The sequence below is a fragment of the Streptomyces typhae genome (assembly GCF_009755605.1).
GTDB lineage: Bacteria > Actinomycetota > Actinomycetes > Streptomycetales > Streptomycetaceae > Streptomyces > Streptomyces typhae.
Map to the genome: position 1 here is coordinate 339,936 of NZ_WPNZ01000009.1, position 46,055 is coordinate 385,990.

General features: G+C 72.1%; 34 protein-coding genes and 1 pseudogene (1 of these 35 only partly in view). 19 read left to right on the forward strand and 16 right to left on the reverse strand.

The window, feature by feature from the left end; all coding sequences use genetic code 11:
* On the reverse strand, positions 1 to 47 hold the beginning of the coding sequence (locus tag GPA10_RS18835; RefSeq protein ID WP_157166493.1) for an SCO3374 family protein. It extends 652 nt beyond the left edge of the window; 47 of the gene's 699 nt are visible here — the first part of the coding sequence; the start codon lies at positions 45 to 47; its stop codon lies off the left edge, out of view.
* 465 nt (positions 48 to 512) lie between these two features.
* Here GPA10_RS18835 and GPA10_RS18840 point away from each other — a divergent pair, with 465 nt between their 5' ends.
* Positions 513 to 3,035 carry an ATP-dependent Clp protease ATP-binding subunit gene (locus GPA10_RS18840; RefSeq protein WP_058850325.1) on the forward strand — a complete coding sequence of 841 codons (2,523 nt, stop codon included), beginning with the start codon at positions 513 to 515 and terminating at the stop codon, positions 3,033 to 3,035.
* A 45-nt stretch (positions 3,036 to 3,080) separates the two neighbouring features.
* Here the strand turns inward: GPA10_RS18840 and GPA10_RS18845 are convergent, their stop codons facing one another.
* Together GPA10_RS18845 and GPA10_RS18850 are read right to left on the reverse strand one after the other, a co-directional pair.
* Positions 3,081 to 6,149, reverse strand: a complete 3,069-nt coding sequence (locus GPA10_RS18845; protein ID WP_157166494.1) for an NACHT domain-containing protein — start codon at positions 6,147 to 6,149, stop codon at positions 3,081 to 3,083.
* Positions 6,150 to 6,178: 29 nt separating this feature from the next.
* Positions 6,179 to 9,160 carry an NACHT domain-containing protein gene (locus tag GPA10_RS18850; RefSeq protein WP_157166495.1) on the reverse strand — a complete coding sequence of 994 codons (2,982 nt, stop codon included), beginning with the start codon at positions 9,158 to 9,160 and terminating at the stop codon, positions 6,179 to 6,181.
* Between the two features lie 329 nt (positions 9,161 to 9,489).
* Here GPA10_RS18850 and GPA10_RS18855 point away from each other — a divergent pair, with 329 nt between their 5' ends.
* Positions 9,490 to 10,170, forward strand: coding sequence for a M23 family metallopeptidase (locus GPA10_RS18855; protein WP_157166496.1), 681 nt, complete (start codon positions 9,490 to 9,492; stop codon positions 10,168 to 10,170).
* A gap of 71 nt (positions 10,171 to 10,241) precedes the next feature.
* On the opposite strand, the gene GPA10_RS18860 is transcribed toward GPA10_RS18855, so the two are convergent.
* Positions 10,242 to 10,826, reverse strand: a complete 585-nt coding sequence (locus GPA10_RS18860) for a TetR/AcrR family transcriptional regulator (protein ID WP_058850329.1) — start codon at positions 10,824 to 10,826, stop codon at positions 10,242 to 10,244.
* 132 nt (positions 10,827 to 10,958) lie between these two features.
* Here GPA10_RS18860 and GPA10_RS18865 point away from each other — a divergent pair, with 132 nt between their 5' ends.
* The 3 genes from GPA10_RS18865 (at position 10,959) to GPA10_RS18875 (ending at position 13,862) form a co-directional block, all read left to right on the forward strand.
* Positions 10,959 to 12,641 carry an MDR family MFS transporter gene (locus GPA10_RS18865; RefSeq protein WP_246259372.1) on the forward strand — a complete coding sequence of 561 codons (1,683 nt, stop codon included), beginning with the start codon at positions 10,959 to 10,961 and terminating at the stop codon, positions 12,639 to 12,641.
* A 205-nt stretch (positions 12,642 to 12,846) separates the two neighbouring features.
* Positions 12,847 to 13,320: a helix-turn-helix domain-containing protein gene (locus GPA10_RS18870; protein WP_157166570.1), complete on the forward strand. Its 474-nt coding sequence runs from the start codon at positions 12,847 to 12,849 to the stop codon at positions 13,318 to 13,320.
* A 95-nt stretch (positions 13,321 to 13,415) separates the two neighbouring features.
* Positions 13,416 to 13,862, forward strand: a complete 447-nt coding sequence (locus tag GPA10_RS18875) for a VOC family protein (protein ID WP_058850331.1) — start codon at positions 13,416 to 13,418, stop codon at positions 13,860 to 13,862.
* A gap of 48 nt (positions 13,863 to 13,910) precedes the next feature.
* Here GPA10_RS18875 and cseC read toward each other — a convergent pair whose 3' ends face one another.
* The 5 genes from cseC to GPA10_RS18900 all read right to left on the reverse strand — a co-directional run bounded on the left by cseC (position 13,911) and on the right by GPA10_RS18900 (position 19,274).
* A complete protein-coding gene (gene cseC, locus GPA10_RS18880) occupies positions 13,911 to 15,296 on the reverse strand; it encodes a two-component system sensor histidine kinase CseC (protein WP_246259415.1) in 1,386 nt (461 codons plus the stop codon).
* A gap of 722 nt (positions 15,297 to 16,018) precedes the next feature.
* Positions 16,019 to 16,735 carry a two-component system response regulator CseB gene (gene cseB / locus GPA10_RS18885; RefSeq protein ID WP_157166497.1) on the reverse strand — a complete coding sequence of 239 codons (717 nt, stop codon included), beginning with the start codon at positions 16,733 to 16,735 and terminating at the stop codon, positions 16,019 to 16,021.
* Positions 16,736 to 16,827: 92 nt separating this feature from the next.
* Complete coding sequence (locus GPA10_RS18890) at positions 16,828 to 17,502, reverse strand: hypothetical protein (protein WP_425505773.1); 675 nt, start codon at positions 17,500 to 17,502, stop codon at positions 16,828 to 16,830.
* Positions 17,490 to 18,029, reverse strand: a complete 540-nt coding sequence (locus GPA10_RS18895; protein WP_030567966.1) for a SigE family RNA polymerase sigma factor — start codon at positions 18,027 to 18,029, stop codon at positions 17,490 to 17,492. Before GPA10_RS18895 ends, GPA10_RS18890 begins: the two co-directional genes overlap by 13 nt.
* Before the next feature lie 312 nt (positions 18,030 to 18,341).
* Positions 18,342 to 19,274: an HhH-GPD family protein gene (locus GPA10_RS18900; protein WP_058850335.1), complete on the reverse strand. Its 933-nt coding sequence runs from the start codon at positions 19,272 to 19,274 to the stop codon at positions 18,342 to 18,344.
* A 127-nt stretch (positions 19,275 to 19,401) separates the two neighbouring features.
* On the opposite strand from GPA10_RS18900, the gene GPA10_RS18905 reads away from it, so the two are divergent.
* Together GPA10_RS18905 and GPA10_RS18910 are read left to right on the forward strand one after the other, a co-directional pair.
* The gene (locus tag GPA10_RS18905; protein WP_157166498.1) at positions 19,402 to 21,003 is read left to right on the forward strand and encodes a sensor histidine kinase; all 1,602 of its coding nucleotides are present in this window, start codon (positions 19,402 to 19,404) and stop codon (positions 21,001 to 21,003) included.
* Entirely contained in the window at positions 21,000 to 21,674 is a 675-nt protein-coding gene (locus tag GPA10_RS18910; protein WP_058850337.1) for a response regulator transcription factor, read from the forward strand. Before GPA10_RS18905 ends, GPA10_RS18910 begins: the two co-directional genes overlap by 4 nt.
* Positions 21,675 to 22,211: 537 nt before the next feature.
* Here the strand turns inward: GPA10_RS18910 and GPA10_RS18915 are convergent.
* Positions 22,212 to 22,835: pseudogene (locus GPA10_RS18915) on the reverse strand (phosphatase PAP2 family protein); the annotation flags it as partial.
* Between the two features lie 175 nt (positions 22,836 to 23,010).
* Between GPA10_RS18915 and GPA10_RS18920 the strand changes: the two are divergent.
* Positions 23,011 to 23,844, forward strand: a complete 834-nt coding sequence (locus GPA10_RS18920) for a hypothetical protein (RefSeq protein WP_343041073.1) — start codon at positions 23,011 to 23,013, stop codon at positions 23,842 to 23,844.
* Between the two features lie 100 nt (positions 23,845 to 23,944).
* Here the strand turns inward: GPA10_RS18920 and disA are convergent, their stop codons facing one another.
* Complete coding sequence (gene disA / locus GPA10_RS18925; RefSeq protein ID WP_058850339.1) at positions 23,945 to 25,069, reverse strand: DNA integrity scanning diadenylate cyclase DisA; 1,125 nt, start codon at positions 25,067 to 25,069, stop codon at positions 23,945 to 23,947.
* Positions 25,070 to 25,179: 110 nt separating this feature from the next.
* Entirely contained in the window at positions 25,180 to 26,598 is a 1,419-nt protein-coding gene (radA, locus tag GPA10_RS18930) for a DNA repair protein RadA (protein WP_058850340.1), read from the reverse strand.
* A 188-nt stretch (positions 26,599 to 26,786) separates the two neighbouring features.
* On the opposite strand from radA, the gene GPA10_RS42535 reads away from it, so the two are divergent.
* Positions 26,787 to 29,072, forward strand: coding sequence for a BACON domain-containing protein (locus tag GPA10_RS42535; protein ID WP_246259374.1), 2,286 nt, complete (start codon positions 26,787 to 26,789; stop codon positions 29,070 to 29,072).
* A gap of 533 nt (positions 29,073 to 29,605) precedes the next feature.
* On the opposite strand, the gene GPA10_RS18945 is transcribed toward GPA10_RS42535, so the two are convergent.
* Complete coding sequence (locus GPA10_RS18945; protein WP_343041075.1) at positions 29,606 to 30,622, reverse strand: DUF3109 family protein; 1,017 nt, start codon at positions 30,620 to 30,622, stop codon at positions 29,606 to 29,608.
* A 197-nt stretch (positions 30,623 to 30,819) separates the two neighbouring features.
* On the opposite strand from GPA10_RS18945, the gene GPA10_RS18950 reads away from it, so the two are divergent.
* From GPA10_RS18950 to GPA10_RS18970, 5 genes are all read left to right on the forward strand, one after another.
* Positions 30,820 to 31,761, forward strand: coding sequence for a Ppx/GppA family phosphatase (locus GPA10_RS18950; protein WP_157166575.1), 942 nt, complete (start codon positions 30,820 to 30,822; stop codon positions 31,759 to 31,761).
* A gap of 291 nt (positions 31,762 to 32,052) precedes the next feature.
* Positions 32,053 to 32,877 (forward strand): sugar phosphate isomerase/epimerase family protein, encoded by an 825-nt coding sequence (locus GPA10_RS18955; protein ID WP_058845578.1) that lies wholly within the window; start codon positions 32,053 to 32,055, stop codon positions 32,875 to 32,877.
* Positions 32,874 to 33,641, forward strand: coding sequence for a TetR/AcrR family transcriptional regulator (locus GPA10_RS18960; protein ID WP_198351637.1), 768 nt, complete (start codon positions 32,874 to 32,876; stop codon positions 33,639 to 33,641). The genes GPA10_RS18955 and GPA10_RS18960 overlap by 4 nt, the downstream gene beginning before the upstream one ends.
* Before the next feature lie 151 nt (positions 33,642 to 33,792).
* On the forward strand, positions 33,793 to 35,646 hold the full coding sequence (gene ilvD / locus GPA10_RS18965; RefSeq protein WP_157166500.1) for a dihydroxy-acid dehydratase: 1,854 nt from the start codon (positions 33,793 to 33,795) through the stop codon (positions 35,644 to 35,646).
* 224 nt (positions 35,647 to 35,870) lie between these two features.
* The gene (locus tag GPA10_RS18970; protein WP_079085915.1) at positions 35,871 to 36,269 is read left to right on the forward strand and encodes an SH3 domain-containing protein; all 399 of its coding nucleotides are present in this window, start codon (positions 35,871 to 35,873) and stop codon (positions 36,267 to 36,269) included.
* A gap of 102 nt (positions 36,270 to 36,371) precedes the next feature.
* Here GPA10_RS18970 and GPA10_RS18975 read toward each other — a convergent pair whose 3' ends face one another.
* Positions 36,372 to 38,792: a protein kinase domain-containing protein gene (locus GPA10_RS18975; protein ID WP_343041076.1), complete on the reverse strand. Its 2,421-nt coding sequence runs from the start codon at positions 38,790 to 38,792 to the stop codon at positions 36,372 to 36,374.
* Between the two features lie 217 nt (positions 38,793 to 39,009).
* Here GPA10_RS18975 and GPA10_RS18980 point away from each other — a divergent pair, with 217 nt between their 5' ends.
* From GPA10_RS18980 to proC, 4 genes are all read left to right on the forward strand, one after another.
* Positions 39,010 to 39,546: an EamA/RhaT family transporter gene (locus GPA10_RS18980; RefSeq protein ID WP_425505775.1), complete on the forward strand. Its 537-nt coding sequence runs from the start codon at positions 39,010 to 39,012 to the stop codon at positions 39,544 to 39,546.
* A gap of 157 nt (positions 39,547 to 39,703) precedes the next feature.
* Positions 39,704 to 40,567 (forward strand): ABC transporter ATP-binding protein, encoded by an 864-nt coding sequence (locus GPA10_RS18985; RefSeq protein WP_425505776.1) that lies wholly within the window; start codon positions 39,704 to 39,706, stop codon positions 40,565 to 40,567.
* Between the two features lie 102 nt (positions 40,568 to 40,669).
* A complete protein-coding gene (locus GPA10_RS18990) occupies positions 40,670 to 41,407 on the forward strand; it encodes an ABC transporter permease (protein WP_107450088.1) in 738 nt (245 codons plus the stop codon).
* A 136-nt stretch (positions 41,408 to 41,543) separates the two neighbouring features.
* Positions 41,544 to 42,356 carry a pyrroline-5-carboxylate reductase gene (proC, locus tag GPA10_RS18995; RefSeq protein ID WP_157166501.1) on the forward strand — a complete coding sequence of 271 codons (813 nt, stop codon included), beginning with the start codon at positions 41,544 to 41,546 and terminating at the stop codon, positions 42,354 to 42,356.
* A gap of 133 nt (positions 42,357 to 42,489) precedes the next feature.
* On the opposite strand, the gene GPA10_RS19000 is transcribed toward proC, so the two are convergent.
* Positions 42,490 to 43,080: a cysteine hydrolase family protein gene (locus tag GPA10_RS19000; RefSeq protein ID WP_157166580.1), complete on the reverse strand. Its 591-nt coding sequence runs from the start codon at positions 43,078 to 43,080 to the stop codon at positions 42,490 to 42,492.
* Positions 43,081 to 43,250: 170 nt separating this feature from the next.
* On the opposite strand from GPA10_RS19000, the gene GPA10_RS19005 reads away from it, so the two are divergent.
* Positions 43,251 to 44,291, forward strand: coding sequence for a GlxA family transcriptional regulator (locus tag GPA10_RS19005; protein WP_343041088.1), 1,041 nt, complete (start codon positions 43,251 to 43,253; stop codon positions 44,289 to 44,291).
* Here the strand turns inward: GPA10_RS19005 and trpS are convergent.
* On the reverse strand, positions 44,177 to 45,256 hold the full coding sequence (trpS, locus tag GPA10_RS19010; protein ID WP_079085913.1) for a tryptophan--tRNA ligase: 1,080 nt from the start codon (positions 45,254 to 45,256) through the stop codon (positions 44,177 to 44,179). The two genes, GPA10_RS19005 and trpS, sit on opposite strands and share 115 nt — an antisense overlap.
* Positions 45,257 to 46,055 lie beyond the last annotated feature (799 nt).

Here is a 46,055-nt window from a genome sequence, read left to right on the forward strand (position 1 = left end):
TCGCGCCGGTCGGCCGGCGGTCGGGGGCGAGGAACGCTGAGGGCCATGCCCGGAGCAACCGGACGAGGCACACTGGGGTTACGGCTCCGTCACACTGGGTGTGGTTTCGATCGCGCTCGGTGGCCGGATCGGGGGCGTGCGGGCGCATTTCACGGCGCAAGGGTGTTCGCCCGTAGCGGAGGGAACCAGTGCGCGCGGCATGGAGTGTCAGTGCATACGGGTAAGACATCCCTAGTGGGGAGGGGCGACACGCAGCGTTCAGGTGTCTCACGTTCGCCAACGGCGTACTCACGGTGAGGGTAACTGCCTGGCCTGCGGGAACATCGTCTCGCACCATCGGGTTGTGGCATGTGTCGGCGTTGGAGTCAGGAAGCGTTCTCTACCGTAGTGAGGGTGATCCGGACGGGTGTCGGCAGTTGGAATGAGCGGTCCCCGCTTGCGGGACTAAGCTGCGGAAGGACAGGGAGGGGAGCGTCCCCTTACTGCCTGACCGCTCTGAGGAGCGATTAACGATGTTCGAGAGGTTCACCGACCGCGCGCGGCGGGTTGTCGTCCTGGCTCAGGAAGAAGCCCGGATGCTCAACCACAACTACATCGGCACCGAGCACATCCTCCTGGGCCTGATCCACGAGGGTGAGGGTGTCGCCGCTAAGGCCCTGGAGAGCCTCGGGATTTCGCTCGAGGCGGTCCGCCAGCAGGTGGAGGAGATCATCGGGCAGGGGCAGCAGGCCCCGTCCGGGCACATCCCCTTCACCCCCCGTGCCAAGAAGGTCCTGGAGCTCTCGCTCCGCGAGGCCCTTCAGCTCGGGCACAACTACATCGGCACGGAGCACATCCTGCTCGGCCTGATCCGCGAGGGCGAGGGCGTCGCCGCCCAGGTCCTGGTCAAGCTGGGCGCCGATCTCAACCGGGTGCGGCAGCAGGTCATCCAGCTGCTCTCCGGCTACCAGGGCAAGGAGACCGCCACCGCCGGCGGTCCTGCCGAGGGCACGCCCTCCACGTCCCTGGTCCTCGACCAGTTCGGCCGGAACCTCACCCAGGCCGCTCGTGAGTCCAAGCTCGACCCGGTCATCGGGCGCGAGAAGGAGATCGAGCGGGTCATGCAGGTGCTGTCCCGCCGGACGAAGAACAACCCGGTCCTGATCGGTGAGCCCGGCGTCGGCAAGACCGCCGTCGTCGAGGGCCTCGCCCAGGCCATCGTCAAGGGCGAGGTGCCCGAGACCCTCAAGGACAAGCACCTCTACACCCTCGACCTGGGCGCCCTGGTCGCGGGCTCGCGCTACCGCGGTGACTTCGAGGAGCGCCTGAAGAAGGTCCTCAAGGAGATCCGCACCCGCGGCGACATCATCCTGTTCATCGACGAGCTGCACACGCTCGTGGGTGCGGGTGCCGCCGAGGGCGCCATCGACGCGGCCTCCATCCTCAAGCCGATGCTGGCCCGCGGCGAGCTCCAGACCATCGGCGCGACCACGCTCGACGAGTACCGCAAGCACCTGGAGAAGGACGCGGCCCTGGAGCGCCGCTTCCAGCCCATCCAGGTCGCGGAGCCGTCGCTGCCGCACACCATCGAGATCCTGAAGGGCCTGCGCGACCGGTACGAGGCGCACCACCGCGTCTCCATCACCGACGAGGCCCTGGTCCAGGCCGCCACCCTGGCCGACCGGTACATCTCGGACCGCTTCCTGCCCGACAAGGCGATCGACCTGATCGACGAGGCGGGCTCCCGGATGCGCATCCGCCGGATGACCGCGCCGCCGGACCTCCGCGAGTTCGACGAGAAGATCGCGGGCGTGCGCCGGGACAAGGAGTCGGCGATCGACTCCCAGGACTTCGAGAAGGCCGCCTCCCTGCGCGACAAGGAGAAGCAGCTCCTGGCCGCCAAGGCCAAGCGCGAGAAGGAGTGGAAGGCCGGCGACATGGACGTCGTCGCCGAGGTCGACGGCGAGCTGATCGCCGAGGTCCTCGCCACGGCGACGGGCATCCCGGTCTTCAAGCTGACGGAGGAGGAGTCCTCCCGTCTGCTCCGCATGGAGGACGAGCTCCACAAGCGCGTCATCGGCCAGAAGGACGCCGTCAAGGCGCTCTCGAAGGCGATCCGGCGTACGCGTGCCGGTCTGAAGGACCCGAAGCGCCCCGGTGGCTCGTTCATCTTCGCCGGTCCGTCCGGTGTCGGTAAGACCGAGCTGTCCAAGGCCCTCGCCGAGTTCCTCTTCGGTGACGAGGACGCGCTGATCTCCCTCGACATGTCGGAGTTCAGCGAGAAGCACACGGTCTCGCGCCTCTTCGGCTCGCCCCCCGGCTACGTGGGCTACGAAGAGGGCGGTCAGCTCACGGAGAAGGTCCGCCGCAAGCCGTTCTCGGTCGTCCTCTTCGACGAGGTCGAGAAGGCCCACCCGGACATCTTCAACTCGCTCCTGCAGATCCTGGAGGACGGTCGCCTGACCGACTCCCAGGGCCGGGTCGTGGACTTCAAGAACACGGTCATCATCATGACGACCAACCTCGGCACGCGGGACATCTCCAAGGGCTTCAACCTGGGCTTCGCCGCCCAGGGCGACACGAAGTCCAACTACGAGCGCATGAAGAACAAGGTCTCGGACGAGCTGAAGCAGCACTTCCGGCCCGAGTTCCTCAACCGTGTGGACGACGTCGTCGTCTTCCCGCAGCTCAGCCAGGACGACATCCTCCAGATCGTCGACCTCATGATTACCAAGGTGGACGAGCGCCTCAAGGACCGGGACATGGGCATCGAGCTCTCCCAGTCCGCCAAGGAGCTCCTCGCCAAGAAGGGGTACGACCCCGTCCTGGGTGCGCGGCCGCTGCGCCGCACCATCCAGCGCGAGGTCGAGGACACGCTCTCCGAGAAGATCCTCTTCGGCGAGCTGCGCCCCGGTCACATCGTGGTCGTCGACACGGAGGGCGAGGGCGAGACCGCCACGTTCACCTTCCGCGGCGAGGAGAAGGCGGCACTCCCGGACGTGCCGCCGATCGAGTCGGCTGCGGGTGGCGGGCCGAATCTGAGCAAGGACGCGTGACGCGGGCGCTCTGCCTGAGCGGCGTGCAGGGGTTGCCCCGGACCTTCAAGGTCCGGGGCAACCCCTTTTCGCTGGGGCGTTCCAGAACGATTGCCGTACTTCGACATCGGCGTCCGGGAACGTGCCGGCGCAGTGATCGGCCGGTAGCCAGAGCCCGAAGACGGGGGAGACGGTGACTGTACGCACATTGAGGAACACTCTGCTCAGGTGGCTGAGATCTTCGGTGCCCCGCAAACCCGATAAGTGAAGGGTTTGGATTCCGGGCAGCTGCGGTGAGTTTGCAAATGAGGGCAGAAGCCACTCGTGCAGGCTCAGCTCCTCCAGTGAAGGATGGGCGGCCAGATCCTGGAGGGTATCGGGGGCGAGTTCGCCCTCACCCAGGAAGCCGAAGGACAGCCGCTTCAAGGTCTGCCATCGCTCCAGACCGCGCAGTCCTGTATTGACGATGGTGCGCTGGCGAAGATTGAGCGACTCCAGCGGGATGTGAGTGGGCAACGATTCGTTCAGAGTTCTCCCTTCCAGCTGATAGCCGATGTGCAGGGTGCGGAGAGAAGTCAAGTTCTCCAGGCCGGGCGCGGCGGTGTCGAGGCTCAGAGAGGTCAACTCAAGCGGAGCCAGCGCGGCGAGGTCGCGGAGAGCCGGGCACGACGAAAGCCCGAGGTCCTTCAGGTATCGCAGGGAAGCGAACGGAGCGAGGTCCGTCAGCTGTGGATTGTCCAGGACATGCAGACGTTCGAGGGTGTCAGGAGCGACGAGCGTCAGCAGCTCTTCGGCCGTGTAGCCGCCGAAAATGGTGACGAGGGGAAGAGCGCCGAGGCGGCGCAGCGCTCGTCCCTGCGTCCTGCTCTGTGCCGTGAAGTAGATGTCGCGGGGGAAAACACCGGAAAGGATCTCGTCGACGTACTCGTCGGTGTCGAAATTGTCCCAGGCGTTGAGGATCTGAACGCGGACGCTCGACGACGGATGAGTCCGGTACCGCCTCAGTACGGGAAGGGCAGCGTCCGTACCCACGAGGTGGGCGGTGTGCACGACGCCGAGCGCCTCGTCGTCCGTGAGTCCCTCCGGCCCCGGCAGCAGTTCGAGCACCAGCGGCCCCGCCTCCGCCAGGGCGCGGGACTCGGCCGCGGAGCGCGGGGGGATCAGGGCCGAGGCGCGGGTCTCGACCTCCGCCCGTACTGTCGACGACAGGCTCGTCGCGTCGTCCAGGCACGCCAGGGCCAGGAGGCTGACGCGCGGGCCCGGGTCGGTGGCCAGGAGTTTGCGGAGCAGGGATTCGCGTTCGCGGGGGCGGGCGTGGGCGACGGACATGCGGACGACGTCCTCCCACTGCGGGTCCCCGGCGTGGCTGACCAGGACGTCGAGATGGCCGTCGGCCACCGCGGCGCGGGCACCCAGGTAGTCCTGGAACGTGCGGTGCACGAAGTGCACGACGCCCGGTGCGGGCTCACGGAGGAGGCCGCTGCGCAGCAGGAGGTGCCGGAAGACGGCCGCCGCGTCGCCCTGGGCCGCGGCGGACGCGATGTCGGGCAGGGCGCGTTCGAGAAGCAACAGGGCCGTGTCGTGGTCCATTTCCGTACGGCCGCTGAGGATCAGCCCGTACGCGAGGGACTGAAGCAGTTCGAGCTGGACCTCCTCGCCCAGCTCGATGCCGTCGGGCGCCCCCATGCCCCGCTCCCGGTCACGACGGGAGAGGAGCATCGTCAGGGCGGCGTCGTACAGGGACTTGCGGCTCTGCGGCAGGAAGCCGCGGCGTTCGCGGTGCAGCGCGCAGATCAGGCCGCACATCAGGGGGTTGGTGGCCATGCGGGCCAGGTCGCGCTTGCCGCGCAGGGCGGTGCGCAGCTGCTCCTCGTACGGCTCTGCGCCCGCGGCGGTGTGCCAGCGGTGTACGAAGGTCGCGACGCCGGAGCGGGTCATCGGGGCGAGGGTCAGTTCACGGAAGTCGCGGTCGGCGAGCCAGGTGGGCCGTACGGCGGTGGGCCGCGAGGTGACCAGCCACTGGTTGCCGGGGTAGGCGTGGGTGAGGTCGAGGAGCCAGTCGCGGGTGCGGGCCCGGTCGCCGGTCGGAACCTCGTCGATGCCGTCGACCATGACGAGGCCGCGGCCCGTGCCGAGGACCTGTTCAGCCCAGCCGTCGGGCGCCGTGAGCGGGCAGCCGACGGCGTCCAGGAAGCCGCCGGGCGCGGGCAGCGCGGCCGCCCTGGTCAGGGTGCGCAGGGGCAGGACGAAGGGGACGCGGGTGGCGTCGCGGGCCGCGGTGACCGCGAGCCACTGGACGAGCGTCGTCTTGCCGGAGCCCGCGTCGCCGCGCAGCAGGACCCGCGGGTGGTCGCCGAGCGCCGCGTCCGCGGGAAGCTGCACGGTGACGGGAGCGTCCGTGACGCCGTGGACACCCTCGACCGGACGGCTCTCGGCCGCCGTCGCCTCCAGGCTCAGGTACGCGACTTCCAGCGGCCAGCGGTCCGTGGACTCCCGTAAGTCGATGCCGTAGATGGTGATGCGGTTGTGCTTGTCGGCGATGTGGTCGAGGTAGCGCCGCTCGAAGGCGGCGTCGCGGGCGTCGGGGCGAGGGGTGCGGGTGATCAACTCGTCGACCTTGGCGATCAGCTCCGCCTGGGCCCGGCTCTGCTCCACCAGGGTGCGGGCGACGAACGTACTCCGCTGGGTGAAGAAGTGCAGGATGTGGACGCAGGCCCACTCGGTGACGGTGTCCAGGAAGAGGGTCGCGTCCGCCGAGAGGCCGTCCGGGGCGGGCCCCTTGAGCTTTTCGGCCAGGGCCCGCCGGCCGAGGCGCACGGCCTGGACGTCGTCCATGTCGAGGTCGCCGAGGGCGAGGAGGCGACGGGCGAGGGCGTCGGTGACGGGCGTCTCCTCGTCCGGCGGGAACGGCCGTTCGCCGGGGGTGGCCGCCGCCTTCCGGATCAGCTGGCCCGCCAGTTTGCGTACGTCGGTCTCCGTGAGGGTGCGTTTCTCGCCCCGGAAGGACACCAGGGCCGAGAGGCGCACGGGGCGGTCGACCAGTCCTGCGCCGGGTCCGTCCCGTACGAACAGCTTGCGGACGGCGGGGGCGATCGCGGCGGACGCGAGGCGGGTGCCTAAGAGTGTGGGATCCATGGGCGATGTGTTCCCTTGTTGGCGGAGTCTCAGCTGCCGTGCTGTTCGGGGCCGCGCCCCGTAGTGACCTGGGACTCGACGCTGGGAAAGAGTGACCGCGCCCGTGCCAGAACGGTTGCCGAAGTGGGTTCCCCTGTGCGGGTGCTGAACAGCGTCAGATCGGTGATGCCGGGCAGGCTGATGTCGGCGGGCGCATGGGCGAGGCTGTCGATTGGAACGGTCAGACTGGTCAGATGGCGCAGGCGGGATAGGTTCCGCCAGGCTGCTTCCGAGCTGGGGAACTCATTGACGTTCCTGAAGGTGAGTGTGCGCAGGCCGGGCCATCTGCCGATGAGGGTCAGGTCCCGATCCTCCAGACCGGGGGTCAGGATCAGGTCGAGGGTGTGCAGCGGCGCCTCGACCGGGATCTGGTCGAAGTTCCAGGGTTCTCGCACCTCGATGAGGCGCAAGGCCTCCAGGCGGCTCAGGGCCGCCAGGGCATCCCGTGTGAGAAGCGCGGGCGACATCATGAGCAACAGGTAGGTGGGCGCACACTCGGCGATCAAGCGCGACGCAGCCTCGGGGGACACTCCATCGCGGATGTCCAGCAGCGTCGGCCGCAACCCGAGCCGCAGTACCTCGTCCACATGCTCGTCCGTGTGGAGGGTGAAGTGGGTCGAACCGTCGTCCAGGCGGGACACGATCTGATCGGCGTACACGCGGCTGTCGAAGCGGTGCCAGCCCCACATGAGCTGGCTGCGTACTGCTTGGTCCGGGTGGTCCACGTACCTCGCGAGGAAAGGGATCGCCGTGTCCGAGTGCACATGTGTCGCGGCGATCACCACATGCCGGGCGGTGACGCCGGACACGTCCTCCGGACCGGGCAGCAGTTCGAGCACCATTGGCCCCGCAGCCGCCAACTCCCGGGCCTCGTCCGGGCCCTGCGGCGGAATCAGCCCAGCCGTCCGCCGCTCCACCGCCTCCCGCACCGCGGGCACCAGCTCCGCCGCGTGCTCCAGGCAGGTCGCCGCCAGCAGGTGGGCCCGTTTGCGGGCGGAGGAGTCGGGGTGGGCGTCACCGTACGCGAGCAGGTCCGAGAGGAGTTCGGCCCGCTCGCGGGGGCGGGCCTGGGCGACCGCCATGCGGATGACGTCCTCCCACTGGTCGTCCGCGGCGTGCCGGGCGAGGACGCCGAAGTCGCCCTCGTCGACCGCCGCGCGGGCGCCGAGGAAGTCCTGGAAGGAGCGGTGGACGAACTGCACGCTGTCCGGGCCGGGTTCGCGGAGCAGGCCGCTGCGGTGGAGGAAGTGGGCGTAGACGGCGTCGGCGTCGCCGAGGGAGGCGAGTTCGGGGACGGCGGGCAGCGCGTCCCGGATGATCGTCGTGGCGCGGGTGCGGTCCATCTCCGTACGGCCGTTGCGGATCAGCCAGTAGGCGAGCCGTTGCAACAGCTGGAGCTGGGGCTCCTCGCGGAGTTCGGGGACGTCCATGTGGCGCTCGCGGTCGCGGCGGAGCAGGAGCATGGACAGGGCGGCCGTGTAGAGGTCCTTGCGGCCGAGCGGCAGGAAGCCGCGGCGGTCCCGGTGCAGCGCGCAGATCAGACCGCAGAGGAGTGGGTTGGTGGCGAGGCGGCCCAGGTCGTGCTTGGTGCGTACGGCTTCGAGGAGCTGGGTGCGGTACGCCGCGAGGGCCGCGTCCTCCTCCGGGGCGCCGGTCGCCGCGGCCGTGTGCCAGCGCGCGATGAACGTCGCCACGTCCGCCGCGCTCATCGGCGCGAGCGTCAGCTCCGTGAAGCCCTCGTCGGCGAGCCAGTCCTCGCGTACGGCGGAGGGCCGGGACGTCACCAGCCAGCGGTTGCCGGGGTAGGCGTCCATCAGGTCCGTCAGCCACGCGCGCGTGCGGGCGCGTTCGGCCTCGGGCACCTCGTCGATGCCGTCGACGAGGACCAGGGCGCGGCCCGCGGTCAGGACACGGGCCTCCCAGCCGTCCGGCTGGGTCCCGGCGAGCGGGGACACCGCGGTCAGGAAGTCCCTGGGAGCGGGGAGCCGCTCGCCGTGCGCGGTCAGGGTGCGCAGGGGGAGGACGTAGGGGATGTGGTCGCGCAGATAGGCCATGCGCGCCTCGGGGTGCGCGGTGGCGGCCGAGACCGCTAGCCACTGGACGAGCGTCGTCTTGCCGGAGCCCGCCTCGCCGCGCAGGAGCACGCGGTCGTGCGCCGCCAGGGCCTCGTCGGCGGGGCGCGGCGGCGCGTCCAGGTCCGCCTCCAGGACGGTGTGCCAGTCGTCCCCGATCCGTACGTGTCCCAGGGGCCGCCCCTCCCCGCTCGCCGTCAGGCTCAGATAGGCCGCGTCCAGCGGCCACTTGCCCGGGGAGTCGGCCAGGTCGATCCCGAAGATCGTCAGCTTGCCGTGCTTCTTCGTCACATGGGCGAGGTAGCGCTGCTCGAACCGTACGTCCACGGAGTCGGGGAGGGGATTCCTCGCGATCAACTCATCAACTTTGACTATGAGTTCCGCCTGGTTGCGGCTCTGCTCCACGAGAGTGCGGGCCACGAAGGCCGACCGCTGCGTGAAGAAGTTCAGGACGTGCAGGCAGGCCGTGGTCAGCAGGCGCTCGTAGAAGTACGCGGCGTCCGCCGACAGGTGCCGTGCCGGGTCGCCCCCGGCGCGGCGGAGCCGGATCGCCAGTTCCTGGTGGCCGAGGGACACCGCCTCCACGTCCGTGAGGGTGAGGGTGCCGAGCGTGAGCAGGGTGCCGGTCAGGGCGCCCACGACGGTTTCCTCCTCGTCGCGGGGGAGGGGCCGCTCACCGTGCTCTCCGGCGCGCACCGCCCGCCGGACCAGCTCGGTCACCAGGGCGCGGACGTCCTCCTCGGCGAGGTGGCGCCGCTCCCCGCGGAACGACACCAGGCCGTCGACGCGCACGGGCGCGTCCACGAGGTCCGCCCCAGGCCCCGGCCGCGCGAACAGCTTCCTGATCAGCGGGGAGACGACGCCGGACGCGATGCGGATGCCAAGGGCCGCGGGATCCATGCGCGAGAGCGTAGTGGGCGTAGCGGGCGTCACATGTGCGGGGTGCGGGATCGCTCCGCCCGGTGATGTGACGCACAGGGCATACGTCACATACGACGTTTGATAGTGGTTCTTCCGGGCAGGGCGGCCCGAAACGCCCGCGTGGAAATACCGAGGAAACCCCTGGAACCGGACGTCTCGGGTACGGCCGTGGCTAGTAGAGGGGGCGTTTGGGCGCCGGGCGGGGTGGGGGTTACCAAGGGATGGCCGTCCGGCATGCGCAGTCCGTGTGCCGGATTCCCTTTTGCCCGCTCCACCCCGTCCCCATGCCTTGTCCCGGAGGTTTCCCCATGCCGAAGCGCGCCACGACTCACTCCCTCGTCCCGTCCCTGCGTCGCACGCGGGCGGCCGTCCTCGCCGCCGGTGTCGGCGTCACGGCGGTGCTCGGTGCCGGGGTCGCGGCCGCCGCCGACACCAAGGGCGCGGAGCGGTCCGTGACCGCCTCGTCCGTGGGCGCGCAGGCCGCCGCCCAGGCCAAGGCGGCCCAGCACGCCAAGCAGGCCTCCGCCAAGAAGGCCGCGCAGGCCAAGCAGGCCGCCGCGAAGAAGGCCGCCGCCTGGCAGGACCCGGTCGAGAACTACCGCCTGTCCGCGAGCTTCGGCCTCGGCGGCAACATGTGGTCCCAGAAGCACTCCGGCCAGGACTTCGCCGTGCCGATCGGCACCGTCGTCAAGTCCGTGCACGCCGGCACCGTCGTCAAGGCCGGACCGAACGGCGCCGGTGACGGCCCCGCGTACGGCAACGCCGTCGTGATCAAGCACGCCAACGGCACGTACTCCCAGTACGCGCACCTGTCGAAGGTCGAGGTCCGCCCCGGCCAGGCCGTCGGCACCGGCCAGCGCATCGCCCTGTCCGGCAACACCGGCAACTCCAGCGGCCCGCACCTGCACTTCGAGATCCGTACGACGCCGAACTACGGCTCCGCCGTGAACCCGGTGAACTTCCTCCGTGAGCAGGGCGTCCGCGTCTGATCCCCCGCGTGTGACGCCCGGCTCGGGCGCGGTGCGCCTGAGCCGGCCCGGCGTGGTGAGCCCGGGTCGGCTCAGATGCCGTTGTGCGCCTGGGTCACCAAGTCGATGGCGACCTCGAGGATGGCCTTCCGCTTCTCCTCGGGGTCGCCATCGGCGTCCTTGAGCACGAACATCCCGCCGTGCATCGTGAACAGCGCGCTGAAGCAGCGCACCTGCGCGGTCATCGGCGTCGACGGGTCGTCGTGGCGCAGGATGTCCAGGAGCTGGATCATCCGGTCCTTGAAGCTCTCACCCGTCTTCAGGTCGCGCACCGTCGCCTGGTTCTCCTGCATGAAGCGGAAGAGCGGGGCGCCCTCGTCGAGGATCTCGCTGTAGCGGGTCAGGATCGTGCGCTTGGTCTCCAGGGTGCGCGGCTGCTCCTTGCCCCAGGCGATCAGCTCGTCGATGGGCCGCGTCAGATCGTCGAAGATGCTGGTGAGGATGGTTTCCTTGGTCTTGAAGTGGTAGTAGAGCGCCGCCTTCGTGACCTCCAGGCGCTCGGCGATCTCGCGCAGTGACGTCTTCTCGTACCCCTGCTCGGCGAAGAGTTCGAGTGCCACGTCCTGAATGCGCTGACGGGTGTCCCCGCGCCGGCGCTGCCTGCCTGTGCTGCCCATGGTGGCGATCCTCGCACTTCTCCCCGCCCCATCCGAACTTACTTGACGCCCGGCTAGTTAAGGGTCTACTTTCCTCTACTGTAGCCAACTTGCCGGGCGGCAAGTAAGTACGTGGAAGTGGGGACGGGAACCATGGCGGGAACCAGCGTGTCGGTCGGGGCGGCCGACCGTACGGACAAGAAGAAACGGCACGGGGCGGACGCGAAGGAGCAGCAGGGCCGGCAGAAGAACCAGCAGGGGGCGGGACGGAAGCAGCGGCAGGGCGCGGAGACGCCCGAGCCGCGCAGCGTCCGCGTCGTGATCTTCGCGCTGATGGTCGCGATCCTGCTCGCGATGCTCGACAACATGATCGTGGCGCCCGCCATGCCGACGATCGTCGGCGACCTCGGCGGCCTGGAGCACCTGTCGTGGGTCGTCACCGCGTACACCCTCGCGACCGCGGCCTCCACCCCGATCTGGGGCAAGGTCGGCGACATGTACGGGCGCAAGGGCGCCTTCCTCAGCTCCATAGTCATCTTCCTGGTCGGCTCCGCGCTCAGCGGACTCGCCCAGGACATGGGGCAGCTCATCGCCTTCCGGGCCGTACAGGGCCTCGGCGCGGGCGGTCTGATGGTCGGCGTCATGGCGATCATCGGGGAACTGGTGCCGCCGCGGGAGCGCGGCAAGTACATGGGCATGATGACCGGCGTGATGGCGGTCGCGATGATCGGCGGCCCGCTCGTCGGCGGCACCCTCACCGACCACCTCGGCTGGCGCTGGGCCTTCTACATCAACCTGCCGCTCGGCATCGTCGCCCTGTTCATGGTCAGCGCCGTGCTGCACCTGCCGAAGAAGCGGGCCGAGGGACGCATCGACTACCTGGGCGCGGCCCTGCTCACCGTCGGCATCACCTCGCTGGTGCTCGTCACGACCTGGGGCGGTACGGAGTACGACTGGAACTCGGCCGTGATCATGGAGCTGATCGGGCTCGGGGTCGCCTCCCTGGCCGGCTTCTGGTTCGTCCAGCAGAAGGCCGCCGAACCGATCATGCCGTTCCGGATCTTCCGCAACCGCAACTTCTCGCTCATGGCCGTGGTCGGCTTCCTCACCGGCTTCGTGATGTTCGGCGCCATGCTCTTCCTGCCGCTCTACCAGCAGGCGGTCCAGGGGGCCTCGGCCACCAACTCCGGCCTTCTCCTGATGCCGATGCTGCTCGCGATGATGGCCGTCTCGATGGTCGCGGGACGCTTCACCTCGGCCACCGGCAAGTACAAGGTCTTCCCGATCGCCGGCAGCGTCCTGATGGCCGTGGGCCTCTTCATGCTCTCGACGATGGACACCGGGACCTCGCGCTTCACCTCGGGCCTGTACATGGCCGTCCTCGGCGCAGGCATGGGCTGCCTGATGCAGATCACCATGCTCGTCGCGCAGAACAGCGTCGAGATGAAGGACATGGGCGTCGCCTCGTCCACGGCCACGCTGTTCCGCACCCTCGGCTCGTCCTTCGGTGTCGCGATCATGGGTGCGCTGTTCAACAACCGGGTCCAGGACGAGATGGCGGAGCGGTCCGCCGCGGCCGGGGGCGACATGGCCAAGGTCACCGAGCAGTCCGCGCAGCTCGACGCGGACAGCCTCGCCAAGCTCCCGGAGGCGGCCCGGGACGCCTACCAGCACGCGGTGTCCTCCGGTACGCACCTGGCGTTCCTGCTCACCGTGGTGGTGGCGCTCGGCGCGCTCGCCGCGGCGGTCTTCGTGAAGGAGACCCCGCTGCGGGGGGCCGGGCCCGCCGACCAGAAGCCGGCCGGCGCCGCGGGTGGGGACCCCGCGCGCGGATAGCGCGGGCGGACGGCGGCAGAGGCCGTCCGACCCGCGGAATCCGCCCGGCCGTACGGCCCCCGGAACCGAGCGAGAGCTCGGGGCCGGGGGCCGTCGCCGTGGGCGCAGGGCCACGGTCCGGCCCGCCGTTGTCAGTGGCGCGTGCCAGCATCGACGCGTGGACAGACTCCGTCAGTTGCGGCAGCTTCGGCTGGCGAAGGACGCGATGGACCGCGACTGGGCCGACCCCGCCCTCGACCTGGCCGCCGTGGCCGCGCACGCCGGTTACGCACGCCATCACTTCCTGCGCGCCTTCAAGGAGGCGTACGGGGAGACCCCCGGGCAGTACCTCACGCGCCGCCGCATCGAGCGCGCCGGAGACATGCTGCGCTCGGCCGACCTGTCCGTGACGGACATCTGCATGCTCGTCGGCTTCACCAGCGTGGGCACGTTCTCGTCGTCCTTCAAGCGGCAGACCGGCCTCACCCCGAGCGCGTACCGCGCGCGGCACGTGGGGCGCGGTGCGGCGCTGATACCCGGGTGCTGGGCGCTGCTGTGGGCCGGGGGGTTTCCCTCCCGGGAGGGGCTCGACGGTACGGGGAGCGGGGCGCAGCGCTCGGCGGGCGCAGAGGGCTCGGTGGGCTCGGAGCGTTCCGCGGGCTCGGAGCGCTCGGCGGGGTCGTCGGAGCGCAATTCTTGAGAAGCGCATCGCCCGGGACGCTGCCTACGGTGGCCGGGCAGGCACAGAACCCCACACCAGAAGCGGCAGAGGCTTCAGAAGACCGGGAGCACGACATGATCAAGGGACTCGCCATTTCCACCGTCTGGGTCCTCGACCAGGACCGGGCGAAGGAGTTCTACACCGAGAAGCTCGGCCTGGAGGTCCGCACCGACATGACCCTCGGCGAGGGCGGCATGCGCTTCCTCACGGTCGGCGCGAAGGAGCAGCCCGAGCTGATGATCGCCCTGATGGTGCCGGGCGGGGCGGGCATGGACGCGGAGTCGGCCGAGGCGATGAAGAAGCTGGTCACCAAGGGGGTGATGGGCGGTGGCGCCCTGAGCACGGACGACATCCACGGGGACTACGAGAAGCTGAAGGCGCGCGGAGTGGAGTTCCTGCACCCGCCGCAGGAACGCCCGTACGGCATCGAGGCGATCTTCCGTGACGACTCGGGGAACTGGTTCTCGTTCACCCAGCCGCACGAGGGCGACCTGGACCTCGACAAGGACTGGGGCTGCTGAGCCCCCGTCCTCGCCTACGGTCCCGCCGCCGTCCCCGGGCCCGCCCGGCTATTTGTCCTGCTTATCCCACTTGTCCCACTTGTCCGGGAACTGGAGCATCGGATAGCTCCCGGTGTTCGTCGGCGCGTGCTCGGGCAGCCACAGCACCGCCACCGCCCCCTCGGCGGGCTCGTCGGGGGCGGACCCCGGCGGGCGCACGTTGCGGAAGGTCAGCCGCGCGCCGAGCACCCGGGCCTGGCCCGCCGCGATCGTCAGGCCGAGGCCGTGGCCGCGGCCCGCGCGGTCGGCGGAGCCGGTGCGGAAGCGGCTCGGGCCCTCGGCGAGCAGGGCCTCGGGGAAGCCGGAGCCGTGGTCGCGCACCCGGACGACGCGGCCCTCGACGCTGACCTCGATGGGCGGCTTGCCGTGCTTGGCGGCGTTGGCGACGAGGTTGCCGAGGATGCGTTCCAGGCGGCGGGGGTCGGTGGTGACGATCGACTCGTGCACGATCGTCACCCGCACGTCGTGGCTCAGTACGGCCATGCGGCGGCTGACGAACTCGCCGAGCGTGATGTCCTGCAACTCGGCCCGCTCGGACGCGGAGTCGAGCCTCGCCACTTCGAGGACGTCCTCGACGAGGGTGCGCATCGCCTGGGCGCGGTCCTTGACCAGCTCGGTGGGCCGGCCCGGCGGCAGCAGTTCGGCCGCCGTGAGCAGCCCGGTCACCGGGGTGCGCAGCTCGTGCGCGATGTCGGCGGTGACCCGGCGCTCGGCCTCCAGGCGCTGCTTGAGGGCGTCGGCCATGGCGTCCACGGCCTGCGCGAGGTCGTCGGTCTCGTCGCGTACGTAGCCGCCGATGGCCTCCTGGACGGTCACGTCGGTCTGGCCCTGGGCGACCTCGCCCGCGGCGGTGGCCGCCTCGCGCAGGCGGCGGGCGATCTGGCCGCCGATGAGCACGCCGAGGGCGCAGCCGCCGAAGACCACCGCGATGGAGCCGATGACGAGGGCCTGGTCGAGGTCCTTCATGATGGCGGCGCTGCGGTCGGTGAAGCGGGTGTGCACCGACAGGACGTGGCCGTCGCTCAGCGGCACCGCGCCCCAGATGTCCGGTACGCCGTCGGCGTGCTCCTGCACGTAGGTGGCGCGGCGGCCGGTGAGGACCTTGCGCCGCAGCTCCTTCGGGAGCTGCGGGTCGTCGATCTTGGTGCCGTAGAAGGCGCTGGTGGTGCCGCGCGACTGGTAGTTGCGCTGGGCGATCTGTACGCGCTCGTCCTGGAGGTCGCGGGCGTTGTCGAGCATCGAGACGCGGGCGGCGTTGTGCACGACCAGGCTCAGCGCGACGGCGACGAGGGCGCCCACCAGGGCGATGGCCGCGGCGATCTTCCAGCGCACGCCGGTGCGCAGCCTGGCGCCCGCGAGGTTCCGCAGGCGCCAGGGGCCTCGTGGGCGCCGCAGGGCTTCCAGCCGGGTGCGCAGCGTACGGCGCGCCCCGGCGGCCACGCCCCCGGTCCCCACCCGCACGGGCCCGACTCCCGCCCGCACGGGCCCGACTCCCGTCCGCACGGGCCCGACTCCCGCCCGCGCCGCTCCCGCTTCCGCCTGCACTGGTCCAGCTCCCGCTCGTACCGGTCCGGCTCCCGTCCGCGCCGCTGCCGCTTCCGCTCGCACGGGCCCGGCTCCCGTCCGCGCCGCTCCCGCTTCCGCCTGCACTGGTCCAGCTCCTGCCCGTACCGGTCCGGCTCCCGTCCGTGTCCCTTCCGCTTCCGCCCGCACAGGTCCAGCTCCCGCCCGCGCGGCTCCCGCCCGCGCCTGCACCGAACCGGCTTCCGGGCGCGAGGACACCGCGCCTTCACGCGGGGCCCGCGCTCCCGAGCGCACCGCGCGCCAACGGGAGCGCACGGCATCCGCGCCGGGGAGGCCGGCGCCCGCGCCGGGACGTTTCGCACCCGCGCGGGGGTGGTCGGCACCCGCGCCGAGGTGGTCGGCACCCGCGCCGGGGCGGTCCACTCCCGGTCCGGTGTGGTCCGCGCCCGGGCCGGAGCGGTCGGCGCCCGCGCCGACACTCCCCGCACCGGCGGCGCCGGAAGACCCCGAGCGGTCCCCGCTCGGACCGGGCGGTACCGCCCCGTTCATGTCCCTGCCCATGGCTGATCCCTGTGTCCCCGCACGTCGCCGGATCACGCCCGGAGCTTGTAGCCGAAGCCGCGGACCGTTTCGATGCGGTCCTGGCCGACCTTGGTGCGCAGGCGCTGGACGTGGACGTCCACGACGCGGGTGTCGCCGCCCCAGCCGTAGTCCCAGACGCGTTCCAGGAGCTTGTCGCGGGACAGGACCGTGCCGGGGGCGGAGGAGAACTCCAGGAGGAGCCGCATCTCGGTGGGGGTGAGGCCGACCGGCACACCGGCCCGGTGCACCTCCATGCCCTCGGTGTCGATCTCCAGGTCACCGAAGGTGAGCACACCCCCGTCACCGGCGCCGCCCGACTCGGCGGGCGCCGCCGCGCCCGCGCCGGGCCCGCTCGCGTGCCCGAAGCGCCGCAGCACGGCGCGGATGCGGGCGACCAGGACGGCACCGTCGAACGGCTTGGTCACATAGTCGTCGGCGCCCGCCTCCAGACCGAGGACCACGTCGATCGAGTCGGCCCGCGCCGACAGCATGATCACCGGCACCGTCGACTCGTCCCGGATGCGCCGGCAGAGGCTGACGCCGTCGAGGCCGGGCACCATCACGTCGAGCAGGGCGATGTCGGGCTGGTCGGCCCGGAACGCCTCCAGGCCCGAAAGACCGTCGGGCATGGCGGTGACCACGAAGCCGTCGCGCTCCAGGGCGAGCTGCGTGGCCTCGCGGATGACGTCGTCGTCCTCGACGAACAGGACATGGGTGTGTTCTGCCATCGGGTGCTCTCAGTTCCGCTCTGTTCGTACTGGGTTCGGGGGCCGGGGGGGCGTCGGTCGCCGCTCGGGGCGGACGGCCGCCGCTCGGGCGGTCAGTCGTCGTCCGGGGCGGCGGAGGCGCCGCTCACGGTCTTGCTGTAGTTGTTGCGCGTACGGTCCTGCTCGGCGAAGCGGTCCGACGACCAGCGGTACGTGATGACCTCCTCGCCCGAAGGATCGGACTGGGAGCTGCCCTCCTCGTACAACTGCTTGCTCAACACCAGGTCGCCGCGGTCGATCTCCGCGTACACCGGAGGCTGCTCGTCCGTGAACACATTCTCGTACGCCCCACCGGTGGGGCGGTACACGTAACTTCCGATGCCGACGGCGTCCCCACAGGTCAGCACATTGACGACGACGTCGGACGAGGACGCTCCGGTGAGATTGCCGTAGGACACGTCCACCGGGTACTCGTCCGCGACACACGGCTTCAGGTCGCGCTTGACGGCCTGGCTGACCTTCGGGTCCTCCTTCACCAGGCGCACGGCGTCCACGCTCTTCGGGGCGGGCGACGCGGACGGATCGGCTGTCGGCGTCGCGGAGCCCACCGGGCCCGAGCGGGCCGGGCCCTCGTCACGGGTGCCGGAGCCGCCGGTCGAGCAACTGGTCAGGGGGAGCAAAAGGCCGAGGGCGGCGAGCACGGCCACCGCCGTGCTCCCCGCCTTCCACTGTCTCCACTGTGGTGTCGGCCGGCCTGACCGGCCGGCTCCGGCACTCAGGCCGCGCAACGCTCCCGCTCCTCACGTTCGAACGCGCGCGCATCGAGATCGCGGCTCTCCAGCTCCTGGCGGAGCCGGGCGAGCGCCCGGTGCAGCGTGCTCTTGACCGTGCCGGCCGACATGCCAAGCGCGGCGGCCGTCTCCTCGGTGGACATCTGCTCCCAGTGTCGCAGCACGACGACGCTGCGCTGCTTCGGGGCGAGGACCTTCATGATGTCCATCAGGAGGGCGCGGTCCGCGTGCTGCTCCGTGGAGTCGTCGACGGAGGCGTCCGGGAGCTGCTCGGTGGGCACCTCTTCGAGCTTGCGGGCGCGCCACCACTCCGTACGCGTGTTGATCATGACCCGGCGCAGATAGGCGTCGGCGAGACGCTTGTCGGCTATGCCGTCCCAGCGGCCGTAGGTCCGCACGAGCGCCGTCTGGAGCAGGTCCTGCGCGTCGACCGGGTCCGGGACGAGCCGTCGGGCGCTGCGCAGCAGGGCGTCCTGCCGAGTGCGGACGTACTCTTCGAACTCGAGCACCTCGCCGTGCGCCATCTCAAACCGCCTCCGTCCGTTCCCGTCAAACCCCGGCTGCCCCCGGTCGACGCCGGTTGCCTCGTGACCGCTGTTCCCTTGCCTGTGCGGTACGAGAAAGAAGCTACGGAGGCCTTGTCACGGGGCTGTGCGGAGCAGCCAGCGGCGGACGCACGGCTGTACGTCGGTTGTGTAACAGAAGTAGGTCGGACGTAAACCGGCAGGTGAGTGTGGGTGTCGATGCCCGTTATGTCGGCGGTGGCGCGGTGGCGCGGTGGCGCGGTGGCGTGCTGACGCGGTGGCGTGCTGGCGTGCTGACGCGGTGGCGCGGTGTCAGGTCAGCGGAAGCCGGTAGAAGCCGTCCGGCAGCGGCTCCACGAGTCCGTCCGAGACCAGTCCGTCCAGGGCACGGGCCCGCTGCACGGCGTCGTCCCACACCCGGTCGAGGGCGGCCTGCGGCACGGGCGTCACGGCCTCGCGCAGCACGGCGAGGAGCTTGCCGCGGACCTGCCGGTCGGTGCCCGCGTACGTCTGGCCACGGCGCGCGGGGCCCTCGTGCGCGGGCTTGCCCGCCCCCAGCCAGGCGCACCGGTCGGCGAGCGGGCACCGCGCGCAGTCCTCGTTCCTGGCGGTGCAGACGAGCGCGCCCAGCTCCATGGAGGCCGCGGCCCAGCGCGAGGCGGTGCGCTCGTCCGCGGGCAGCAGGGCGCGGGCGAGCTTGCGCTCGGCCGCGGTGGTGGCGTTCGGCGGGTACTGCACGCCGGTGACGGCGCGCGCGAACACCCGCCGCACGTTGGTGTCGAGCACGGCGTGCCGCTGCCCGTACGCGAACGACGCCACGGCCGCGGCGGTGTACTCACCGATGCCGGGCAGCGCGAGCAGCTGCGCGTGCTGCGCGGGGACGTCGCCGCCGTGCCGTTCCGTTATGGCGACGGCGGCGCCGTGCAGCCGCAGCGCCCGCCGCGGGTACCCGAGCCGCCCCCAGGCGCGCACGGCCTCGCCGGGCGCCTCCTCGGCGAGGTCGGCGGGGCGCGGCCACCGGGCGAGCCACTGCTCGTACACCGGGAGCACACGGCTCACCGGTGTCTGCTGGAGCATGAATTCGCTGACCATGACCCCCCAGGGCCCGGCGTCGGGGCGTCGCCACGGCAGATCGCGCGCGTTGGCCTCGAACCAGGCGATGACGGGGGAGTGGAACTGCTCGTCCAGCGAACGGGCGTCGGCGGTGCCGTCGCTGACGAGATCGGCGGCGAGTGCGGTCGGCATGCCGACGATCCTGCCATGGTGGCGGTGGGCTACGCGCCAACGGCACGGCTGGACCGCCCCCTACGGGGCGGTAGACCTGACGATCGGCAGGGGCGGGCACCGCCGGGTGCCGAGTAGCGTCGACGGGATGAAGAGCAGACGCCCGAGGGACGCCGCCCTCTGGGCGGCCCTGGCCGTGCCCGCGGTGAGCGCCGACGCCATCGGCCTGAACGAACCCCGCCCCCTGTGGGGCCACCTCGCGGGCCTCGCGATCCTCGCGGCGGCCGCCGCGACCTGGCGCGCACGCCCGGTCACGGCGTTCCTGCTCGCCGCGTCCCCCGGCCTCACCGCCCCCGCCCTCTTCACCGTCTCCTACGGCCCCGCCCTCGCCGCGCTCGCCCTGCTCCTCGGCAGGCACGGCGCCCGCGTCCGCCCGGCGCTGCTCGCCTTCGCGGCGGTCGCCGCCGTGGGCACGGCCCGGATCGTGGTGCGGGACGTGGACCCGGTCGTGGAGTGGCTGGTGCTCCTCGGCACCCTGCTGTTCGGCGCGGTCTTCCCCTGGCTCGCGGGGCGCTACTGGCGCCAGGGCCGGGAGCTCGCGGCGGCGGGCTGGGACCGCGCCGCCCAGCTGGAGCGCGAGCAGCGCATCGTCGCCGACCGGGCCCGGCTGCGGGAACGCGCCCGCATCGCCCAGGACATGCACGACTCCCTCGGCCACGAACTGAGCCTCATCGCGGTGCGCGCGGGCGCCCTCCAGGTGGCCGCCGACCTGCCCGAGCACCACAAGGCCGCCGCTTCCGACCTGCGCGTGGCCGCCGCGGACGCCACGGACCGGCTGCGCGACATCATCGGCGTGCTCCGCGACGAGGGCGACGAGGCAGCCCCCCTCGCCCCGCCCGGCGAGACCGTCGCCCAACTGGTCGCGCGCGCCGCGGAGTCGGGCCTGCCGGTACGGTACGCCGCCGACGGCACGGAGCCGCCCGGCAGCGCGGGGCGCCTCGCGCACCGGGTGGTGCAGGAGGCCCTGACTAACGCGGCCAAGTACGCGCCGGGCGCCCCCGTGACCGTGACGGCGACCCGCACCGGCGCGGGCACGACGATCGAGGTCGCCAACGCCGCACCCCCGGGGCCGGCCGCCACGCCAGGAACCGGCCCGCGGAACGGCGGCTCGGGCCTCGCCGACCTGCGCACCCGGGTCGAGGCGAGCGGCGGCACCCTGACGGCGGGGGCGCACCGGAAGGGCTTCCGCGTGCTGGCACACGTACCGGAGACGACCGCGGCCGCAACAGCCGACGGAACGTTCCGCCCGCCCTCGCCGTCGTCCTCGCCCCCGCCCGCACCCCCCGCGCGACCCGGTGCCGTCATCGCCCTCGCCCGCCGCCGCACCGCCCTCGCCTTCGGCGCAGCGATCGCCACCGGCACGGTGCTGGTCGCGGGCGCCTTCGGCTGGTACGCGTACATCGAGACGCACTCCGTCCTGCGGCCCGCCGACTACGCGGCGCTGCGCGTGGGCCAGCCGCGGTCCGAGGTCGCCGCCGTCCTTCCGGACCGCAGCGTCACCGACCCGCCCGTCGAGCGCGCGCCGAGCCCGCCGCCCCCGGGGGCGGACTGCCGCTACTACCGCTCGGGCGGGCAGCTCTTCACCTCGCTCAGACACTTCAGGCTCTGCTTCGACGACGGAAGGCTGGTGGACAAGACAGTGATCCCCAAGGCGGGAGCGGACCCGCGGGAGAGGGAGGGAGCACGGTGATACGGGTGCTGCTCGCCGACGACGAGGCGATGATCCGCGCGGGCGTCGGCGCCATCCTCGCGTCCGACACCGGCATCGACGTGGTCGCCCAGGCCGCCGACGGCCGCGAGGCGGTCGACCTGGCCCGCGCCCACCGCCCCGACGTCGCGCTCCTCGACATCCGCATGCCCCGCCTCGACGGCCTGGCGGCGGCGGAGGAGATCGTACGGACACTGCCGGGCACGGCGGTCGCGATGCTCACGACGTTCTCCGAGGACGCGTACGTCGCCCGTGCGCTCGGCGGCGGCGCCACCGGCTTCCTCCTGAAGTCCGGCGACCCGCACGAACTCATCGCGGGTGTGCGGGCGGTGGCGGACGGCGCCGCGTTCCTCTCGCCGCGGGTGGCGCGGCAGGTGATCGACGGCCTCGGCGCCCGGCGCCTCGGGCGCAGGTCCGAGGCCCGCGCCCGGGTGGCCCTCCTGACGCCCCGCGAACGCGAGGTCCTCGCCCTGGTGGGCGCCGGCCTGTCCAACCCCGAGATCGCCGCGCGCCTCCACCTCGTCGAGGGCACGGTCAAGGCCTATGTGAGCGCGGTCCTCGACCGCCTGGAGGTCAAGAACCGGGTCCGGGCGGCGGTCGTCGCGTACGAGGCGGGCCTGGTCGCCGACGACGGGGACGCCGCGGCGGGCTGAAGCCCGGCTTCAGGGGCGGGGCTGCTCGGGGCCCCGGGGTCCGTACGGCTGCGCGGGCTGGTGACCGTACTCGTACTCGGCCTGCTGAGCGGCCTGCTGACCGGGTTGCTGGGCGGCTGGCTGAGCGGCCTGCTGGTCGGAGTGCCGGCCGTGCTGCTGGTCGGGGTGCTGCTGGGCCTGGCCGTGCTGTTGGGGCTGGCTGTACTGCTGGTTGTTGTGCTGCCGGTCGGGGTGCGGCTGTGGCTGCGGCTGGCCGTGCTGCTGCGGGATCCGGCGGAGTGCCATCGTCTCGTCCTGCCGGGGCGCCGTCGCGGCCACCGTCGCAGCCGTCGCCGTACGGTTCCGGCGCAGCGCCCTCGTCCGCTCCGGGCGGAGCGCCATCGTCCGCTCCGCGGGGCGCTCGGCCCGCTGCGGTGCCGCCGGGGCGTGCGCGGGGTCCGGGGCACCGGTCCTGGCGGGCTCGTACGGCAGGGAGTTGCGGTACTGGCCGTCCTGGCGGGGCACGAAGGCCGAGGCGGCGGCCGGAGCCGACGCCGCAGGAGCGGACGCCGTGACCGGGCCCTGCCCCGCGAACCACCGGACCACGCCGGTCCGCGACCCCCGCATCGCCTCCGTGATCCGCGTCACCGGACCGGTGGCGAGCCGCACCGCGAGGAACACCACGACCGCGCCGAGCACCAGGCCGACGGCCACGTCGTGCGGGTAGTGCACACCCACGAAGACCCGGGAGAAGGCCATGAGCACGGCCATCGGCAGGGTCAGGGCCGCGATGCGGGGCCAGGCGAGAGCGAGGCCGAGGGCGGCGGCGCCCGCGATCGTCGAGTGGTTGCTCGGGAACGACCAGTCGCCGTGCGGCGGACACTCCACGAGCGGCTTCAGCGCACCGGACACCGCCCGGCACGGACGCTCCTCCTCGATGACGGACTTCACGGCCTCGGAGATGACGTACGCGAGCGCCGTGCCGAGCGGCGCGAGGACCGCCACCGCGACGGCGCGCGGGTCACCGCTGCGCGCCCGCCACCAGGCGACGACGAAGAGCACGCCGAACAGCAGCAGGCCCAGTTCCGTCCACACCTCCGCGAGGTGCTGCACCCAGGCCGGAGTGTCATGGGCGAACTCGGTGACGTCGAGGTAGAGGCCAGAAGAATCCATGGTGTCCATGATTACGGACGGTACGAAGTGCTCCTGCCCCGTCACATCCGGCGACCGGTGGATCGGGGACCTGACGAAAGTCAGGGGTGCCGGAGAGCCCGACCGGAATGATGATCCGCAAAAGTTGTGGCCGGAGGCGGCGGGTGGGGCAGGACAACGCCCGGTTCTCTCGTAAGGTTTGGGCGTGGGATCTTTGCGCAATCCGATCGGGCCGCTTCCCTCCTCCATCTACTGGCGTCGGAGGGCCGTTCTGCTGTCCGTGCTCGGACTCCTCTTGCTGCTGGTCGTATGGGTCTTGGTGTCGGGCGGAGGCGACGACAAGAACGGCGCCGACGGCCCGTCGGGCAACGGCCCCGCGACGTCCATCACTCCCGGGCCCTCCAGTTCGGGGCCCGCGATCAGTGAACACCCGGGCGGACGGGACGAGTCGGAGGGCTCGGAGGACGGCGCCGACGGCGGCGGTTCGGGCTCCGGCGGTTCCGGCGGCTCGGGTGGTTCCGAGGGCTCGGGCGGCTCCGGCGGTGCGTCCGGCGGCGGCGCCGGGAGCGGCGGCGCGGACGACGCCAAGGGCGGCGGCGGCTCGGGCCAGCGGCTGCCCGCCGGATCGCCTCTCGCCAACTGCACCTCCGACGCCGTGAAGTTGAAGCTGCGCAGCGTACGGAACACCTACGCGCCCGGCCAGAAGCCGAAGTTGGAGCTGACCGCCGTCAACACCGGCGGCAAGGCCTGCAAGGTCGACCTCGGCGGCAAGGGCACCGTCCTGACGATCACTCAGGCCGGTGCGGACGACGCGCTCTGGTCCTCCGCGGACTGCCCCGGTGCCACGGCGAGCATCCTGTACCGGGTTCCCGCGAACGGGCAGGTGACCTACTCCGTGGAGTGGGACCGCAAGGCGAGCGCCCCGCAGTGCGCGACGCCTCCCGCGGGCGGCGCCAAGGCCGACACCTATCTGGTCGAGGTCAGCTCGCCCGGCCTCGGCGAGGTCGCTCCGGCGTCGTTCGTGCTCGCCAAGGACTGACGCCCGGGGGGCGACTGAGGTCGCGGGGCCACTGGGGCCGCCACTGGGGCTATCGGGGCCGCGCGGGCCGGGCCTCCGGCCCCGTGCGCGCCGGGCGGTGCTAGACGTACCGCTCCAGGATGGAGGACTCGGCGAGCCGGGACAGGCCCTCGCGGACGCTGCGGGCGCGGGCCTCGCCGACCCCGTCGACCGTCTGGAGGTCGTCCACGCTCGCGGCGAGCAGCTTCTGGAGGCCGCCGAAGTGCTCGACGAGGCGGTCGATGATGGCCCCGGGCAGCCGGGGGACCTTCGCGAGCAGCCGGAAGCCGCGCGGCGACACCGCGGAGTCGAGGGTCTCCGGCGATCCCGTGTATCCCAGGGCGCGGGCGACCGTGGGCAGTTCGAGGAGTTCGGCGTGGCTCAGGGAGTCCAGCTCGGCGAGCGCCTCGTCCACGGTGCGGGAGCGCTTCGCCGTGGGCTCGGGGACATAGTCCCGGACGACCAGCTCGCGCTCCGGCTCCACACCCGCGATCAACTCGTCGAGCTGGAGGGTCAGGAGACGGCCGTCCGTACCGAGCTCCACCACGTACTCGGCGATCTCCGTGGCGATGCGGCGCACCATCTCCAGGCGCTGCGCGACGGCGGACACGTCCCGCACCGTCACCAAGTCCTCGATCTCCAGGGCGGAGAGCGTGCCCGCGACCTCGTCGAGACGGAGCTTGTACCGCTCCAGGGTGGCGAGGGCCTGGTTGGCACGTGACAGGATCGCCGCGGAGTCTTCCAGGACCCGGCGCTGACCGTCCACGTACAGCGCGATCAGGCGCATCGACTGGGACACCGACACGACGGGGAAACCGACCTGCTTGCTCACCCGGTCCGCCGTGCGGTGCCGGGTGCCGGTCTCCTCCGTGGGGATCGTCGGGTCCGGCACCAACTGCACGCCCGCCCGCAGGATCTTCGTGATGTCCTTGTCCAGCACGATGCCGCCATCGAGCTTGCACAGCTCACGCAGGCGCGTGGCGGTGAACTCGACGTCCAGGACGAAACCGCCCGTGCACATCGACTCGACGGTCTTGTCCGAGCCGAGCACGATCAGCCCGCCCGTGTTGCCTCTGAGGATGCGCTCCAGGCCGTCCCGCAGGCCGGTGCCCGGCGCGACCGCGCTCAGGGAGGCGCGCATAAGACCGTCGGCACCGGAGCCTCCACCGGGCTTGCCGGGAGCCGCTCCCCGGTCGTTGGCTGCCACTGCACTCCTCCGGTCGCAGGTTGTCCGTCCCATGGCCGACACAGCCGACACCGCGCCGACGCTCCGCCGCACGCCTTGCTTCGTACGGATGGGCGAGACCAGGGCAAAGTCTACCGGCGCTGGTCCTCCTCCCGTGGGGCCTCTCGCCGACGCGATCTCGGGAGGACGCGCAGCGCGTCGCCCATGTCGGCGACTTCGGTGACCTTCATACCGGCCGGGACCTTTCCCGGGTCGGCGGGGACGAGGGCGTGGGTGAAGCCGAGGCGGTGCGCCTCGGCCAGTCTGCGCTGCACTCCCGTGACCCGTCTGACCTCGCCCGCCAGGCCCACCTCGCCGATCGCCACCAGGTTCTTCGGCAGCGGGGTGTCGCTGGCCGCGCTGGCCAGGGCGAGCGCCACGGCCAGGTCGGCGGCCGGCTCGGACAGCTTCACGCCGCCGACCGTGGCGCTGTAGATGTCGCGCTTGCCGAGGGCCGTGATGCGGCCGCGCTGCTCCAGGACGGCCAGCATCATCGAGACGCGGGACGTCTCCAGGCCGGAGGTGGTGCGGCGCGGGGAGGGGATCTGGGAGTCGACCGTCAGCGCCTGGACCTCGGCGACCAGGGGGCGGCGGCCCTCCAGGGTCACCGTCAGGCACGTGCCCGGGACCGGCTCGGCGCGGCGGGTCAGGAACAGGCCCGAGGGGTCGGCCAGGCCCGTGATGCCCTCGTCGTGCAGCTCGAAGCAGCCGACCTCGTCCGTCGTCCCGTACCGGTTCTTCACGCCGCGGACCAGGCGCAGGCGGGCGTGCCGGTCGCCCTCGAAGTGCAGGACCACGTCGACGAGGTGCTCCAGGAGGCGGGGGCCCGCGATCGCGCCGTCCTTCGTGACGTGACCGACCAGGAGCGTGGACATGCCGCGTTCCTTGGAGGCGCGGATCAGGGCGCCGGCGACCTCGCGGACCTGCGCCATGCCACCGGGCGCGCCGTCGATCTCCGGCGAGGCGACCGTCTGCACGGAGTCGAGGATCAGGAGCGAGGGCTTGACCGCGTCCAAGTGGCCGAGGACGGCGGACAGGTCGGTCTCCGCCGCCAGATACAGGTGGTCCGCGAGCGCGCCGATGCGGTCGGCGCGCAGCCGGACCTGGCTGGCCGACTCCTCGCCGGTGACATAGAGCGTGCGGTGCTCGTCCGACGCCGCCTTCGCAGCGACGTCGAGGAGCAGCGTGGACTTGCCGACGCCCGGCTCGCCCGCGAGCAGCACCACGGCGCCCGGCACCAGGCCGCCGCCGAGCACGCGGTCCAGCTCGTCGACCCCGGTCGTGCGGGCCGTGGCGCTGCGGCCGTCGACCTGGCCGATGGGCAGCGCGGAGGAGGTGACGCGGCCCGGGGCGGTCGTGCGGACCGCGGGCGCGCCGTACTCCTCGACCGTGCCCCACGCCTGGCACTCGGGGCAGCGGCCGAGCCATTTGGCCGTCTGCCAGCCGCACTCGGTGCATCGGTAGGACGGACGCTGTTTCCCGGCGCTGGCGGATTTCGTACGGGCAGCCATGCGTGAACCGTAGCCGCCGCCACTGACAGCGGGCCCGACGGCCGTGCGGCCCCGCGCCCCTACCTCCCGAACGGGCAACGGAATCATGGCTTCCTGTCCCCTTTTGAGGGATCTGTTCACCCGTAAGGATTAAATGCACTCAAGGGGGCAGAACGGGTCTGCATCATGCGCCTAACTTCGCACGGGTGATGAGCAGCAGTCCGGAAACCCCCACCCACACCACCGGCGCGCACCGGGCGCATCAGGGCGCCCGCAAGCGGGTGGTGCCCCGCACGGTCGCGCAGGCGCCGACGGCACCGTCGGTGCCCTACGAACCGTTCCTGGACGGCCTGTTCACGTACTGCCTGTCGGTGCTGTGCGACCACGACGCCGCGACGGCCGCGCTCGGCGACGTCCTCGCGCTGGCCGAGCGCCGCGGTGCGCGCCCCGAGGGCGACACCCGCGCCTGGCTGTACGCCCTTGCCCGCTGGATGTGCCTGCGAGCGCTGACGGAGGCGAAGCAGCGGGGGCGGCACGGGGCGCAGCAGGGGGGCTCCGTTGACGGCGGTGACGGCGGTAACGGTGCTGGTGGCGCTGGTGGCGCTGGCGGCGGTGGTGCCTCGGCGGGGGCCGGTGCTGTGGCGGGTGCGTTCGTGGGCGGCGGGGGGTCGGTGTACTCCGGGGTGGCGGCCGCCCCGTACGCGCCTGGAGGCGCCCTTGCCGCGCCTCAAGGCGCTCTGGCCGCGTCGCAGGGCGCTCTCGCCGCGCCTCACGGTGCTTACGCCGAATCGCAGGGCGCTCTCGCCGCGCCTCACGGTGCTTACGCCGAATCGCAGGGCGCTCTCGCCGCGCCCCACGGTGCTTACGCCGCGTCGCAAGGCGCTTACGCCGCACCCCAGGGTCCGGTCGGCGCGCCCCCGGGCTCCGGGGCCGCCCCGCGGAAACTGGTCGCCGCGCCGCAGGGGCCGGTGGCCGTGTCGCAGGGGTCCGTCGCGGTGCAGCCCGCGCACCTGGCTGGGCACGCGGCCGGGCATGCGGCCGTGCACGCGGGCCGGAACGGCGCCGCTCTGGACGACGTCGCCCGCATGGACGACATCAGCTGCATGGACGACGTCGCCCGCATCGACGACGTCGCCCGTACCGAGGCCGCCGCGCGTGCCGAAGCCGCTGCCCGTGCCGACGACCTCGCCCGTGCCCGGCGCCGTGAACTGGCCCAGCTGGCCTGGCCGGAGGCCGCGGGGACGACCCCCGAGCAGCGGGAGGCGCTGGAGCTCGCCGTCCGGCACCGGCTCGCGCCCAAGGAGGTCGCCGCGGTGCTCGGCCTCGACCCCGCCGCCGCCCGTGAACTGCTCGCCGCCGCGGCCTGCGAGGTGGAGCGGACCCGCGCGGCCCTCGCCGTCGTCGAGACCGGCTCCTGCCCGATCGTCGCCCGCCTCACCGGCGACAACCAGGTCCTGCTCGGTACGGCCCTGCGCCGCGAGCTGGTCCGGCACGTCGACGACTGCCCCCGGTGCCGCCGTACCGCCGAGCGGGCGGCGTCCGGTGCCTGGCCCGGTACCGCCGTCACCCCGGCGGCGCTGCCCGTGGTCGCCGCACCGCGCGCGGCACTGCACCACGCCCTGGCGCACGCCCCGCGCACGGCGCGCAGGACCCGTGGCGGCGGGCCCCGGTTCGACCGCCGCGGCTTCCCGATGGATCCCAAGGACCACGCGGCCCGCCGGGAGCGGCTGCGGGCGCGGGCCGTCACCACGACGGTCGTGGCGACGGTAGTGGCCGCTCCCGTCCTCGCCCTCTGGGCGGCGTACCGGGGGGCGCCGTTCACGGGGGAGGGGCGTGACGGCCGGGCCGCGGGTGTCACGGAGGCGGAGGACGGGCCCGGGGGGCCGGGCGGCCGGGAGGGCTACGAGAACGCGGGCAACGCCCGTACGGACGCACGCTCCCGGGACGGCCGCGGTGGGCCGGGTGTCTCCGTGGAGGTTCTCAGCCCCGGTGGTCCTGCGGGGTCGGCGCCCGGGGCGGGGCGGATCGGTGTCCAGGCCAGGTCGCACGGCGGGGTGACGCTGATCACGCTGACCGGGGCGGGGAGTTCACCGGTGCGCTGGTCCGCGAGCACCGGTGCGTCGTGGCTCGTGCTGAGCCAGGCGTCCGGCAGGCTCTCGCCCGGGGAGTCGGTGACGATCAGGGTGTACGTGGACGACGACCGCGAGCCGCACGGGCACTGGAGTGCCCGCGTCACGATCGCCCCCACCGGCGCAGTGATCGCCCTGGAGGGCTACGGCCACTCCACGACACACCCCCGCCCGAACCCCCCGACCCCCGGCCCCACACCCCCGCACTCCACCCCACCGCCCCCAACCTCACCCCCCACGAACACCCCACCCCCCACCCAACCCACCCCACCCCCCACCACAACCCCACCCCCCTCAGACCCACCCCCCACCCCATCCGACCCACCCTCAACACCCCCACCGACCAACACACCCCCACCAGCCTGAGAGGACCCCGGAGCAACCGGGAACAAGGGGGCCGGGAGGGCCCCGTCAGGGGCGCGGGGAACGGCGCGCGCAACCAAAAACGGACCGGCAGGCGCAGGGGCCGGGTGGTCCGGCGGTGGGTAGGCGCCCGAGCGCGAGGTGCGTGGCGGGGGCTTGCGGGGCGGGGCAGGGAGGGCCCCGTCAGGGGCGCGGGGAACGGCGCGAGCAACCAAAAATGGACCGGCAGGCGCAGGGGCCGGGTGGTCCGGCGGTGGGTAGGCGCCCGAGCGCGAGGTGCGTGGCGGGGGCTTGCGGGGCGGGCCTGGGAGCGCCCCGCCAGGGGCGCGGGGAACGGCGCGCGCAACCAAAAACGGACCGGCACTCGCCCGCAGCACGGGCCCCCGCCGGCGAAGAGGCGCACCGAACACGAAGGACCCGCGCCCCACGAGGGGAGCACCCCGCAGGGCACGCGGGGAACGGCGCACGCAACCAAGAACCGACCGACCCCCGCAGGGCAGCGCGCAACCCCCGACGGCGCGCACCCCCGCCCAGCCCTAGCGCAGCGGATCCGCAGGATGCGGAGCGATCAGCGGAAGCCGAGACGCCAACCTCTCCTCGCACAGCTCGACCAGCCGGTCATACCCCGCCTTGCCCATCAGCTCGATCAGCTCCGGCCGGTACGACACGTACACAGGATCCCCCGCCCCGTGCGCGGAGGTCGCCGACGTGCACCACCAGTGCAGGTCGTGCCCCCCGGGCCCCCACCCCCGGCGGTCGTACTCACCGATGGAGACCTGGAGCACCCGGGTGTCGTCCGGCCGTTCGATCCAGTCGAAGGTGCGCCGCACCGGCAGCTGCCAGCACACGTCCGGCTTGGTCTCCAGGGGCTCGCGCCCCTCCTTCAGCGCCAGGATGTGCAGCGAGCACCCCGCACCCCCGGCGAAGCCGGGCCGGTTCTGGAAGATGCACGACCCGTTGTAAGGACGGGTCTGCCGCTCCCCGTCCTCGTCCTGCGAGACCCACCCGGTCTTGGTGCCGATGTCGTGGTGCTGCCAGATGTCCGGAGTGAGCCGCGCCACGTGCCCCGCGACCCGCTGCTCGTCGTCCTCGTCCGAGAAGTGCGCGCCCAGCGTGCAGCAGCCGTCGTCGGCGCGGCCCGCCTTGATGCCCTGGCAGCCACTGCCGAACACGCAGTTCCAGCGGGAGGTGAGCCACGTCAGGTCGCACCGGAAGACCTGCTCGTCGTCGGCGGGGTCCGGGAACTCCACCCAGGCGCGCGCGAAGTCGAGCCCCTGCTCGTCCGGCACCACGGCACCCTTGCCGGACCTGCCGCCCCTGTCGGCCTTGCCACCCTTGCCGCCCTTGGCGGCTTTCCCGGCCTTGCCGCCCTTGGCCGCCTTCTTCTCCGACTTCGGGGTATCCGAGGACTTCGGGGTATCCGAGAGCTTCGCGGACTCCGAGGACTTCGCGGGCTCCGAGGACTCCGAGGACTGCGAGGACTTCGAGGAAGAGGAAATGGATGACTCCGACGGCTTCGATTTGTCGGGCTTCGCCTTTTTCGTCTTTGGCACGCCTCCAGGGTATGCGCGCGACCCCCTCCACGGAGAACGGCACCATCTCCACGGAGAACGGCCCCATCTCCTCAGCGAACGGCACCAGCTGCGTGGAGAAGGACACCATCTGCCTGGAGAAGGTCGACATCTGCCTGGAGAAGGGCAACATCCTCCCGGACGCCACCGGCGTTCCCCGGCGCAGTAGCGTTCCGTACATGAGACTCGGTGTCCTCGACGTGGGTTCGAACACGGTGCATCTGCTGGTGGTGGACGCCCACCCCGGCGCGCGCCCGCTGCCCGCGCACTCCCACAAGGCCGAACTGCGCCTTGCCCAACTCATCGACGAGGCGGGTGCCATCGGCCCCGCCGGCGTCGAACTGCTCGTCGCCACGGTGCGTGACGCGTTGCAGGCGGCCGAGGACAAGGGCGTCGAGGACCTGCTGCCGTTCGCCACCTCCGCGGTGCGCGAGGCCACCAACGCCGACGAGGTGCTGGCCCGGGTCCGCGAGGAGACCGGCGTCGACCTTCAGGTGCTCAGCGGTGCCGAGGAGGCGCGGCTGACGTTCCTCGCCGTCCGGCGCTGGTTCGGCTGGTCCGCGGGCAAGCTGCTCGTCCTCGACATCGGCGGCGGCTCCCTGGAGATCGCCTACGGCATCGACGAGGAGCCGGACGCCGCCGTCAGCCTGCCGCTCGGCGCGGGCAGGCTCACCGCGGCCTGGCTGCCCGAGGACCCGCCGGACCCCGCCGACGTGCGGGCCCTGCGGCGCCACGTACGCGCCCAGATCGCCCGTACGGTCGGGGAGTTCAGCCGCTTCGGCAGCCCCGACCACATCGTCGCCACCTCGAAGACGTTCAAGCAGCTGGCCAGGCTCGCCGGGGCCGCCCGGTCCGCCGACGGCCTGTACGTACAGCGCGAGCTGAAGCGGAAGACCCTGGAGGACTGGGTGCCGCAGCTCGCCGCCATGACCACGGCGGAGCGCGCCGAACTGCCCGGGGTCTCCGAGGGCCGGGCCGGTCAGCTCCTCGCCGGAGCGCTCGTCGCCGAGGGCGCGATGGACCTGTTCGGCGTGGATTCGGTGGAGATCTGCCCGTGGGCGCTGCGCGAGGGCGTGATCCTGCGCAGGCTCGACCACCTGCCGACGACGGAGGTGCCCTGACAGGGGTCCCCCGGCGGAGCTGACCTAGTGGCGGCCCCCTGGCTGAGGCCCCCTGGCTGAGGCCCCCTGGCTGAGGCCCCCTGGCTGAGGTGCCCTGGCTGAGGTGCCCTGGCTGAGGTGCCCTGACGGAGCTGACCTAGTGGTGGCCCCCTGGCTGAGGTGCCCTGACGGAGGTGCCCTGATGGAGGATCCCCCCGTGAGGGGGGCGTGAGATCCCCCATGCCCCCCCCACGCCCACCCCCACGCCCCGGCCCCGCCCCGCCCGCCGGAGGCACCCCGTACGCTGTCCCCGTGGTGGAACCAGTCGTGCGCATCCCGGATGCGAAGGTCGCCCTGTCGACGGCCTCCGTCTACCCGGAGTCGACGGCGACGGCCTTCGAGATAGCCGCGCGCCTCGGCTACGACGGTGTCGAGGTGATGGTGTGGACGGATCCCGTCAGCCAGGACATCGAAGCCCTGCGCCGCCTCAGCGACTACCACCGGATCCCCGTACTCGCGGTGCACGCGCCCTGCCTGCTGATCACCCAGCGGGTCTGGTCCACCGACCCCTGGGTCAAGCTTCAGCGCGCCAGGACCGCCGCCGAGAAGCTGGGCGCGTCCACCGTCGTCGTGCACCCGCCGTTCCGTTGGCAGCGCAACTACGCCCGTGAGTTCGTCGAGGGCATCTGGCGGATGGCCGACGAGACGGACGTGCGGTTCGCCGTGGAGAACATGTACCCCTGGCGCTACCGCGACCGCGAGATGCTCGCGTACGCGCCCGACTGGGACGTCACCAAGGACGACTACCGCCACTTCACGATCGACCTCTCGCACACGGCGACCTCCCGCACCGACGCCCTCCAGATGATCGACCGCATGGGCGACCGCCTCGGCCACGTCCACCTCGCCGACGGCAAGGGCTCCGCGAAGGACGAGCACCTGGTGCCGGGGCGCGGCACCCAGCCCTGCGCCGAACTCCTGGAACGCCTCGCGCGGAGCGGCTTCGACGGCCATGTCGTGATCGAGGTGAACACCCGGAGGGCGATGTCCGGTGCCGAGCGCGAGGCCGACCTGGCCGAGGCGCTCGCCTTCACGCGGCTGCACCTGGCCTCGGCGGTGAAGGTGCCCCGCCGATGACGGACCGCCCCGCCCCCGCACCGGACCGCGCGCCCGAGCCCCCGCAGCCCCAGGCTCAGGCTCAGGCCCAGGCCCAGAGCCAGGCCCAGCCCCAGAGCCAATCCCAGTCCCAGCCCCCCACCCCGCGCCGCCGCGGCCGCCCCACCCGCACCCAGTCCGCCCAGGGCCCCGCCACCCGCGAGGTGATCCTGGACGCCGCCCGCGCGCAGTTCTCCGAGCGCGGGTACGAGAAGGCCTCCGTACGGTCCATCGCCAAGGCGGCCGGGGTGGACTCGGCCCTCGTGCACCACTACTTCGGCACCAAGGAACAGGTCTTCGCGGCGGCCGTCGAGGTGGCCTTCGCGCCCGCGTTCCAGGCGCCCGGCGCCGTGGAGGCCGGGCCGCCCGAAGAGCTGGGGGAGCGGCTCACCCGCTTCATCCTCGGCGTCTGGGAGAACCCGGAGACCCGCGCGCCGCTCCTGGCGATCGTGCGCTCCGCGGTCAACAACGAGACGGCGGCCGCGGTCTTCCGCGACCTCGTCACCGGGCAGGTGCTGTCCCGCATCGCCCGCGGCCTCGACCTGCCGGACGCCGAGCTGCGCGCCGGGCTGGCCGCGGCACAGCTCGTCGGCACGGCGATGCTGCGGTACGTGATCAAGGTCGAGCCTCTGGCCTCGGTGGACCTGGAGCAGATCGTGGCTCGCGTGGCGCCCGTCGTACAGGGGCATCTCACCGCCGACCGGACCCGCACCGGCCGGCCGGGGACCGCCGACCAGGCCCGCTGACCAGCCCCGCACACCCGGGCGCACCGCGCTGAGACAGCCGTCCCGCCATCCGGACACCCTGTCCGGATCTTGGATCACCGGCGTACGCTCGACGGTAGTCACACCTGCCCCGAACATGCCGCGCAGCATGACCCTTGAGGAGCGAGCGACGATGCCCGAGCTGAGGTCCCGCACAGTCACCCACGGCCGCAACATGGCGGGCGCGCGCGCCCTTATGCGGGCCTCCGGGGTACCGGGCGCGGACATCGGCCGGAAGCCGATCATCGCCGTGGCGAACTCCTTCACCGAGTTCGTGCCGGGCCACACGCACCTCGCGCCCGTGGGCCGCATCGTGAGCGAGGCGGTCCGGGAGGCGGGCGGCATCCCGCGCGAGTTCAACACCATCGCCGTGGACGACGGCATCGCCATGGGCCACGGCGGCATGCTGTACTCGCTGCCCTCCCGCGACCTGATCGCCGACTCCGTCGAGTACATGGTGGAGGCGCACTGCGCGGACGCCCTGGTCTGCATCTCCAACTGCGACAAGATCACGCCCGGCATGCTGATGGCGGCCCTGCGCCTGAACATCCCGACGGTCTTCGTCTCCGGCGGCCCCATGGAGGCGGGCAAGGCCACGCTCGTCGACGGCACCGTCCGCAAGCTGGACCTGATCAACGCGATCAGTGACGCCGTGAACGAGAACATCTCGGACGAGGACATCCTCCGTATCGAGGAGAACGCCTGCCCGACCTGCGGTTCCTGTTCCGGCATGTTCACGGCCAACTCCATGAACTGTCTGACGGAGGCCATCGGCCTCTCCCTGCCCGGCAACGGCTCCGTCCTCGCCACGCACACGGCCCGCAGGGCCCTGTACGAGCGCGCGGGCGCCACGGTCGTGGAGTTGACCAAGCGGTACTACGAGCAGGACGACGCCTCCGTCCTGCCGCGCAACATCGCCACCCACGCCGCCTTCGAGAACGCCATGGCCCTGGACATCGCCATGGGCGGCTCCACGAACACGATCCTGCACCTGCTCGCCGCCGCCCAGGAGGCCGGTGCCGGGTACGACCTCAACGACATCGACGCCGTCTCGCGCCGCGTGCCCTGCCTCGCGAAGGTCGCGCCCAACGTCGCGCCGACCACGACGTACTACATGGAGGACGTGCACCGCGCCGGCGGCATCCCCGCGATCCTCGGCGAGCTGTACCGCGGCGGGCTGCTCAACGAGGACGTGCACACCGTCCACTCCCCGTCCATCAAGCAGTGGCTCGACGCGTGGGACATCCGCAGCGGCTCGGCCACCGACGAGGCCGTCGAGCTGTGGCACGCGGCCCCCGGCTGCCGCCGCTCCGCCGAGGCCTTCTCGCAGTCCGAGCGCTGGGACACCCTCGACACGGACGCGGCCGGCGGCTGCATCCGCGACGTCGCGCACGCGTACTCCAAGGACGGCGGGCTCGGCGTCCTGAAGGGCAACCTCGCCGTCGACGGCTGCGTCGTGAAGACGGCCGGTGTCGACGAGTCCATCTGGACCTTCGAGGGCCCCGCCGTCGTGTGCGAGTCGCAGGAGGAGGCCGTCGAGAAGATCCTCAACAAGCAGGTCGTCGAGGGCGACGTCGTCGTCATCCGCTACGAGGGCCCCAAGGGCGGCCCCGGCATGCAGGAGATGCTCTACCCCACCTCGTTCCTGAAGGGCCGCGGCCTCGGCAAGGCCTGCGCGCTCATCACCGACGGCCGCTTCTCCGGCGGTACGTCGGGCCTGTCCATCGGCCACGCGTCCCCGGAGGCGGCGTCCGGCGGCACGATCGCCCTCGTCGAGGACGGCGACCGCATCCGCGTCGACATCCCGAACCGCTCCATCGAGCTCCTGGTCGACGACGCCGAACTGGACCGCCGCCGCGAGGTCCTGGGCGGCGTGTACGCCCCGAAGTCCCGCGAGCGCAAGGTCTCCGCGGCCCTGCGGGCGTACGCGGCGATGGCGACCAGCGCGGACAAGGGCGCCGTGCGGGACGTGTCGAAGCTGGGCTGACGGGACATGCCGGAGCCGGGCTCGCGGGACATGCCGGAGCCGGGCTGAAAATCGCCGCGGGCAGGAACCGATCCGTCCAGGTGGGGAACTGATCCCTCCACTAAGACGCGAAGACTGTCCTGCTTTGTCCTGCAACTGGTCCCCCGCGCGGGCGCGTCTAGGGTGTGGAGAACACGCCATGGGCGGCCCGCGCCGCCCGTTTCACGGGGGAACGAGGTAGCAGGATGAGCAGCGAGGAACTGACGGTCGCCGCTGGGACGGGCGGGGCCGAAGCGGTGACCGAGCCGGGACCTGTCGTCGAGTCGGGACCCGTCGCCGAGGCGGAGGCGGTGGCCGAGGCGGAGGCGGTCGTGGCGGCCGAAGCGGTCGTCGAGGAGGCCGCGGCCCGCACCTACGCCGTCGTCGCCGACGTCAACGTCCGCTCGGGCCCCGGCACTTCGTACGAGAAGGTCGGCCGCGTGAAGGCGGGATCCCGCGTCACCATCAGCTGCCAGCGGCCCGGCGAGACGGTCACGGGCCCGACCGGCACGTCGAAGATATGGGACCGGATCGGCAGCGGCCGCTATGTATCGGACACATACGTGCGGACGGGCAGCAACGGGTACGTGGCGCCGCGCTGCTGACACCGCGGCCACCTGGGCCGGGCTCGTCGGAGCCGCGCCGTAGGAGCCGCGGCCCCCGGGACCCTGCCCGGCCAACCGGTGTACGAAGCCGCCGACGTCCCGTTACTCGGACTTCGGCGGCTTCTCCGTGTCGAAGGCGTACAGCAGGTTCCCCGAACCCGACACGAGCGCCACTCGCCCCGCGAACGCCACGCGCGGACTCGTCCCCGCCGAGCCGACGCCGTCCACCTGGGGGTCGCTGGTCCACTGCCGGCGGCCGTCGCGCGGCGACAGCGCGGCGACCCGCCCGCCGCTCGACGCGAAGTAGAGCGCGCCGGGACCGGCGGTCGGGCCCGAGGTGCCCTCCACGCCGGTGTGCCGGGCCCACTTGAGCCTGCCGGTGGCGGCGGCGACCGCGCTGACCCGGCCGCTCTGCTGGGTGAAGTACACCGTGCCGTCGATGAGCAGCGGCGTGCCCCCGTACGGCGTGCCGAGGCGCGACGTCGTCACCTTGCCGTGCGCCGCGTCCAGGCGCAGCACCGCCTCGTACTCGACGACGTCGAGCCTGCCCACCCGCTGCCGCACCAGGACGAGCTGCCCGTGCTGCGCGCCGAGGGCCACCACCGGTCCTTCCAGGCTGAAGGACCGGCCCGGCTCGCCCGAGTCCAGGTCGACGACGCGCACCGTGGCCCGCTGCGGCCCGCCGGTCGCGATCTGCGACTTCGGCACGCACATCAGGTACGCGCGGGCACCCGCGGCGAGCGGCGCGCACTGGCTGCCCGCCGGGAACGGGTACGTCCACAGTGTCCGCCCCGAGCGGGCGTCATGGGCCTGGACGGCGGTGCCCGCGGCGTCGGTCGTCAGGACCGCCGAGCCGACCATGACCGCGTCGGGGGCGCCGGGGCCCGCGACGGCGGAGGACTGCGCGCTGAACGGCGCGGACCACAGCTCCTTGCCGCGCGCGGAGTCGAGGGCGACGACCTCGTCCTGGCCGCCACCGCCCTGGGCGGCGAAGCGGTACGCGATGACGACGGGGGCGGAGCTCTTGGCGGAGTTCCCGGCGGCTGCGGGGTGGCTTCCCTTGTCGACGCCGGGCCCCGCATCGCCGGTGCCGGTGCCGGCACCGGTGCCAGTACCCGTACCCGCGCCTGTCCCCGAGGCCGCGCCCGCACCCGTACCCGTACCCGAACCAGCTCCGGCGCCGCCCGTACCCGCGAGCCCCGCGATGTACGTGTCCTGTACCGGGACGCCCGGCCCGTCGACCTCCCACAGCCGCTTGCCGTCGGCGACCCGTACGCGGGTGGCGACCATGCCGCCGCCCCCGCAGTACGCCGAGTCGCCGTGCGTGACGCAGCGCACCTCGTCGGGGATCTTCGCCCGTCCCGCCGGCACGTTCTGCCGCCAGGGCCGGAACCCGTCCGGCAGGGCCTGGCGGCTCGCGGCCACCGTGCGCCCCTTGCCGTCGGGGTCCTTGTCCGTGTCGTCGTCGGAGGCCCGGCTCAGGAGGGCCAGTCCCGCGCCGATGACGGCGACGGCGGCGACGGCGGCGAGCACGGGGCGCCAGCGGCGGCGCGCGGACCGGGCGGCGGGCCCGGTGGCGGACGGCGAAGTGGACTGGACGGCGCCCCGGGCGGCGGGGGAGAAGGCACGAGCGGCAGGAGCGGGCGTGGCACCGGTGTCCCGGCCGACCTGGGTCTCGGTGTCCCGGGTGCGGCTGCCGCCCGTGACGACCGCGAGCTCGGCGGGCAGGTCCCGCAGCAGCACGAGGAGCTCGTCCACGGAGGGGCGGGCCGCCGGGTCCTTGGCGAGGCACGGCTCGACGACCACGCGCAGCGCGGGCGGTACGTCACCGAGGGCGGGCGCCTCGTGCACGACCTGGTACGCGGTCATGTACGGGGAGTCCGCGTCGAACGGCCCCTGCCCCGTCGACGCGTACACAAGGAGCGTGGCGAACGAGAAGACGTCCGACGAGGGACCGACCCCGCGCGGGTTCTGCAACTGCTCCGGCGACATGAACGGCGGCGTGCCGATCACGCGACCGGTCATCGTCAGCGTCTGCTGGTCGGCGGCGCGGGAGATGCCGAAGTCGATGACGCGCGGCCCCTCGGGGGACAGCACGACGTTGGACGGCTTCAGATCGCGGTGGACCACGTCGGCCCGGTGGATGTCGCGCAGCGCCTCCGCGAGCCCGATCGCGAGCGAGCGCAGATCGGCGCCGCCGATGGGCCCGCCCTGGGCGATGCGCTGCGCGAGCGTCGGACCCTCGATGTACGCGGTGGCCATCCACGGGTGCGTCGCCTCGGGGTCGGCGTCGACGACGGCGGCCGTGAACGCGCCGCTGACCCGGCGGGCCGCGGCGACCTCCTGCCGGAAGCGGGTCCGGAACTCGTCGTCGTCCGCGAACTGCTGGTGGATCAGCTTGATCGCGACCGGCCGCCCCGACGCCGTACGGCCGAGGAAGACGGTGCCCATGCCACCGGAGCCGAGGCGGGCCTCGACCGGATAGCCACCGATCTCCTCAGGGTCACCTGAGCGGAGCGACACCTTCGACCTCCCCGTCCCGGTCGTCCCGTACACATTGCTGGTCCGCACAAACTAGCGGCCGGGTACGGACGCAAAGCAAGGCGGGTGACGAATACGGCGCGGCGGCAATCGGCGTACGACCGCGCGCGCCCTCCTGGGGCGCACGGCGTCCGGCGCCGCGGCCGCCCGCCCCACCGCGTTCACGACGGGGGGCGCGGGCGGGGCGATAATCGACGACGTGAGCGAAGAATCCCCCACCGCGAAGCCCGCGGACGCCGAGACCACCGCAGCGGCCGCCGTCGGCGGCACCCCGGCGGGCCCGCGGCCCGAGCCCATCCGCTTCTTCGGCACGACCTGGGTCGACCACACGGACCGCTACGGTCTCCGGCGCGCGGGCGTCGCGGTCGGTTCGCTCGCCGCGGCGGCCGCGGGCTGCCTCGTGCTGCGCTTCGCGTACCAGGGACTGGCGATCGCGGACGTGGGGGCGTTCGTCAATGTCCTCGTCGTGATCATGTTTGCGATCTGCAGTGCGATCGCGTTCCGGCGTACGTGGGACGGGTTCGGCAAGCGCCACGACCCGCAGTCGGTGGCCTCGATGCGCAGCCTGATGACGATCGGCTTCATCGGCTCCCTGCTGGCGTACTTCTTCCGCGCCCTGAAGGAGGCTCCCGGCGAGCAGCTGCACCGGAAGGAGTACGAGAAGGCGCGCGTGCGGTACGAGAAGCGGACCGCCCGCCGCGCGGGCCACCCGTCGAAGCGCAAGCGCCGCAAGTAGCCCACGCGCGGTCCCGCGCCCCACGCGAAGCCCCCTTCTCGCCCGCAACGCCCCACCCGCACCGCCACGCGGCTGTCCGCGTCGGCGGTGCTTCGGCATGTCCGAAAGCGTGCGCCGCCCTTGACGCGGGGCGCTGTAGGCGACGCATAATCATCACATGATGAATATTCGAGCGTCAGGTCCAGGGACAGAGACAACCGGCACAGACACAACCGGCACAGACACAACCGGGACAGACACAACAGGGGCAGAGGCATCAGGGAGGCGGGCAGAAACAGGGGCGGCCGCGATCCGCGCCGAGAACCTCACCGTCGTACGCGGCCCCCGCACCGTCCTGCGCGACCTCCGCTTCACCGTCCCGCGCGGTCAGATCACCGGCCTGCTCGGCCCGTCAGGGTGTGGGAAGTCCACGCTGATGCGGGCGATCGTCGGCACCCAGGCACGGGTCACCGGCACCCTGGACGTCCTCGACCACCCGGCGGGCACCCCGGAACTGCGCTCCCGCATCGGGTACGTCACCCAGGACCCGTCCGTGTACGACGACCTCACGGTGCGGCAGAACCTGGAGTACTTCGCCGCCGTCCTGGCCCCTGGCCGAGGCCGCGCGGCCACCCGCCGCCACGAGAACGTCACCCGCGCCATCGCCGACGTGGACCTCACCACGCACGCCGACGCGCTCGCGGGCACCCTCTCCGGCGGCCAGCGCAACCGCGTCTCCCTCGCGGTCGCCCTCCTCGGCGCCCCCGAGGTCCTCGTCCTGGACGAGCCCACCGTCGGCCTCGACCCGGTGCTGCGCCGGGACCTGTGGGACCTGTTCCACACCGTCGCGGCCGACCGCGGCACCACGATCCTCGTGTCCTCGCACGTCATGGACGAGGCGGAGCGCTGCCACCGGCTGCTCCTGATGCGCGAGGGCGAGATCCTCGCCGACGGCGCCCCCGACGCCCTGCGCGCCCGCACCGGCGCGGAGACGGTCGAGGCCGCGTTCCTCCGCCTGGTGGACGAGGCCAACGCGAGCTGACGCTCACGGGTCCCTCCCCCCACCCCACGTCACCTGACCGCACCCGCACGCACCCCAACGCACCCCACCGCTCCGCACGACCTCACCTCACGGAGAATCGAGATGAACCTGCACCGCACCCTCGCCACCGCGGCCCGGGTCCTGCGCCAACTCCGCCACGACCCCCGCTCCATCGCCCTGATGATCCTGGTCCCGTGCGTGATGCTGCTGCTCCTGCGCTACGTCTTCGACGGCAGCCCGGACACCTTCGACTCCATCGGCGCCTCGCTCCTCGGCATCTTCCCCCTGATCACGATGTTCCTGGTGACCTCGATCGCCACCCTGCGCGAACGCACGTCCGGCACCCTGGAGCGCCTCCTCGCGATGCCCCTGGGCAAGGGCGACCTGATCGCGGGGTACGCACTCGCCTTCGGCACCCTGGCCGTCGTCCAGTCCGCGCTCGCCACCGGCCTGTCGCTGTGGGTCCTCGGCCTGGACGTCACCGGATCGGCCTGGCTCCTGCTCCTGGTGGCACTCCTGGACGCCCTGCTCGGCACGGCACTCGGCCTGTTCGTGTCCGCCTTCGCGTCGTCCGAGTTCCAGGCGGTCCAGTTCATGCCGGCGGTGATCTTCCCGCAGCTCCTCCTCTGCGGCCTGTTCACGCCGCGCGACCAGATGCAGCCCGCCCTGGAGGCGGTCTCGAACGTGCTGCCCATGTCGTACGCCGTCGACGGCATGACGGAAGTCCTGCGCCACCCGGACCTCACCGGCGACTTCGTCCGCGACGCCGTGATCGTGGCGGGCTGCGCCCTCCTGGTCCTGGCCCTGGGCGCAGCTACCCTCCGCCGCCGTACCCCCTGACCGACGACACAGCCCACTCCCTCTCTCCCTCCCTCGCCCGCCCCCGGTTGCCGTCCGCCCACCGGACACCCGATGGCCCCGCAGCCACGCGATGCGAGGATGGCCCCCGAACGACGCACCCACGGGAGGCCCGTCCATGAGCCAGAAGGTCGCCGTCCTCGGCACCGGCAAGATCGGCGAAGCCCTGCTCAGCGGCATGATCCGGAGCGGTTGGGCGCCCGCGGACCTGTTCGTGACGGCCCGCCGCCAGGAACGCGCCGAGGAACTCCGCACCCGCTACGGCGTGGAAGCGCTCAGCAACGCCGACGCGGCGAAGCGCGCCGACACCCTGATCCTGGCGTGCAAGCCGCAGGACATGGCGGCCCTCCTCGCCGAACTCGCCCCGCACGTCACTCCCGGCACTCTCCTCGTCAGCGCCGCCGCGGGCATCACGACCTCCTTCATCGAGGAGCGCCTGCACGAGGACACCCCGGTCATCCGCGTCATGCCGAACACTCCCGTACTCGTCGACGAGGGCATGTCCGTCATCTCCGCCGGCAGCCACGCCAGCACTGCCGACCTGAACCACGCGGAGGCCATCTTCGGCGCCGTCGGCAAGACCCTGCGCGTCCCCGAGACCCAGCAGGACGCCTGCACGGCGCTGTCCGGATCAGGCCCCGCGTACTTCTACTTCCTCGTCGAGGCCATGACCGACGCGGGCATCCTCCTCGGCCTCCCGCGCGACAAGGCCCACGACCTCATCGTCCAGGCCGCGATCGGCGCCGCCGTCATGCTCCGCGACAGCGGCGAGCACCCGGTGAAACTCCGCGAGAACGTCACCTCGCCCGCGGGCACCACCATCAACGCCATCCGCGAACTGGAGAACCACGGAGTGCGGGCGGCCCTGATCGCAGCCCTGGAAGCAGCGAGGGACCGCAGCCGGGAACTGGCCTCCGGCAACAACGCCTGAACGCCGGTGCGGCAAGGCTTTAGCCTGTCCGGCGTTTGAGGACGAGGCGCGGAGCGCCGATAGGGCTGGGGTCCAGGGGGCGCAGCGCCCCTGGTTACGGTAAAGGGGCGGGCCTGGGGCGCCCCGCGAAGGCCTACCCGGCGCCCCCCACCACCTCCTGGGTCATGACGACCCGAGCAAACCCCCCGCCGTGCAGAGAAACAGCCGCCCCCCGGGCGACTTCCTCCGCACCGAGCGCCCACCCGAACGGCCCCACAAGATCAAAGGTGTACGTCGCGTCATACGCGAACACCACCTCGTACCCGAGATTCCCACCCATCCGCGCAGTGGTCTCCGCACACATATTGGTCTGAATCCCGGCCACCACGATCTGCGAGATCCCCGCGGCCCTCAGCCACGCGTCCAGATCCGGCGTCCCGTAGAACGCGGAGTTCACGGTCTTGGTGACCAGCAGCTCACCCCCGTCACCGCCCCCCTTCCCGCGCCGCTTCTCGACGTACTCCTTGAAGTCGTTGCCCTCCTGCCCCGGCCGCAGCGGCGAATCGGGCTTGGGCGAGTCGTGCCGCACGAAGACGACCGGCCGCCCCGTCGCCTGCCAGGTGTCGATCAGCGAGGCGATGTTGTCGTCGGCCCCGGGGTTGTTCCGCGGCCCCCAGTGGTCTTCCTCCTCGAATCCCTTCTGTACGTCGACGACGACCAGCGCCGCGTTCTCCGCGATGTTCAGTGTGTTGTCCATGCCCACGATGCTGCCGCCGGGAATCTCCACCCCCCAGACCTACAAAAGCCACCGTTCGATGGTTTACTGCCACCGTGCCCGCACCCCACCACCTCGTCCCCGGGCCAGGCCCCGCCCGCGCCCACGAGCCCAGCCACGTCGCTCACCCTCCGCAGCGCATCGCCCTGCTGGCCTTCCCGGGCATCCGCTCCTTCGACGTCTCCGTGATCACCGAGGTGTGGGGCACCGACCGCACCGACCGCGGCGTACCCCCCTTCGACCTCCGCCGTGTGGCCGCCGACCCCGCGCCTGTCCCGATGCGCGGCGGCCTTGCCCTGACCCCCGACCGCGATCTCGCCTGGCTCGACCGCCTGTCCGGCACCGACCTGCTCCTCGTGCCGGGCCTCGACGACCACGTGACCCCCGCGCCCCCGCCGGTCCTCGCGGCCCTGCGCCGCGCCCACGCCCGCGGCGTCACCGTCGCAGCGCTGTGCGGCGGCGCCTTCACGCTGGCCCAGGCGGGTCTCCTCGACGGCCGCCGCGCCATCACCCACTGGAACCTCGTCGACCTGCTGCGCACCCACCACCCCCGGGTCGCCGTCGTACCCGACGCCCTCTTCATCGAGGACGACAACATCTGGACCGCGGCGGGCACCGCGGCGGGCATCGACCTGTGCCTGCACCTGGTGCGTGTCGCCCACGGCTCGGAGGCGGCCGCGACCATCGCCCGCTCGATGGTCACCGCGCCGTTCCGCACCGGCAGCCAGGCACAGTTCATCGAGCGCCCCACGCCCCGCGCCGACCGTGACGCCGACGCCCTCGCCGCGGTCCGTGAATACGCCCTCCGTCACCTACAGGAACTGCTCACCGTCTCCGACCTGGCCGCTCGGGCGGGCATGTCGGCGCGCTCGTTCGCCCGGCACTTCACCGCGGCGACCGGCACCACACCCCTGCGCTGGCTCCTCGACCAGCGCGTCGCCGCCGCGCAGAAGCTCCTCGAACGCACCGACCTGCCCATGCCCGAAGTGGCCCGCCGCGCGGGCTTCGGCAGCGAGATCACGATGCGCCAGCACTTCGCCTCGCGCCTCGCCACCAGCCCGCGGGCCTACCGCGCCGCGTTCACCGGCACCGCGGCATCAGCACCCCCGCCGACAGCCGCAGCGCCCCCGCCACCGATGGTCACCGCCGGCGCGGGCGGCAGCAGCCCGATCGCCCGATAGGCGGCGTCGACCGTCGGCCTGGACATCTCCCGGGCCCGCTCGGCCCCCGCCCGCAACACCTCCTCCACGTAGGAGGAGTCACGCACGAGTTCCCTGTGCCGCTCCCGCACGGGCCGCAGCAGCTCCACCACGGCGTCGGCGGTGTCCTTCTTCAACGCTCCGTACGACTCGTACGCACCGCTCAGGTCCTCGGGGTCCCCACCTTCACTGGCGGCGAGGATCTCCAGCAGATTCGAGACCCCGGGCCGGTTCTCGCGGTCGTACACGACCTCGCTCCCGCTGTCCGTCACGGCGCGCATGATCTTCTTCCGCACCGCGTCGGGCTCGTCGAGCAGATAGACGATGCCCGCACCCGACTCGTGGGACTTCCCCATCTTCGACGTCGGGTCCTGAAGGTCCATGACGCGCGCCGCCACCTCGGGCCGGGTGGCCCGCGGCACCGTGAACGTCTGCCCGTACCGCTGGTTGAAGCGCACCGCGAGGTCCCGCGTCAGCTCGACGTGCTGGGTCTGGTCCTCACCGACCGGCACCTCGTCGGCGCCGTACGCCAGGATGTCCGCCGCCATCAGCACCGGATAGGTGAGCAGCGAGAGCCGCACACTGCCGCCCCGCGCCTGTTCGACGGGCGCCTTCTCCTTGTACTGGATCATCCGGCGCATCTCCCCGTCGGACGCGACGCACTCCAGCAGGTACGACAGCCGGGCGTGCTCGTCGACATGGCTCTGTACGAACAGGACGCTGCGCTCGGGGTCGATGCCCGACGCGAGGAGCAGCGTCGCCGCCTGCCTGCTGAGCCTGCGCACCCGAGCGGGGTCGTGGTCCACGGTCAGTGCGTGCAGATCGACGACACAGAACACCGAGTCGGCCCGGTGCTGGTCGACCTCGGCCCAGCCCCGAATGGCCCCCAGGTGGTTCCCGAGCGTCAGGTGCCCGGTCGGCTTGACCCCGCTGAAGATCCGCGTCATCTCTTCTCTCCACTTCCGGAACGGGGCCGCCGACCCGGCGACCGGGTTCAGGACCTCCGGAGGGAGATACGCGAACGGCCGCCGAAGCGGCGGCCGTCAGGTGCATGCGTGGGACCGGCCGCCGTCAGGCGGCCCACCACTGTTGGGTGCGCGCGTGCGTAGTCATGCCCCCACCGTAGCGCTCCGAGGCCCGAGGTTGACACCCCCTGAGCCGGTACGTAGTGTTCTCCGAGTTGCCCGACGTGAGCGCCGATCTCTGGTCGGTCCCCGGGCGGCCATTCCGCAAGAACACTCAAGCGATCGATGCACAGCCTTCTCGTTGTCCACGAGCAGTCTGCCGTCGCCTCGTTTTCATGTGCTTTTGCGAAATGAGGAGTCCGCGTTCGAAAGGACGCCCCGATTAGGTCGGGAGCCGAGATTCCGCTAAAGTCTCACTCGTCGGAGCGGCCCAACAGCCGCAAGGACAACCCCGGTTGACTGGGAATCAGGCCCGAAAGGATCTGATAGAGTCGACACCGCCGGAAGGCCGAGAGGCCGGAAAGCACCGAGGAAATCGGATCGGAACGGGAAGCCGGAAAGATCTGATAGAGTCGGAAACGCAAGAACAAGAGGAACAAAAAGAAACACCGAAGGGAAGCGCCCGGAGGAAAGCCTGAGAGAGTCTCTCGGGTGAGTACAAAGGAAGCGTCCGTTCCTTGAGAACTCAACAGCGTGCCAAAAGTCAACGCCAGATATGTTGATACCCCGACTCACTCCGGTGAGTTGAGGTTCCTTTGAAAAAGTCCTGTACGGCCGATGG

Excerpts from the sequence above, each read along its gene's own strand:
- GPA10_RS18840 (WP_058850325.1), top strand. The coding sequence starts at position 513 with ATGTTCGAGAGGTTCACCGACCGCGCGCGGCGGGTTGTCGTCCTGGCT.
- GPA10_RS18845 (WP_157166494.1), bottom strand. The coding sequence starts at position 6,149 with ATGGATCCCACACTCTTAGGCACCCGCCTCGCGTCCGCCGCGATCGCC.
- GPA10_RS18850 (WP_157166495.1), bottom strand. The coding sequence starts at position 9,160 with ATGGATCCCGCGGCCCTTGGCATCCGCATCGCGTCCGGCGTCGTCTCC.
- GPA10_RS18855 (WP_157166496.1), top strand. The coding sequence starts at position 9,490 with ATGCCGAAGCGCGCCACGACTCACTCCCTCGTCCCGTCCCTGCGTCGC.
- GPA10_RS18860 (WP_058850329.1), bottom strand. The coding sequence starts at position 10,826 with ATGGGCAGCACAGGCAGGCAGCGCCGGCGCGGGGACACCCGTCAGCGC.
- GPA10_RS18865 (WP_246259372.1), top strand. The coding sequence starts at position 10,959 with ATGGCGGGAACCAGCGTGTCGGTCGGGGCGGCCGACCGTACGGACAAG.
- GPA10_RS18870 (WP_157166570.1), top strand. The coding sequence starts at position 12,847 with ATGGACCGCGACTGGGCCGACCCCGCCCTCGACCTGGCCGCCGTGGCC.
- GPA10_RS18875 (WP_058850331.1), top strand. The coding sequence starts at position 13,416 with ATGATCAAGGGACTCGCCATTTCCACCGTCTGGGTCCTCGACCAGGAC.
- cseB (WP_157166497.1), bottom strand. The coding sequence starts at position 16,735 with ATGGCAGAACACACCCATGTCCTGTTCGTCGAGGACGACGACGTCATC.
- GPA10_RS18895 (WP_030567966.1), bottom strand. The coding sequence starts at position 18,029 with ATGGCGCACGGCGAGGTGCTCGAGTTCGAAGAGTACGTCCGCACTCGG.
- GPA10_RS18900 (WP_058850335.1), bottom strand. The coding sequence starts at position 19,274 with ATGCCGACCGCACTCGCCGCCGATCTCGTCAGCGACGGCACCGCCGAC.
- GPA10_RS18905 (WP_157166498.1), top strand. The coding sequence starts at position 19,402 with ATGAAGAGCAGACGCCCGAGGGACGCCGCCCTCTGGGCGGCCCTGGCC.
- radA (WP_058850340.1), bottom strand. The coding sequence starts at position 26,598 with ATGGCTGCCCGTACGAAATCCGCCAGCGCCGGGAAACAGCGTCCGTCC.
- GPA10_RS42535 (WP_246259374.1), top strand. The coding sequence starts at position 26,787 with ATGAGCAGCAGTCCGGAAACCCCCACCCACACCACCGGCGCGCACCGG.
- GPA10_RS18950 (WP_157166575.1), top strand. The coding sequence starts at position 30,820 with ATGAGACTCGGTGTCCTCGACGTGGGTTCGAACACGGTGCATCTGCTG.
- GPA10_RS18960 (WP_198351637.1), top strand. The coding sequence starts at position 32,874 with ATGACGGACCGCCCCGCCCCCGCACCGGACCGCGCGCCCGAGCCCCCG.
- ilvD (WP_157166500.1), top strand. The coding sequence starts at position 33,793 with ATGCCCGAGCTGAGGTCCCGCACAGTCACCCACGGCCGCAACATGGCG.
- GPA10_RS18970 (WP_079085915.1), top strand. The coding sequence starts at position 35,871 with ATGAGCAGCGAGGAACTGACGGTCGCCGCTGGGACGGGCGGGGCCGAA.
- GPA10_RS18985 (WP_425505776.1), top strand. The coding sequence starts at position 39,704 with ATGATGAATATTCGAGCGTCAGGTCCAGGGACAGAGACAACCGGCACA.
- GPA10_RS18990 (WP_107450088.1), top strand. The coding sequence starts at position 40,670 with ATGAACCTGCACCGCACCCTCGCCACCGCGGCCCGGGTCCTGCGCCAA.
- proC (WP_157166501.1), top strand. The coding sequence starts at position 41,544 with ATGAGCCAGAAGGTCGCCGTCCTCGGCACCGGCAAGATCGGCGAAGCC.
- trpS (WP_079085913.1), bottom strand. The coding sequence starts at position 45,256 with ATGACGCGGATCTTCAGCGGGGTCAAGCCGACCGGGCACCTGACGCTC.